Origin of the sequence: Maritimibacter sp., from assembly GCF_016774595.1 — a bacterium.
GTDB classification, from domain to species: Bacteria; Pseudomonadota; Alphaproteobacteria; order Rhodobacterales; family Rhodobacteraceae; genus Maritimibacter; species Maritimibacter alkaliphilus.
The window spans coordinates 281,475-326,394 of record NZ_JACBWT010000003.1 but is presented as its reverse complement, the minus strand read 5'-3'; the positions used below and the strand labels follow the sequence as shown (position 1 = coordinate 326,394).

Annotated in this window: 46 protein-coding genes and 1 pseudogene (1 of these 47 running past the window's edge); 29 read left to right on the top strand and 18 right to left on the bottom strand. The window is 65.7% G+C overall.

The window, feature by feature from the left end; genetic code table 11:
• The 5 genes and pseudogenes from HOY44_RS21620 to HOY44_RS21600 all read left to right on the top strand — a co-directional run.
• Window positions 1–529 (top strand): MBL fold metallo-hydrolase (locus HOY44_RS21620; RefSeq protein WP_287437782.1); only part of this gene is annotated, 529 nt, incomplete at its 5' end.
• Window positions 526–1,296, top strand: coding sequence for a pyrroloquinoline-quinone synthase PqqC (pqqC, locus tag HOY44_RS21615; RefSeq protein ID WP_235889228.1), 771 nt, complete (start codon window positions 526–528; stop codon window positions 1,294–1,296). The genes HOY44_RS21620 and pqqC, both read left to right, overlap by 4 nt.
• A 103-nt stretch (window positions 1,297–1,399) precedes the next feature.
• Window positions 1,400–1,615, top strand: a complete 216-nt coding sequence (locus tag HOY44_RS21610) for a PqqD family protein (protein WP_287437780.1) — start codon at window positions 1,400–1,402, stop codon at window positions 1,613–1,615.
• Window positions 1,612–2,763: pseudogene (gene pqqE, locus HOY44_RS21605) on the top strand (pyrroloquinoline quinone biosynthesis protein PqqE). The gene HOY44_RS21610 and the pseudogene pqqE overlap by 4 nt, the downstream one beginning before the upstream one ends.
• Window positions 2,764–2,771: 8 nt before the next feature.
• Window positions 2,772–3,716, top strand: a complete 945-nt coding sequence (locus HOY44_RS21600; RefSeq protein WP_287437778.1) for an alpha/beta fold hydrolase — start codon at window positions 2,772–2,774, stop codon at window positions 3,714–3,716.
• 19 nt (window positions 3,717–3,735) lie between these two features.
• On the opposite strand, the gene panC is transcribed toward HOY44_RS21600, so the two are convergent.
• Together panC and panB are read right to left on the bottom strand one after the other, a co-directional pair.
• Complete coding sequence (gene panC / locus HOY44_RS21595; RefSeq protein WP_287437776.1) at window positions 3,736–4,584, bottom strand: pantoate--beta-alanine ligase; 849 nt, start codon at window positions 4,582–4,584, stop codon at window positions 3,736–3,738.
• On the bottom strand, window positions 4,581–5,408 hold the full coding sequence (gene panB / locus HOY44_RS21590) for a 3-methyl-2-oxobutanoate hydroxymethyltransferase (RefSeq protein WP_287437773.1): 828 nt from the start codon (window positions 5,406–5,408) through the stop codon (window positions 4,581–4,583). Before panB ends, panC begins: the two co-directional genes overlap by 4 nt.
• Before the next feature lie 97 nt (window positions 5,409–5,505).
• On the opposite strand from panB, the gene panD reads away from it, so the two are divergent.
• Window positions 5,506–5,955: an aspartate 1-decarboxylase gene (gene panD / locus HOY44_RS21585; RefSeq protein WP_138424438.1), complete on the top strand. Its 450-nt coding sequence runs from the start codon at window positions 5,506–5,508 to the stop codon at window positions 5,953–5,955.
• An 81-nt stretch (window positions 5,956–6,036) separates the two neighbouring features.
• On the opposite strand, the gene HOY44_RS21580 is transcribed toward panD, so the two are convergent.
• The gene (locus HOY44_RS21580) at window positions 6,037–7,089 is read right to left on the bottom strand and encodes a LacI family DNA-binding transcriptional regulator (protein WP_287437769.1); all 1,053 of its coding nucleotides are present in this window, start codon (window positions 7,087–7,089) and stop codon (window positions 6,037–6,039) included.
• A 147-nt stretch (window positions 7,090–7,236) separates the two neighbouring features.
• Between HOY44_RS21580 and HOY44_RS21575 the strand changes: the two genes are divergently transcribed.
• From HOY44_RS21575 to HOY44_RS21510, 14 genes are all read left to right on the top strand, one after another.
• Window positions 7,237–8,211, top strand: a complete 975-nt coding sequence (locus tag HOY44_RS21575) for a substrate-binding domain-containing protein (protein WP_138424437.1) — start codon at window positions 7,237–7,239, stop codon at window positions 8,209–8,211.
• 147 nt (window positions 8,212–8,358) lie between these two features.
• Window positions 8,359–9,378, top strand: coding sequence for an ABC transporter permease (locus tag HOY44_RS21570; protein ID WP_287437765.1), 1,020 nt, complete (start codon window positions 8,359–8,361; stop codon window positions 9,376–9,378).
• A 10-nt stretch (window positions 9,379–9,388) separates the two neighbouring features.
• On the top strand, window positions 9,389–10,378 hold the full coding sequence (locus HOY44_RS21565; RefSeq protein WP_138424435.1) for an ABC transporter permease: 990 nt from the start codon (window positions 9,389–9,391) through the stop codon (window positions 10,376–10,378).
• 4 nt (window positions 10,379–10,382) lie between these two features.
• Window positions 10,383–11,210, top strand: coding sequence for an ATP-binding cassette domain-containing protein (locus HOY44_RS21560; protein ID WP_287437762.1), 828 nt, complete (start codon window positions 10,383–10,385; stop codon window positions 11,208–11,210).
• A 72-nt stretch (window positions 11,211–11,282) separates the two neighbouring features.
• Window positions 11,283–12,182, top strand: coding sequence for a sugar phosphate isomerase/epimerase family protein (locus HOY44_RS21555; RefSeq protein ID WP_287437761.1), 900 nt, complete (start codon window positions 11,283–11,285; stop codon window positions 12,180–12,182).
• 10 nt (window positions 12,183–12,192) lie between these two features.
• Window positions 12,193–13,218, top strand: a complete 1,026-nt coding sequence (locus tag HOY44_RS21550) for a Gfo/Idh/MocA family oxidoreductase (RefSeq protein ID WP_287437759.1) — start codon at window positions 12,193–12,195, stop codon at window positions 13,216–13,218.
• A 30-nt stretch (window positions 13,219–13,248) separates the two neighbouring features.
• Window positions 13,249–14,421 carry a Gfo/Idh/MocA family protein gene (locus HOY44_RS21545; protein ID WP_287437757.1) on the top strand — a complete coding sequence of 391 codons (1,173 nt, stop codon included), beginning with the start codon at window positions 13,249–13,251 and terminating at the stop codon, window positions 14,419–14,421.
• A gap of 25 nt (window positions 14,422–14,446) precedes the next feature.
• Entirely contained in the window at window positions 14,447–15,388 is a 942-nt protein-coding gene (locus HOY44_RS21540) for a sugar phosphate isomerase/epimerase family protein (protein ID WP_287437755.1), read from the top strand.
• A gap of 55 nt (window positions 15,389–15,443) precedes the next feature.
• On the top strand, window positions 15,444–15,734 hold the full coding sequence (locus HOY44_RS21535; RefSeq protein WP_287437753.1) for a putative quinol monooxygenase: 291 nt from the start codon (window positions 15,444–15,446) through the stop codon (window positions 15,732–15,734).
• A complete protein-coding gene (locus HOY44_RS21530) occupies window positions 15,731–16,663 on the top strand; it encodes a TIM barrel protein (RefSeq protein ID WP_287437750.1) in 933 nt (310 codons plus the stop codon). Before HOY44_RS21535 ends, HOY44_RS21530 begins: the two co-directional genes overlap by 4 nt.
• A gap of 3 nt (window positions 16,664–16,666) precedes the next feature.
• Window positions 16,667–18,577: a bifunctional 5-dehydro-2-deoxygluconokinase/5-dehydro-2-deoxyphosphogluconate aldolase gene (locus HOY44_RS21525; RefSeq protein ID WP_287437748.1), complete on the top strand. Its 1,911-nt coding sequence runs from the start codon at window positions 16,667–16,669 to the stop codon at window positions 18,575–18,577.
• Between the two features lie 10 nt (window positions 18,578–18,587).
• A complete protein-coding gene (iolD, locus tag HOY44_RS21520; RefSeq protein ID WP_287437746.1) occupies window positions 18,588–20,441 on the top strand; it encodes a 3D-(3,5/4)-trihydroxycyclohexane-1,2-dione acylhydrolase (decyclizing) in 1,854 nt (617 codons plus the stop codon).
• Window positions 20,442–20,453: 12 nt separating this feature from the next.
• Entirely contained in the window at window positions 20,454–21,260 is an 807-nt protein-coding gene (iolB, locus tag HOY44_RS21515; RefSeq protein ID WP_287437744.1) for a 5-deoxy-glucuronate isomerase, read from the top strand.
• Window positions 21,257–22,024, top strand: a complete 768-nt coding sequence (locus tag HOY44_RS21510) for a TIM barrel protein (protein ID WP_287437742.1) — start codon at window positions 21,257–21,259, stop codon at window positions 22,022–22,024. The genes iolB and HOY44_RS21510 overlap by 4 nt, the downstream gene beginning before the upstream one ends.
• An 86-nt stretch (window positions 22,025–22,110) precedes the next feature.
• Here HOY44_RS21510 and HOY44_RS21505 read toward each other — a convergent pair whose 3' ends face one another.
• The 6 genes from HOY44_RS21505 to HOY44_RS21480 form a co-directional block, all read right to left on the bottom strand.
• Entirely contained in the window at window positions 22,111–23,337 is a 1,227-nt protein-coding gene (locus tag HOY44_RS21505) for a LysR family transcriptional regulator (protein WP_287437740.1), read from the bottom strand.
• A gap of 108 nt (window positions 23,338–23,445) precedes the next feature.
• Complete coding sequence (locus HOY44_RS21500) at window positions 23,446–24,813, bottom strand: aminomethyl transferase family protein (protein ID WP_287437739.1); 1,368 nt, start codon at window positions 24,811–24,813, stop codon at window positions 23,446–23,448.
• Between the two features lie 187 nt (window positions 24,814–25,000).
• Window positions 25,001–26,305: a TRAP transporter large permease gene (locus HOY44_RS21495; protein WP_287437737.1), complete on the bottom strand. Its 1,305-nt coding sequence runs from the start codon at window positions 26,303–26,305 to the stop codon at window positions 25,001–25,003.
• Complete coding sequence (locus HOY44_RS21490; RefSeq protein WP_287437735.1) at window positions 26,298–26,819, bottom strand: TRAP transporter small permease; 522 nt, start codon at window positions 26,817–26,819, stop codon at window positions 26,298–26,300. The genes HOY44_RS21495 and HOY44_RS21490 overlap by 8 nt, the downstream gene beginning before the upstream one ends.
• A gap of 5 nt (window positions 26,820–26,824) precedes the next feature.
• Window positions 26,825–27,811 (bottom strand): TRAP transporter substrate-binding protein, encoded by a 987-nt coding sequence (locus HOY44_RS21485; protein ID WP_287437733.1) that lies wholly within the window; start codon window positions 27,809–27,811, stop codon window positions 26,825–26,827.
• A gap of 66 nt (window positions 27,812–27,877) precedes the next feature.
• Window positions 27,878–29,158 (bottom strand): gallate dioxygenase, encoded by a 1,281-nt coding sequence (locus HOY44_RS21480; protein WP_287437731.1) that lies wholly within the window; start codon window positions 29,156–29,158, stop codon window positions 27,878–27,880.
• A gap of 130 nt (window positions 29,159–29,288) precedes the next feature.
• On the opposite strand from HOY44_RS21480, the gene HOY44_RS21475 reads away from it, so the two are divergent.
• The 3 genes from HOY44_RS21475 to HOY44_RS21465 all read left to right on the top strand — a co-directional run bounded on the left by HOY44_RS21475 (window position 29,289) and on the right by HOY44_RS21465 (window position 32,564).
• Window positions 29,289–30,194, top strand: coding sequence for a LysR family transcriptional regulator (locus HOY44_RS21475; RefSeq protein ID WP_287437729.1), 906 nt, complete (start codon window positions 29,289–29,291; stop codon window positions 30,192–30,194).
• An 82-nt stretch (window positions 30,195–30,276) separates the two neighbouring features.
• Entirely contained in the window at window positions 30,277–31,464 is a 1,188-nt protein-coding gene (locus tag HOY44_RS21470; RefSeq protein WP_287437727.1) for an AMP-binding protein, read from the top strand.
• Window positions 31,461–32,564 carry an acetyl-CoA C-acyltransferase gene (locus HOY44_RS21465; RefSeq protein ID WP_287437725.1) on the top strand — a complete coding sequence of 368 codons (1,104 nt, stop codon included), beginning with the start codon at window positions 31,461–31,463 and terminating at the stop codon, window positions 32,562–32,564. The genes HOY44_RS21470 and HOY44_RS21465 overlap by 4 nt, the downstream gene beginning before the upstream one ends.
• Here the strand turns inward: HOY44_RS21465 and HOY44_RS21460 are convergent.
• The 5 genes from HOY44_RS21460 to HOY44_RS21440 all read right to left on the bottom strand — a co-directional run bounded on the left by HOY44_RS21460 (window position 32,557) and on the right by HOY44_RS21440 (window position 35,892).
• Window positions 32,557–33,237, bottom strand: a complete 681-nt coding sequence (locus HOY44_RS21460) for a nitroreductase (protein ID WP_287437723.1) — start codon at window positions 33,235–33,237, stop codon at window positions 32,557–32,559. The two genes, HOY44_RS21465 and HOY44_RS21460, sit on opposite strands and share 8 nt — an antisense overlap.
• On the bottom strand, window positions 33,234–33,776 hold the full coding sequence (locus HOY44_RS21455) for a biotin transporter BioY (RefSeq protein WP_138424406.1): 543 nt from the start codon (window positions 33,774–33,776) through the stop codon (window positions 33,234–33,236). The genes HOY44_RS21460 and HOY44_RS21455 overlap by 4 nt, the downstream gene beginning before the upstream one ends.
• Window positions 33,777–33,793: 17 nt before the next feature.
• A complete protein-coding gene (locus HOY44_RS21450; RefSeq protein WP_287437720.1) occupies window positions 33,794–34,402 on the bottom strand; it encodes an energy-coupling factor transporter transmembrane component T family protein in 609 nt (202 codons plus the stop codon).
• Window positions 34,377–35,135, bottom strand: coding sequence for an energy-coupling factor ABC transporter ATP-binding protein (locus HOY44_RS21445; RefSeq protein WP_287437718.1), 759 nt, complete (start codon window positions 35,133–35,135; stop codon window positions 34,377–34,379). The genes HOY44_RS21450 and HOY44_RS21445 overlap by 26 nt, the downstream gene beginning before the upstream one ends.
• A gap of 106 nt (window positions 35,136–35,241) precedes the next feature.
• Complete coding sequence (locus HOY44_RS21440; protein WP_287437716.1) at window positions 35,242–35,892, bottom strand: TetR/AcrR family transcriptional regulator; 651 nt, start codon at window positions 35,890–35,892, stop codon at window positions 35,242–35,244.
• A gap of 59 nt (window positions 35,893–35,951) precedes the next feature.
• Between HOY44_RS21440 and HOY44_RS21435 the strand changes: the two genes are divergently transcribed.
• The 4 genes from HOY44_RS21435 to HOY44_RS21420 are packed head-to-tail and all read left to right on the top strand — an operon-like array spanning window position 35,952 to window position 39,839.
• A complete protein-coding gene (locus HOY44_RS21435; RefSeq protein ID WP_287437714.1) occupies window positions 35,952–37,268 on the top strand; it encodes a flavin-containing monooxygenase in 1,317 nt (438 codons plus the stop codon).
• Window positions 37,265–38,161, top strand: a complete 897-nt coding sequence (locus HOY44_RS21430; protein ID WP_287437712.1) for a bile acid:sodium symporter family protein — start codon at window positions 37,265–37,267, stop codon at window positions 38,159–38,161. The genes HOY44_RS21435 and HOY44_RS21430 overlap by 4 nt, the downstream gene beginning before the upstream one ends.
• Window positions 38,158–39,081, top strand: coding sequence for an SDR family oxidoreductase (locus tag HOY44_RS21425; RefSeq protein ID WP_287437710.1), 924 nt, complete (start codon window positions 38,158–38,160; stop codon window positions 39,079–39,081). Before HOY44_RS21430 ends, HOY44_RS21425 begins: the two co-directional genes overlap by 4 nt.
• The gene (locus HOY44_RS21420; RefSeq protein WP_287437708.1) at window positions 39,078–39,839 is read left to right on the top strand and encodes an SDR family NAD(P)-dependent oxidoreductase; all 762 of its coding nucleotides are present in this window, start codon (window positions 39,078–39,080) and stop codon (window positions 39,837–39,839) included. Before HOY44_RS21425 ends, HOY44_RS21420 begins: the two co-directional genes overlap by 4 nt.
• A gap of 12 nt (window positions 39,840–39,851) precedes the next feature.
• Here the strand turns inward: HOY44_RS21420 and HOY44_RS21415 are convergent, their stop codons facing one another.
• From HOY44_RS21415 to HOY44_RS21400, 4 genes are read right to left on the bottom strand one after another with little or no spacing between them, the layout of a single operon-like run.
• A complete protein-coding gene (locus tag HOY44_RS21415) occupies window positions 39,852–40,853 on the bottom strand; it encodes an MBL fold metallo-hydrolase (protein ID WP_008327544.1) in 1,002 nt (333 codons plus the stop codon).
• Between the two features lie 12 nt (window positions 40,854–40,865).
• Entirely contained in the window at window positions 40,866–42,179 is a 1,314-nt protein-coding gene (locus HOY44_RS21410; protein WP_008327548.1) for a TRAP transporter large permease, read from the bottom strand.
• Entirely contained in the window at window positions 42,176–42,724 is a 549-nt protein-coding gene (locus tag HOY44_RS21405; protein WP_287437705.1) for a TRAP transporter small permease subunit, read from the bottom strand. Before HOY44_RS21405 ends, HOY44_RS21410 begins: the two co-directional genes overlap by 4 nt.
• A 49-nt stretch (window positions 42,725–42,773) precedes the next feature.
• Window positions 42,774–43,853, bottom strand: coding sequence for a C4-dicarboxylate TRAP transporter substrate-binding protein (locus tag HOY44_RS21400; protein ID WP_287437703.1), 1,080 nt, complete (start codon window positions 43,851–43,853; stop codon window positions 42,774–42,776).
• Between the two features lie 105 nt (window positions 43,854–43,958).
• On the opposite strand from HOY44_RS21400, the gene HOY44_RS21395 reads away from it, so the two are divergent.
• Together HOY44_RS21395 and HOY44_RS21390 are read left to right on the top strand one after the other, a co-directional pair.
• Window positions 43,959–44,633, top strand: a complete 675-nt coding sequence (locus HOY44_RS21395; RefSeq protein WP_287437701.1) for a TetR/AcrR family transcriptional regulator — start codon at window positions 43,959–43,961, stop codon at window positions 44,631–44,633.
• A gap of 22 nt (window positions 44,634–44,655) precedes the next feature.
• Window positions 44,656–44,920 carry the 5' portion of a fumarylacetoacetate hydrolase family protein gene (locus HOY44_RS21390; protein WP_287437699.1) on the top strand. The gene runs 698 nt beyond the window's last position, so 265 of the gene's 963 nt are visible here — the first part of the coding sequence; it begins with the start codon at window positions 44,656–44,658; the stop codon falls past the right edge of the window.

The following is a 44,920-nucleotide window of genomic DNA, read 5'->3' as shown; positions in this document are numbered from 1 at the left end:
TCCCCGTCGCGCAATCAAAATCGGAACGCCGTTCGAGCTTGTGCTGCAAGACGGGACGCCGACTGGGATGACCGTCGAGGCGTTCGAGGTGCCTGGCAAATCCGCCTGGTATCTGGAAAAGACGAGCCACGGGCATCAGCGGGACGTTCCGGGCGATACGCTGGGGCTGGAGATCACCGGGCCGGACCGGCGGAAGGTGTTCGTCATCACCGCTTGCGCCGGGTTGGACCAGTCGTTGGCGGACCGTTTGCGCGGGGCCGAAGTCGTGTTCTTCGACGACACCCTCTGGCGCGACGACGAACTGCTGGTCACCGGGCTTGGTCAGAAAACGGGTCAGCGCATGGGCCATATGTCGATGTCGGGTCCTGACGGGGTAGTTGAGGCGTTTCGCGATCTTGGCGTCAAGCGCCGGTTCTTTATCCACGTCAACAACTCGAACCCTGCCAACCTGCCGGATTCGCCCGAACGCAGCAGCGTCGAAGAGGCGGGCTGGATCGTTGCCAGACAGGGCCAGAAGGTCACACTATGAGCCTCGATTTCAGAGAGTTTCCACAGATCCCCGACATGCCGCTCGAGAGCGCGGAGGCGATGGAAGAGCGGCTCAGGTTGATCGGGGAAACCCGCTACCACAACCTGCACCCGTTTCACGACATGCTGCACGGCGGTCGGCTGACCAAGGGTCACGTGCAAGCATGGGCCATCAACCGATATTACTACCAAAGCTCGATCCCGCTGAAGGATGCGATCATCGTGTCGCGATTCACCGATCGTCTTACCCGCGTTGAGTGGCGGCACCGCATCGAAGACCATGATGGCGCGCCGGAGAGCGAGGGCGGTATCGAACGCTGGTTGCAGCTAACGGACGGGCTGGGCATTTCGCGCGACTACGTGGAATCGACGCAAGGTATCTTGCCCGCGACGCGGTTCGCGGTGGATGCCTATGTCCATTTCGTGCGGGACCGGAGCCCGCTGGAAGCCATTGCGTCGTCGCTGACGGAACTTTTCGCGCCGCAGCTTCACGAACAGCGGATATCCGGGATGCTTGAGCACTATGATTTTATCCGTCCCGAGATCATGACCTATTTCAAGCGCCGGCTGTCGCAGGCGCCGCGTGACGCGGCCTTTGCGCTCGACTTCGTGAAGCAGAATGCCAAAACACCGGAGGAGCGGGCGCTGGTCTGCGATGCCCTGTTGTTCAAGACGCAGGTTCTGTGGGTGCAATTGGACGCGCTTTACCATGCCTATGTGTCGGGCTTCCCGCCGCCCGGCGTGTTCAGGCCGCAGGTCGAGGCATGACGATGACGGTGATGTCCGAGCGCAAGCCCTTGGTCGTTCGTCCGGATACGGTGGTGGCGCTGCCCCGGCATGTGCAGTTGAAGTTCGACAAGCTGCGCGAGATGTGGCTGCTGCTGGCGCCCGAGCGCATCCTGACCCCGACGACATCGCCGTGCGCGTCCTGCAACTGTGCGACGGGACACGCAGCGTGCATCAGGTCTGCGAGGCGCTTGCCGAGATCTATGCCGCCCCAATCGACCGGATCGAGGCGGACGTGATCGTCATGGTGCAGGATCTTGCCACGCAGGGTTATCTCCAATCCTTTGAAACAGGGGCATGATGGATACCAGCTTTCACGAACCAGACAGCAAACTGGCGCCCGGCGTCGGCACGACCCATGGGCTGCCCGTCGCGGTGTTGCTGGAAGTCACGCATCGTTGCCCGCTGCAATGCCCCTATTGCTCCAATCCCCTGAACCTCGAGCGTCCGGCGGCCGAGCTTGCGACCGAAGACTGGGTCCGAGTTCTGCACGAGCTGGCGGAACTGGGCGTTTTGCAGGTGCATTTCTCGGGCGGCGAACCGATGGTGCGTCGCGACATCGTCGAACTGGTCGCGGCGGCCACCGACGCGGGCTTTACTCGAACCTCATCACTTCCGGCGTGAACCTGTCGCGCGAACGGCTTGCCGCGCTGGCCGAGGCGGGGCTGAGCCATGTCCAGATCAGTTTTCAGGGCAGCGAGAGCGAAACCGCCGATAGGGTAGGGGGTATCGGAACGGTCACGCCAAGAAGCTGGAGGCGGCGCGTCTGACGCGCGAGGCGGGCTTTCCGTTGACGGTGAACGCCGTGATGCATCGTCAGAACCTGCATCAACTGCCCGAGATGATCGACATGGCCGTCGAACTGGGCGCGCAACGGATCGAGGTCGCCAACGTGCAGTATTACGGTTGGGCGCTGCGCAACCGTGCTGCGCTGATGCCAACCATGGAGCAGATCGAGACCTGCAACCGCATCGTGGCCGAGGCCGAAGAGCGTCTGCGCGGCATCCTGATGATCGACTACGTGGTGCCCGACTATTACGCGGTCCGGCCCAAGACCTGCATGGGGGCTGGGGGCGTCAGTTCTTCAACATTTCGCCCGCCGGAAAAGTGCTGCCCTGTCATGCCGCCGAAACGATCACCGGGCTGGACTTCGACAGTGTGCGGGATCACTCGCTGGCGTGGATCTGGGATCACTCGCCCGCGCTCAACCGGTATCGTGGCACCGACTGGATGGCCGAACCCTGCAAAAGCTGCGAGCATCGCGAAGAGGACTTCGGCGGGTGCCGGTGTCAGGCGTTCGCGCTTGCCGGCGATGCCGGGGCGACCGACCCGGCCTGTTCCTTCTCGCCGCTCCATGACGAGATCTTCCGCGTTGCCGAAACCGAGGCCGCGGCGGACGATATGTCGTTCGCGTATCGGAATTACCTGACCCCCGTGCCCGGCGAATAGCGTCGGGCATGAAGGAGCTGACCCGAGAAAACCTCTCTGTCGGTGACGGGCACGAGATCCACGTTCGCAGCTATGGCAATCCGGGCGGAATCCCGACGCTGTTTCTGCACGGCGGGCCGGGGTCGGGGGTGCAGGAAAGCCAGCTCGGCATCTTCGACCCGAGCCGTTTTCACGTCATCGCCTTCGATCAGCGCGGGGCGGGACTGAGCCGGTTCGACGACAGGTTCCACGCCAATACGACGCCGCATCTTGTGGCGGACATCGAAAGCATCCGAAAGAGGTTCGGGATCGAACGCTGGATGGTGGTCGGTGGGTCGTGGGGCGCGACGCTGGCGCTTGCCTATGCGACGGCGCACGCGGACCGGGTCGGCGCGATGGTGCTTCGGGCCGTGTTCCTCGGCACGCGTCACGAGCTTGAGCGGGCGTTCCTGTCCAGCCTCCCGCGGTTCTATCCGCAGCTTTATGCCGGCTTTATCGGTCTGTTGCCCGAGGATGATCGCTCGCGCGTTCTGGATGCCTATTGGGATCGCATCCTCGACGCGGACCCGGCGGTTCACCGGCCGTTTTCGATCGCGTGGCACGACACCGAACGGGTTCTGTCGGTCCTGTCGCCGGACGTGCCCTGCCTGTCGGAAGACCTGTCGGCGCGGGGCGACAGGCCGTTGCCGCGCACCCCGTTCATGGAGGCGCATTATTTCCGCAACGACTGTTTCCTCGACGCGCCGCTCATCGAACAGGTTCACAGGCTGAACGGGCTGCCCGGTATCCTGATTCAGGGCCGTTACGATCTTTTGTGCCCGCCCGAAACTTCGTATGCCCTTGCCTCCAGATGGACGGGTTCGAGCGTTCGGGTCGTGTCGCCCGCAGGGCATTCGATGGAGGACCAGAGCATTCGATCCGCGCTTACCGCTGCCATCACCGAGATGGCTAGATTGATGAACGGGCGTCTGTAAGGGGGCGGGCGGTCCCGGTTCAACCCGTCGGCTGGACCGCCACGTTGTCGATGAGGCGCACCCCGTCGAGCCATGCGGCGAGGAGGAGGCGACCGGGCCCGGTGGCCGCGGACATGGGGGTGAGGTCGGGGTCGCTGCACAGGTCGAGGTAATCGATATCCGTGAACCCAGCCGCAACAAGGCGGCTGCGCGCCTCGTCCAGAACGTCCGTGGTCGGCGCGCCCCGTGTCAGGGCTGCGGCGGCGGATTGGAGGATGTCGTGCAGAACAGGGGCGCTCTCGCGCGCATCCGGTCCCAGCCGCAGGTTGCGTGAGGACATGGCAAGCCCGTCCTCCTCGCGAACGGTGGGGCAGCCCACGATCCGGGTCTTGAGGTCGAGATCGGCCGCGAGCCGTCGCACGACCTGCAACTGCTGGAAATCCTTTTCACCGAAGAACGCCAGATCCGCATCGGTCTGAAGCAGGAGCTTGGTGACGACCGTTGCGACCCCGTCGAAATGGCCGGGGCGGGTGGCGCCGCAGAGCCCCTCGGTCACGCCCGATACGGAAATCGTGGTGGCGAAGCCATCGGGGTAGATCTGGTCGGGGTCCGGGACATACAGAACGTCCACGTCGAAGGGCGCGAGTTTTTCCGCATCGCTGTCTTCGGTGCGCGGATATTTGGCGAGGTCTTCGGGATTGTTGAACTGCCGGGGGTTCACGAACAGCGTCACGATCACGCGGTCGGTCCGCGACTTCGCGGCCTCGACGAGGCTGAGGTGACCGGCGTGGAGCGCGCCCATGGTCGGAACCACGCCGATGGTTTCTCCGGCCCGGCGCCACGTGCGGGTCAGGTCGCGCAGGTCGGATTTCTGTCGGACGATCTTCATGATTGCCCTCCCTCGTCGGTGAAGACGTGTTCGGGTGCCGGGAAGCTGCGGTCCCGCACGTCGCCCGCGTAGGCCCGGATGGCCTGCGCGGCGTCGGTCGCGAGATCGGCGTAGCGTTTGACGAACTTCGGTTTGAAGGCGTCGAACAGCCCCAGCATATCGTCGATGACGAGGATCTGACCGTCGCAGCCGGGCGACGCGCCGATCCCGATGGTCGGGATGGCGAGGTCGGCGGTGATCTCGTCCGCCAGTCGGGCAGGGACCTTTTCCAGCACGACCGAAAAGGCGCCCGCATCGGCCACGGCACGGGCATCGGCCAGAATGCGTTCGGCATCGGCGCCGCGCCCCTGCACGCGGTAGCCGCCGATCGCGTTCACGGCCTGCGGTGTCAGCCCGATATGGGCCATGACCGGGATGCCGCGCGCGACGAGAAAGGCGATGGTGTCGGCCATGTGCCGCCCGCCTTCGAGCTTCACGGCCCCCGCGCCGGTTTCGGCCATCAGCCGCGCGGCATTGCGAAACGCCTGGTCGGGGCCTTCCTCGTAGCTGCCGAAGGGCATGTCGATGACGACGAGAGACCGCTCGGCGCCACGCACCACCGCTTGCCCGTGCAGGATCATCATGTCGAGCGTCACGGGCAGGGTCGAGGGCAGGCCATGCAGCACCATGCCCACGCTGTCGCCCACGAGCAGAACGTCGCATTCCGCATCCGCGAGCCGCGCGACGGGCGTGGTATAGGCGGTCAGGCAGACCAGCGGTGTCTGGCCCTTGCTCCCCCGGATGTCGGCGGCGGTGAGGGACTTCTGCGGGCTGGGTTGACTCATGGATCGGCCTCAAGTTTACGTAACGGCAACTTCGTAGGGGCATTGCCGTGGGATGGCAAGGTCGACGCGGCGGCACAGGGAAAGGGGTCCGGTTCGGATGAAGACCTTCGTAACGGCGAAACTGCACGGCATCCGCGTGACCGAGGCCGATCTGGACTACCACGGTTCGATCACGCTCGACCCCGACCATTGCGAGGCGGCGGGTATCCTGCCGATGGAGTTCGTGGACATCTGGAACAAGCAAAGCGGCGCGCGGATCTCGACCTATGTGATCTATGGGACGCGCGGCGCGCGGCAGTGCATCCTGAACGGGGCGGCGGCGCGGACCTGTCAGGTCGGCGATCAGCTTATCATCTGCGCGAACGAGATGAGGCCGGCGGCGGATGTGACGGACCTGCGCCCCACGGTGCTGACCTTCACGCCCGAGAACGACATCGACGAGGTGCTGACCTATGTGGCCGAGCGCGACGCAGATGGCCGGATCACCTTCGAGATCCGGAAGGCGGGGGAACCACAGGCCATCCCTTACAAGGCCGGGGTTGCATGACGCCCGCGTGGTTTCGGGTTGGCTTGCGGCCTGCAACTTGGCAGGGGTGCCAAGGGCAGGGGGCTGCGCGCGCTGCCCGTCCTAGATGTTTTCCGGTGTGACGATCTCGAACGGGATGGTCCGTTGCAGGGTCGGGCCGGGCGTGTCGCGGGTCGTGACGTCGATCATGGTCTGGATCAGCGTCTGGGAGGTCTCGGTCATCGGGTGACACAGGGCAGCGGTAATCAGGCCTTCGGTCAGTCCCTTGCGGGTTTCCGGGCCGATGTCACGGCAGACCAGCTTGATCTGTCGGCGGCGTTCTTCGGGGGCTTCCCGCAAGGCGCGCAGCACCCCGGAAATGCCGCCGCCCACGATGAGGATGCCGCGAAGGTCGTCGTGTTTGGCGAGCAGATCGCGCACCATGTTGTAGGCACGTGCGCTGTCTTCGTGCGTGGGTTCGCTTTCGTTGACGACCAGATCCGGGGCGTGTTCGCGGATGTATGAGCGGAAGGCGGCATCCGCGACGTCCTGACATTGATAGCGGTGATTGCCGATGAACACGGCCACGCGCCCCTGGCCTTGGGTCATCTGCGAGATGAAGAACGCGGCGGTTCGGCCCAGCTTCCAGTTGTCGGTGCCGACGAAGCCCGCGCGTTCGGGGGCCGACTGGTCCGTGATGTATGTGACCACACTGGTCCCATCGTCGCGAAGTTCGCGAATCGCCTGACCGAGCAGCGGGTGGTCCGCCGCGATCAGCGCCACCGCATCGCATTCCTTGCCAAGCGCGCGCAGGCGGCCCTCGATATTCGCGGGTTCCAGACGGTCGACGAAATCCACAAGGCAGTCGACACGCACATCCCGGCGGGTCGCGGCGGCCTCGCGGATCTTTTCACCGAACAGGCGGTAAAGGTCGCGGGTGGATTGTTGCAGCAGGAAACCGAAGCGGAAATGCGGAAGCGCGTTTTCCTTTCGCGCGCTCAGAACGCCGGTGCCGTAAAAGCCGATGCTTTCGGCCACCTGCTGCACATGTTCGATCGTCGCCGCACGCACGTTGTCCGCCCCTGCGAGGATCCTGTTGACGGTCGAAATGCTGACCCCGGCTTCCTGTGCAAGCTCTGCGATCGTTACGCGCTGTTTCACCGTTTGGCCCGCCATTGGTTCATTCTGATATGATATGAAATGATACTTTCGTTTCAAAAAGTAGCAAGAAGGATTTCACGAATCCGATTCATCCGTTACCAAACGGCCATCCGGGGCCCCAGAGGAGGGGAGTGACCGGGTAGGAAATGGGAGGACATCCATATGAAAATGAATTCGCGCATCGCGCGTGGCCTGCTGGCCTCTGCCGCAATCGCCCTGACCGCTGGCTCCGCCATGGCTGCCGACATCTTCGTCATCGGCGGCAAGCCGGACGATCCGTTCTGGTCGCGCGTCAAGAAGGGCGCCGAAGATGCAGGCGCGGTCGCTGAAATGCAGGGCGGGTCGGTGACCTGGCTTGGTCCCCAGAACTACGACAACCTCGGCCCGGACGCCGCGGAACTGATCCGTCAGGCGATCGACCAGGGCGCGGACGCCATCGTCGGCCCCGACTGGGTGCCGGAAGCGATGGACCCGGCCTTCGAAGCCGTCGTCGCGGCGGGCATCCCGCTGGTGATCTACAACGCCGGTGGTCTTGAAGCCGCCGACAAGCTGGGCGCGATGAACTATGTCGGCGCGGTCGACTACAAGTCGGGCTATGCCGGTGGCGAATACCTTGCGAACGCCGGGCACACCAACGGCGCCTGCGTGAACACCCTTCCGGGTGCGGCGAACATCGAAGCCTTCTGCAACGGCTTCAACGATGGCCTGAAGGAAAACGGCGGCACCGGTTCGACGCTGCAACTGCCCGCGACCGCTTTCGGTGACGCGACCGCAGTTGCCCAGGCCGTGCGCGCGCATCTTCTGAAGAACCCCGATATCGACGCGATGTTCGCCATCGGTGACGGCGACACCAACGCGACCGTTTCGGGCATCCAGCAGGCAGGCAAGACCGGTCAGGTCCACGTCTGCGGCATGAACTTCAACGACACGATCCTTGCCAACATTCAGGCTGGCACGCAGGCTTGCGCCATCGACCAGCAGGGCTATCAGCAGGGCTTCTTCGCCGTGTCGATCCTGAACAACTTCGTCAACTACGGCGTGACGATCCCGACCCGCGAGATCCTGACCGGACCGGGCGTGATCGACGCGAACAACGTCGAGCAGGTGATCGAAGGCGTGAAGGCCGGCGCTCGCTGATCGGAAACGAAGGGCACCGCGCCACGCGGTGCCCGATAATCCGAGGGTGGCCGCAGGCCGCACGCGCAAGCGGCCCCCTTCAAGATGGCCGGCATCCGTTCTGACGGAGATGAGACCGACCACCAAACCGCAACAGGAAGCGCACAGATGTCGATGCAATCGGAAGCCGGCGCGAAACGCTTTTCGCTCGGCAGTCTCATCCGGCGACCAGAGACGGGGTCTTTCCTCGGCTTCGTAATCGTCTACCTCTTCTTCGCGTTCCTCGGTGGGGCTGTCTTCGTCGGCGCGCCCGGCTGGTCGAGCTGGCTGAACATTGCCGCCGAAGTCGGCATCATCGCCCTGCCGATCGGTCTGTTGATGATCGCGGGCGAGTTCGATCTTTCGGTCGGTGCCGTGGTGCCCGCCGCGTCCGTGACGACCGCGCTTTTGTGCGGCACGTTCGAGCTTCCGGCCCTCGTCGGTATCCTTGGCGGGCTGGGTCTTGGCCTTGTGGTCGGGCTGGTGAACGGGCTGCTCGTCACCCGCACGGCCATTCCGTCCCTAATCGTGACCATCGGCATGATGTTCGCGGTTATGGGGCTGACCCTCGGTTTCGCGGTGCTGATTACCGGATCGACCAGCCTCAGCTACGTGCCGGACCCGGCGACCAAGGCCCTGCTCGGCACCTTCATCGGCGGCATGTTCAACGTGTCGATCTTCTGGTGGCTCGGCTTCGTGGCGGTCTACTTCTTCTTTCTCCACGTCTCGCCCATCGGCAACTGGGTCTTCGCGCTTGGCGGCGATGCCGAGAGCGCGCGTAACGCGGGCGTTCCCACGGCCAAGCTCAAGATCGCGCTGTTCATGCTGTCGGCGTTCGGCGCGGCCTTCGTCGGGATCGCCCAGCTGATGACGTATCAGAGCGCGCAGGTCGCGGGCGGGCAGCCCTTTATCTTCAACTCGATCATGTGCGTGGTCATCGGGGGCGTGCTCCTGACCGGCGGGGCCGGGTCGATCATCGGGATCGTGCTTGGAACGATGACCTTCGCGGTGGTCAACCAAGGCATCTTCTTCGCCTCGCTCGACCCCAATGTCGGCTCGATCATCATCGGCGCGCTGCTGTTGGCGGCGGTTCTGTCCAACGACACGTTCCGCACCCTCGCAACGACCTACGCAAGCAAGAAGAAGTGAGGGCATAGACATGTTCGCAGGAATGCTTCGCAGGCCCTCGGCGGCATCCATCCTCAGCCTGATCGGCGTGCTGCTGGTCTATGTGATCCTCGGCGGCGTCGATCTGGGCAAGCTGCTGGGTGCGGCAAGCTGGGTCAACTACGCCGCGCGCATCGGGATCGTCGCGCTTTTCGCGGGGCTCCTGATGATCTCGGGCGAGATCGACATTTCGATCGGCGCGATGATCCCGGCCGGGGCCATGACGACCGCGATCATCACCGGATACTACGGCCTGCCGATGATCGTCGGCGTGTTCGGCGCCCTGGCCATCGGGATCGTCGTGGGCCTGTTCAACGGCTTCGTCGTGACGCGGACCACGGTGCCATCGCTGATCGTCACGCTCGGCACGCTGGTCGCGATGCAAGGGATCGTGCTGGCCGGATCGAAACTGCTGACCGGCGGCGCCTCGGTGCCGCTGGAGGCGCCGGCCTGGGCCAAGACGATCTTCGGCGACCTGATGTTCGGAGGCAGCCATCAGGTTGTGATCCTGTGGTGGATCGCGCTGGCCGTCATCGTCTGGTTCGTCATGCACATGACGAAATACGGAAACTGGATCTTCGCCATCGGCGGCGACAAGGTCAGCGCCCGCAACGCCGGTATCCCGGTCGACCGGATCACCATCCTGCTGTTCGTGGGCACCTCGACCGCCGCCTCGTTCGTGGGCATGTGCAACGCGATCCTGTTCAACTCGGCTCAGGTGTCCGGCGGCATGAACGACATCTTCAACATCATCGTAAGCGTCGTGGTCGGAGGCGTGCTTCTGACCGGGGGCTTCGGCTCCATCCCCGGCGTGTTCATCGGCACGATCACCTTCGCCATCGTGAACAAGGGGATCGATTTCACCAGCATCGACCGCAATTGGTCGAACCTCATCATCGGCATCATGCTCCTGATCGCGGTCGGAATGAACGAGACCTTCCGCACCAAGGCGATGACCGCCGTCAAGAAGAAGAAAGGCTGACGCAATGTCTGACGCAAAAGTGGTTCTCGAACTGAAAAACGTCGACAAGAGCTTCGGGCCGATCGACGTGCTTCACGAAATCTCGCTGAAGGTCCGCGAAGGCGAAGTGCTTTGCCTCTTGGGCGACAACGGCGCGGGAAAGTCGACGCTGATCAAGACGCTGGCGGGCGTTCACGCCCCGACGCGCGGCGAGATCCTTGTCGATGGCAAGCCGGTCAGCTTCTCGGGTCCGCGTGACGCGCAGGACCGGGGCATCGCCACCGTTCACCAGTTCGGCGGGACCTATCCGCTGATGTCGGTGGGGCGCAATTTCTTCATGGGTGTGGAGCCGACAAAGGGCTGGGGGCCGTTCAAGGTGTTCGACCGCGCGACCGCCAACCGGATCGCGGTGGAAGAGGTGCAGAAGATGGGCATCACCCGCATCGACGACGGCGACCGTCTGGTCGGCGGGCTGTCGGGCGGTGAGCGCCAGTCGCTTGCCATTGCCCGCGCGGTCTATTTCGGCGCGCGCGTCCTGATCCTCGACGAGCCGACCGCGGCGCTTGGCGTGAAGCAGGCCGCCCACGTTCTGCGGATCGTGAACGAGGCCAAGAAACGCGGGCTCGCCGTGATCTTCATCACGCATCAGGTCATGCACGCCATGACGGTGGGCGACCATTTCGCGGTGCTGATCCGTGGCGCCATCGCCGCCGATTTCCGCAAGGGCGAGAAAAGCCGCGAAGAGATCACCGACCTTATGGCCGGTGGCGAGACGATGGCCGATCTCGAGGCCTCGATCGAAGGCTACATGGAGTCCCATGACGGCCACGCGCCGCAGGTTCAGCCCACCTGACAAGCACACCTCCCTGCCCGCGCTGGTTTCGGCCGGTGCGGGCGCCCGACACCACAGACCGGAGGACCGGATATGAAAATCGCCCTCGACCCGTTTATGCACCGCCACCTCTCGCTCGAAGAGATGCCGTCGAAGGTCAAAGAGCTTGGCTACGACTGGATCGAGCTGTCGCCGCGCGGCGATTTCCTTGAGTGGTTCAAGGCCCCGCGCGTCTTTCCGGATCGCATCAAGAGCTTCAAGAAGGCGCTGAAGGATGCCGACGTGGGCATCGCCACGCTGCTGCCCATGTATCGCTGGGCCTCGAACGACGAGGATGAGCGTCGCGCGGCCGTGAAGCATTGGAAGCGCGCCATCGAGATCGCTGTCGAGATGGAAGTGGACACGATGAATTCCGAGTTCGGGCGTGGCCCGCACCCGGACAAGGGCACCTGTTACTGCTGTCACACCGGGTCGATGATCGAAGCCTGCGAGGACGCGTGGTGGCGGTCGATGGACGAGCTGGTCCCGATCTTCGAGCGTGAGGGCATCAACCTGCACATCGAGCCGCACCCCGAGGATTGGGTCGAGACGCTTCAGCCGTCGGTCGACCTGATCCGCACCGTGAACAGCGACCGGGTGAAGTTCCTCTACTGCACGCCGCACACCTTCTATTTCGGTGACGATACCGTCGCGATGCTGCGCGAATGTGCGGATGTGCTGGCCCATGTCCACATCGCGGACACGTTCAACCACAAGGCCAGCTCCGGCCTGCGCTACATCATCAACCCGCCGGGCTCGACCGCGCGCGTGCACCAGCACCTGAACATCGGGCAGGGCGAAGTGCCGTGGGACGATTTCTACCGCACGCTGGCCGAGATCGGGTTCGACGGGATCATGACCGCCTGCGTCTTCGCCTGGGAAGAAAAGGCCGACGAGAGCGGCACGTTCATGCGCGCCGAAATGCAGCGCTACATCGACAAATACTTCGGCTGAGGAGGGGACCATGACTCTCAACATCGGCATCATCGGGACCGGGATGATCGGTCAGGACCATATCCGGCGGCTGACACGGGTGCTTTCGGGTGCCGCCGTCGTCGCGGTGACCGACATCGACCTTGACCGCGCGCGGCAGGCGGCGCCCGAGGGGGCGCAGGTGTTCGACACGCCGAAGGCCCTGATTACGTCGGATCAGGTGGACGCCATTGTGATCTGCTCATGGGGTCCGGCGCATGAAGAGCAGCTTCTGGACTGCATCGCAGCCGGAAAGCCGGTCTTTTGCGAAAAGCCGATGGTGACCTCCGAGACCGCCGCGCTGAAAGTGATCGAGGCGGAGGTGGCCTTTGGCCGGCGGCTGGTGCAGGTCGGATTCATGCGCCGCTTCGATGCGGATTACCGGCGTCTGAAAGCGGTGATCGACGGTGGCACGCTGGGCGCGCCGCTCATGTACAAATCCGTGCACCGCAACGCGAGCGTGCCCGAAGGTCTTTATACCTCGGACATGCCGCTTAACGATACGCTGGTGCATGACGCCGACATTTCCCGGTGGCTTTTGTCGGACGAGGTGAAGGGCGTCGAAGTGCGCCTGCCGCGCCGGTCGACACGCGGCAAGGATCTGCGTGATCCGACGATGGTGCTTTTGCACATGGGCGAGGGCGCGATCGTCGATGTCGAGATCTCGGTCAACATCGCATACGGCTATGACATCCGGGGCGAAGTGTCCTGCGAGCAGGGTATCGCGGCCCTGCCGAACCGCCCCGCGACCGTCATCACCGATCAGCACGGCATCCGTCAGGCGATCCCCGAAGATTGGCGCGAACGGTTCATCGAAGCCTATGACCAGGAGTTCCGCGAATGGATCGTCGCGGCGGGGCAGGGCACCGCCACCGGGCCATCGGCGTGGGACGGATATGCGGCGACCCTTGTGGCCGACGCGGCCCTGCGGGCGGTCGACAGCGGCGGCTATGAGCCCGTCAGCATGATTGAAAAACCCGAGCTTTACGGCGCGGCGGCCAAACACGCCGCGGCCTGACACGCTCACCCTCTCAAGAAAGACAGTCAGATGATCAACGGCGAAAGAAGCATTGCGCGGCCCCTGCGTTGGGGCATGGTCGGCGGCGGCCGGACCGGGCAGGTGGGCTACAAGCACCGCACCGGCGCGCTGCGTGACGGCACCTATCAGCTGGTCGCGGGGGCCTTCGACCTCGACGCCGAGCGCGGTCGGGATTTCGGCACCAAACTGGGCGTGGCGGCGGATCGGTGCTACGCCACCTATCAGGAATTGATCGCCGCCGAGACCGGGCGCGAGGATGGCGTGGACGTGGTGTCGGTGGCGACGCCCAACTTCACCCATTACGAGATCACGAAGGCGCTGCTTGAGGCGGGGATCCATGTGATCTGCGAAAAGCCGCTGTTCTTCTCTGTGAAGGAAAGCGAAGAGATCAAGGCGCTGGCCGAAGAGAAGGGCCTGATCGTCGGCGTCACCTACGGCTTCACCGGACACCCGCTGGTGCATCAGATGGCGGCGATGGTGAAGAAGGGGATGCTTGGCGACATTCGCATTGTCGACATGGCCTATACCCACGGCTTCAACGCGGGCGACGATGTGGGCGCCCCCGAGGCGGTTCAGTGGCGCACCGATCCCAAACGGTCGGGTCCGACCTTCGTTCTGGGCGATATCGGCACGCACCTGTATTACCTCTCCGAGATCGTGTTGGGCGACATTCGGGTCGAAAAGCTCCTGTGCGACCGCACCGCTTTCATCCCGTCGCGTGCCCCTCTCGAAGATCATGCGACGGTCCTGATGCATTACGACAACGGCGCGCGCGGGCGGCTTTGGGTGTCGTCGGTGGATGCCGGCAACATGGGGTCGCAGCGTTACCGCTTCGTCGGGTCCAAGGCGTCGGTCGCCTGGTCCGACAGCCACCCCGATCAACTGGTCTATCAGGTGCAGGGCGAGCCGGAGCGGATCATGCATCACGGCATGCCCTACCTCGAGGACGAAAGCCTTGCCGCCGACCGGATGGGGGCGCTGCACACCGAAGGTTTGGGCGATAGCTGGTCCAACATCTACCTTTGGATCGCGCAGGCCATCGACGCGAAGATGCGCGGCGACGACGCGTTCCTCGCCAGCCACCACTACCCCGACATCAACGCAGGACTCGAAGGCGTGCGCTGGCTTGAGAACTGCGTGAAATCCGCGGACCAGGGCGCTGCCTGGGTCACCTTTGAATAACCGTCTCACTTAAGGAAACCGAGACATGAAACTTTCGATCTGCACCGATGTGATGGGCGATCTGTCCTTCACCGACATGCTCGACAAATGCGTCGATCTGGGCGTCGAGGGCGTCGAGATGACCGGCGGCGGCTGGTCGCCCGCGCCGCATTTCCGCGCCGATGAGCTTTTGGCGGACAAGGGTCTGCTCAAGCGCAAACTCAAGGAAATCGAATCCCGCGGGCTTGAGATCGCGGCGCTCAACTGCTCGGCCAACCCGCTTGATCCGGGCGCGATGGGCGAACGCCACCGCAAGGAAATGGAAGACACCTTCACGCTCGCGGGCGAAATCGGCGTGAAGAAGATCGTCACCATGTCCGGCCTGCCCGAAGCCGCCCCCGGCGACATGGTTCCCAACTGGCTCGTCTACACCAAGAGCTGGCCGGACGAGATGCCGGAGCGGGACCGTTACCAGTGGGAGGATCGCGCGTTCCCGTTCTGGCACGGTCTGGTCGAGCACGCGACCAAGGTCGGCGTCGAGAAGATCGCGCTCGAGAATTTCTCGGCCATGCTGGTGTGGAACCCCGAGACCCTGTTCCGTCTGCGCGATGAAGTCGGCCCGATGGTGGGCATGAACCTCGACCCGTCGCACCTGTTCTGGAAAGGGGCCTGCCCGATCGCCGTGGCGCGTGCCCTTGGCGATGCCATCCACCACGTCCACGGCAAGGACACCCGGATCGAGCGCGGTCTGGCGGATGTGAACGGCTATCTCGAACTCAAGGAGGTGACCGACGTCGCCAACCGCTCGTGGAACTACGTCGCAGTCGGCGCGGGTCACGATCTTCAGTGGTGGAAGGAGTTTTTCTCGGTCGTCGGCATGATGGGCTACGACGATTGGGTTTCGCTGGAGATGGAGGATTTCACCATGTCCACCAACGCAGGCATCCAGTCGTCCATCGACGCGCTGCAAGCGACGATCATCCGCTAACCTTCGGCCCGGGCGGCGCCGCGCGCCCCGCCCGGACCCTTCGGGAGCCGGCGCCATGTATAAGTTCATCATCACGATCGATTGCGTGCCGGGGGGGCGAGAGAAGATCCTTGCCCGCGCACCCGTGGCCCAAGCCGCCACCCGCGCCGAGGCCGGCTGCCTGCAATACGATTTCTTCGCCTGCACCGACAAACCGGAGCGGCTGGTGTTCGTCGAGACTTGGCAAGACCGGGCCGCCCACGATTTCCACATGGAACAGGGTCACACCAAGGACTTCATCGCCTTCCACGAACAGTTCCACGACCGGCTCGTGTTCGAGACGGTCCAGCCGGCCACAGACCAATGATCCAGTCTCAGATCACCATCACCTGCGCGCCCTGTTGCTGGGGTGTCGATGACGTCGCGAACCCGCACCTTCCGGCGTGGGAGACGGTTCTGGATCAAGCCGCGAAAGCCGGGTTCGGCGGGCTCGAACTTGGCCCCTACGGCTATATGCCGCTGGACGTGCCGCGCGTGTCCGAGGCGCTGGGAAAACGCGGGCTGACCATCGTGGCGGGCACGATCTTCGACGATCTGGTCGATCCCGCCAATCGCGAGGCGCTTTTGCGCCAGACGCGCGAGATCTGCGCCCTGATTACCGCGCTGCCGAAGCCTGCGTCGCTGGACGGGCAGCGGGTCGATGGCCCTTATCTGACCGTCATGGATTGGGGCCATGACGCGCGTGATTTCGCAGCCGGTCACCCGGATCGCGCGCCGCGGCTCGACGCCGCCGCTTGGGCGGGCATGATGGACAACATCCGCGCCATCGCCACCTTGGCCCGCGACGAGTTCGGCGTGCGCGCGGTCATTCATCCCCATGCCGGGGGCTACATCGAATTCGCGGACGAGATCGCGCGGGTGGCGGAGGACATTTCGCCCGATCTGGCCGGGTTCTGCCTCGACACCGGGCATCTGGCCTATTCGGGCATGGACCCGGTGGCCGCGCTCGACCGCTACTGGGATCGTCTCGACTATATCCATTTCAAGGATATCGATCCGGTCGTCTACGCGCGCATCCTGGGTGAGAAGATCCGCTTTTTCGACGCCTGCGCGCAGGGTGTCATGTGCCCCATCGGGCAGGGCGACATCGACTATTCCGCCATTCGCCGCCTTCTCACGGACAAGGGCTATGGCGGCTACATCACAATCGAACAGGAACGCGACCCGCGCAATCAGGCCGGGGTTCTGGGCGACCTCGCCGCGTCGCGTCGCTTCCTTGCCAATTCGGGGTTCTGAGCCATGACCAAACTTGACGTCATCACCATCGGCCGCGCGGGGGTCGACCTTTACGGCGACCAGATCGGCGGCCGGCTTGAGGATATGGGGTCGTTCTCGAAATACATCGGCGGCTCGCCCACGAACATCGCGGCGGGCACGGCAAGGCTGGGGCTCAAGTCCGCGCTCATCAGCCGGGTCGGGGACGAGCATATGGGGCGCTTCATCGTCGAAGAGCTGGCGCGCGAGGGGGTGAGCACGGCGGGGATCGTGACCGACCCGGAGCGGCTGACCGCGCTCGTCATCCTCGGCATCCGCGACGAAGAGCAGTTTCCGCTGATCTTCTACCGCGAGAACTGCGCGGACATGGCGTTGTGCGAGGATGACATCGACCCGGACTTCGTGCGCTCGGCCCGGTCGGTCGTGGCGACCGGCACGCATCTGTCGCACCCGCGCACCGAGGCCGCCGTTCTCAAGGCGCTGAAGATCGCGCGGGAGGCGGGGCTGCGCACCGCGCTCGACATCGACTATCGCCCGAACCTGTGGGGCGTGGCGGGGCATGGCGACGGGGAAAGCCGGTTCGTGGCCAGCGAAAAGGTCACCGAGAAACTGCTGTCGACGCTGCATTATTTCGACCTGATCGTGGGCACCGAGGAAGAATTCCACATCGCGGGCGGCACGACCGACACCGTGGCCGCCCTGCGCAGGGTGCGCGCGGTGTCGGGGGCGACGCTGGTGTGCAAGCGCGGCGCGGCGGGGGCGGTGGCGTTCGAGGGCGACATCCCCGACAGTCTGGACGCGGGCCAGACCGGGCCGGGCTTTCCCATCGAGGTGTTCAACGTGCTGGGCGCGGGGGACGGCTTCTTCTCGGGCCTCTTGAAAGGCTGGCTCGATGGCGAGGATTGGCCCACGGCGCTGAAATACGCCAATGCGTGCGGGGCCTTCGCGGTCAGCCGCCATGGCTGCACGCCGGCCTATCCGTCCTGGGCGGAGCTTCAGTTCTTCCTCGAGCGGGGCGTGGTGCGGCCCGATCTGCGCAACGACGAAGCGTTGGAGCAGATCCATTGGTCCACCAACCGCAAGGGCGATTGGTCGAGCGTCAAGACTTTCGCCTTCGATCACCGGATGCAGTTGGAAGAGATGGAGGGCTATTCGCTTGAAAAGGGCGGGGCGTTCAAGGAGCTGTGCCTGAAGGCGGCGCTCGACGTGTCGGGCGGGCAGGGGGGCTATGGTATCCTGTGCGACAACCGGATCGGGCGGTCTGCGCTTCATGCCGCCTCCGGCTCGGGCCTGTGGATCGGGCGGCCGACCGAACTGCCCGGTTCGCGCCCCATCGAGTTCGAGCCGGAGCTGGGGCCGGACTTCGGCGGCCTGCGCGAATGGGCGCGGGAAAACGTCGTGAAACTTCTGGTGTTCTGCCACCCCGACGACGACGCCGAGACGCGGGCCATGCAGGAGGGTCGGGTCAAGGCGCTGTTCACGGCGGCCCGGCGCAACGGGTTGGAGTTCCTGCTGGAGGTGATCCCGTCCAAGGTCGGACCCGTCGACGACACGACGACCGCGACACTGATCCAGCAGTTCTATGACGCGGGGGTTTATCCCGACTGGTGGAAGCTGGAGCCGTTCAAGACGGAGGCCGCGTGGGACAACGCCGTGGCCGCGATCGAAGCGAACGACCAGCATACGCGCGGGATCGTGGTGCTTGGGCTGGACGCGCCCGAAGCCGAGCTTGCCGAAAGCTTCGCGCTGGCCGCGAAGCAGCCGCTGGTCAAGGGCTTCGCCGTCGGGCGCACGATTTTCGGTGACGCGGCGCGGGCATGGATGAAGGGCGACATGAGCGATGCGGAGGCGGTCACTCAGATGGCCGAGCGTTTCGCCAAGCTTTGCAAGGTCTGGGACGGCGCGCGGGCGAATGCCCGTTTGAACGCCGCTTGAGGAGGACGACATGGGCACGATCAGGCTGACCGCCGCACAGGCGATGGTGAAATGGCTCGGCGCGCAGATGACCGAGGATGGTGAACGGTTCATCGAGGGCATGTGGGCCATCTTCGGACACGGGAACGTGGCGGGGATCGGCGAGGCGCTTCATATGTTTCGGGAGGAGTTCCCGACGTGGCGCGGGCAGAACGAACAGACGATGGGTCACGCGGCTATCGCCTATGCCAAGGCGAAGAAACGCACGCGGGCGCAGGCGGTGACCTCGTCCATCGGGCCGGGGTCCACCAACCTTGTGACGGCGGCCGCGCTGGCCCATGTGAACCGGCTTCCGGTGCTGATCGTCGCGGGCGACGTCTTCGCCAATCGCCGCCCCGATCCGGTCTTGCAACAGGTCGAGGACTTCGACGACGGCACCGTGTCAGCGAACGACTGTTTCCGCCCGGTGAGCCGCTATTACGACCGGATCACGCGGCCCGAACACCTGCTGACCGCGCTGCCCCGCGCGCTGCGCGTGATGACCGATCCGGCCAACTGCGGCCCGGCGGTCTTGGCGTTCTGTCAGGACGTGCAGACCGAGGCCTATGACTGGCCCGAAGCGTTCTTCGAACCGCGCGTCTGGCACATCCGCCGCCCCGGTGTGGATACGGATGAGGTGGCGCGGGTGGCCGAGATCATCCGGGGCGCCAAGAATCCCGTCATCATCGCGGGCGGTGGCGTGATCTATGCGCAGGCCGAAGCGACGCTGGGCGATTTCGCGATGAAGCACGGGATTCCGGTCGCCGAGACGCAGGCGGGCAAGTCGGCGATGGCGCAGGCCCATCCGATGAACTTCGGGGCGTCCGGTGTCGACGGGTCGGCCGCCGCCAATGCGATCTCGGAAAACGCGGATGTGGTGATCGGGGTCGGCACACGGTTGCAGGATTTCACCACCGGCTCGCGCACCTTGTTCGGGCAGGGCGCGAAGCTCGTGTCGATCAACGTGCATGGCTATGACGCCGCGAAACACGGGGCGACGAGCCTTGTCGGCGATGCGAGGGTTGCGCTCGAGGCACTCTCCGAGGCGCTCGGGGATTACAAGGCGTCGACCTTCGACCCGGCCATGCGCGAAGACTGGCTGCGCGCCGTCGACGCCTATTGCGCGCGTCCCGACGATCAGGCCGCCAAGCCCACCGATGGACAAGTGATCGGCGCGGTCCAGCGCGCCACAGGCGAAAACGCGGTCGCCATGTGCGCGGCAGGGACGATGCCGGGGGCGCTGAAGCTTTTGTGGCAGCCCAGCCAGGGCGGCTATCACATGGAATACGGCTATTCCTGCATGGGGTACGAGGTCGCGGGGGCCATGGGCATCAAGCTCGCCACCCCCGAGCGCGAGGTGATCTGTTTCGTGGGCGACGGCAGTTACATGATGGCGAACTCCGAACTTGCGACCGCCGTGATGCGCCGGGTGCCGTTCACGGTCGTTCTGACCGACAACCGGGGCTACGGCTGCATCAACCGGCTTCAGACGATGGGGTGCGGCGGCGAGCCGTTCAACAACATGTATGTCGACTGCAACGTCGAGGTGCAGCCGGAGATCGACTACGTCGCCCACGCGGCGAGCATGGGCGCCCATGCGGTCAAGGCCGGGGACACGGACCAGTTGGAAGCCGAGATCGCGGCGGCACGGGACCGCGACATACCGACGGTGATCGTGATCGAAACCATTGCCAACGACTTCCCCGGCACCGGGTTGGCTACGAAAGCGGGCGACCATGGCGCGTTCTGGGACGTGGCCGTGCCCGAAACCTCGACCCGCCAAAAGCAGGTCGACCGCTATCAGGAATATCTGGGACAGATCGCCAAAGCGCGGCTTGTGAACTGAGGAGATGTGACCATGGCAGACCTTTTGAAAAAGCCCTTCGGCACGCATGGCAAGGTGCATCAGATCACGCCCGAAAGCGCCGGGTGGCGCTACGTCGGCTTCGGGCTTTACCGTCTGCGCCCCGGCGAAACGGTGTCCGAGGCGACGGGCGGCAACGAGGTGATCCTCGTCATGGTCGAGGGCAAGGCGCAGTTCACCGCCACCGGGCAGGACTGGGGCGAGTTGGGCGAGCGGATGAACGTCTTTGAAAAGACGCCGCCCCATTGCCTGTACGTCCCGAACGGCGAGACGTGGGAGGCGACGGCAACCACCGACTGCACCATCGCGGTCTGCGCCGCACCGGGCCACTCGGGCCACCCCGCGCGGCGCATCGGCCCGGACGGCATCACGCTCACCGAACGCGGCAAGGGCGTGAACACGCGCTACATCAACAACATCGCGATGGAGGCCGAGGATTACTGCGACAGCCTTCTGGTGACCGAGGTGTTCACGCCGGACGGGCATTGGTCGAGCTATCCGAGCCACCGCCACGACGAAGACGACTTTCCGAACATCACCTATCTGGAAGAGACCTATTACCACCGCCTGAACCCGGCACAGGGCTTCGGCATCCAGCGGGTCTATACCGAGGACGGCACGCTGGACGAAACCATGGCCGTGAAGGACGGCGACGTCGTCCTCGTCCCCCGCGGCCACCACCCCTGCGGCGCACCCTACGGATTCGAAATGTACTACCTCAACGTCATGGCCGGCCCCCGCCGAAACTGGCGCTTCATCCCAGACCCCGCCGTGAAATGGATCATGGAGAGGGACGGGTGACGCGCCGCGCGTTGAACCAGATGACGGCGCGCGATTTGCCGTTCGAAGCGTTTCTCGATCTGGCTGCCGACTTGGGCTGTGTCGGCGTGGAGCCGCGCAACGATCTGGGGCGGCCCTTTTTCGATGGGGCGGACCCGGCGGTGGCCGCCGACATGGCGCGGGCGCGGGGTCTGAGGTTTCTGGGACTGTCCGAGGTCTATGGCTTCAACGTCTGGGACGATGAACGCGCCGGGCAAATTCAGGCGCTGATCGACGTTGCGGCGGCGTCCGGGGCCGAGACGATAAGCCTGATCCCGACGGTGGACGACCGCCCGACCCGCGCGCTGCGCGACGTCATGCGCGACATCCTTTCGATGGTCGAAGGCACGGGCGTGCTGCCCCTGATCGAGCCGATCGGGTTCGAAAGCTCGTCCCTTCGCGGAAAGGCCGATCTGGTCGCCGCAATCGAGGCTGTGGGGGGCTTCAAGCTGGTCCACGACACGTTCCAGCATGTCATCGCGGGCGAGACCGAGATTTTTCCCGAACATACGGGCATGGTGCATATCTCGGGGATTTCAGATCCCGATGTTCCGCTCGATGCCACGCAGGATGCCCACAGGGTGCTCGTCGATGAACAGGATCGTTGCGACAATCCGGGGCAGGTGCGCCGGTTTCTTGAGGGCGGCTATGCGGGCGTGTTTTCCTTCGAGGTGACGGAGCCTGCGCTGATCCGTGCCCCGAACCGGGACGCGATCGAGGCGTCGTTCAGGCTGTTGTCGCTTTGAAGGCGGCGCTGAGGGTTGGTCAAACGTGATGGCTAAAGGCTCATAACGAGAGTTATGTAATATCCGGGGCCGGAGCGGGTCCGCCCCTAGGCGTCGCGTTCGACGACCGCACGGAACCGCGCGTCGAATTCCCGCAGCGCGGGGTCGTCTTCGGCCATGGCGAGACGGGTCAGGCCGATGGGCGCCGGGCGGTCGGGAAACCCGGTGTCCACCCTTGCGAGGTCGGGCCTGAGCCCGGCGAGTTTGCGGTCGGAATAGGTGAGCATCGCGGCGGCATTGCTGTCCACCAGCATCTGCTCGGCCGATCCGAAGGACAAAAGCTCGCAGGTCTGGGTCGGAGGGGTCAGCCCGAGGTCCGAGAACACCCGTTCGAAATGCCCGCGCACCGGGGTGCCGTGCGGGGCCACGATCCAGTTCGTCCGCGCCAGCGCGTCGGGGTCGCGCCCGCTGCGGTGGAGCGGATGATCGCTGCGCGCGATGACCGTGAACCGCTCGTCATACAGATGCGTCTCGACCAGCCCCTCGGGGCAGTCGGGGCCGCGCATGATTCCGACGATCCGGTCGATTTCACGCCGCCGGAGCGCCTCGACCAAGCCGTTGTAGCTGCCGGGCACGCAGACCAGCCGCAGGTGCGGATGGTCGTTGGTCAGCGCACCGAAGGTTCTGAGGATCAGGTCCTGCCCCGAAAACGGGAGCATCCCGACGCTGACCCGCCCGACGATCTCGCCCTCCAACTGCCGCAACTGGGCGTGCATCCGGGTCAGGTGGTAGGCGATGGTGCCGGACAGATCGACGAGCGTGCGGGCCGGGGCGAGCGCCACCATGCCCCCCGCCTCGCGCCGGAAGAACGCAAGGCCGAAGCGCCCGGACAGGTCCGCCACCACCCGGCTGACGACAGGCTGGGTGCGACCGAGCCGCCGGGCGGCATGGGTCATGCTCCCCTCGCTGCAAATCGCGCGGATCGTGTCGAGTTGATCGGTTCGCAGATTGGTGCGCAAGGCCGGCGCGCCGGGGCGGTCGAGGCCGATTTCGCCCTGCGCCTTGTCGAGAGCGGTCACCACGTGACCGCAATAGCGCACCACCACATCGCCGCGGGGCGTCGTCTCGGCCCCGGACCAGCCGCGGCTGAAGATCTGGACGCCCAGCTTTTCCTCGGCGGACGAGATCAGCCGCGACAGCGTGGGCTGCGACACGTTGAGCATCCCGGCGGCCAGCTTGAAACTGCGCGACCCGGCGACGCTGCTGATCGCTACCGCTTCGCGAATGTCGAGGGGCCGGGGGATCGCCCCGGCCCGAGGTTCGGTTGCAGGCATCGCTTGGCCCCCGGTTCGGTCTTGTCGGCGACTATGCCGGGGTTTGGCCGACATGCCAAAGTCGAACCGCAATCGCTGCGCCGCGACGCTTTGGCCACGGCGCCGCCGTCATTTCTGGGCGCGGTAGCTTTCGCGCGATGCGGCGTGGATCGGCCACGGATGCACTTCGGCCGAGACCTCCATCTGCACGTGTTCTTCGACATGCGGCTTGTCGGTGCCGCCGTCCTTTTCACCCCAGAGGATGTTCAGCTTCGTGCCCTGTTCGGCCAGATCGCCGCGCACCATCGCGAGCGAAATCCACGCGCGTTCGTTGGCGGAATAGACCGGATAGGTCGAAACGCCGACCTGTTCGCCGTTCAGAAGCACCTGATCGTAGGGGTGCGCGGCATAGTGACCGGCGGGCAGTTCCATCAGCTTCGGGCCGGGGAACGGACCCATGAGGCCCGCGAAAATCTCAAGCACCGAAGCCTGATCCCAGACCAGCGTGACCTTGGTGCGATGTTCTTCTTCGGCCATCTTTTCCAGCGCGGCGCGCCCGATGAAATCGTGGTCGAACTTGACCACCCGGCCATAGTCGAGATCCCAGGGCGTCAGGTAGTAGTCTTCCACGTTCTCCGGCTGGAACGACCCGCCGACCGAGGTCACGGCGAGGAAGTTGTCGGCAGGCAGCCATTCGCGGAAGCCCTTCATCGCCTCGCCCGTGTAGATCGCGGGCAGCGGCGAGGGAATCCAACCCGATTCCATCGCGGCGCAGGAATAGGCGCGGGCACCCGCGCGCAGCATTCCGTGCTTTTCGCCCACCTCCATCAGACGGTCGTAGACCTTCTGGCCGTCTTCATACGGCCCCCAAAGCTCCAGCCCCTGTGCGCCGCCCATGCCGTGACTGAGAGTGCGTGCGGTGCAGCCCGCGACCGTGATCTCGCCCATGTTGAAGAACTTGGTGGTGAGCGGACCGCCCTCGTTCACCTCGTTCAGGATGTCGAGCGCCTTGGGCCCCTGCACCTCGAAACGGTAAAGCTTGCGCGGCTTGTCGCCTTCGAGCGAGCGGATGTCGAACTCGGTCGTGACGTCGAAGTTGCCGATCTCGGCCTGATAGGCGAGCCAGTAGGCCAGCGGCGGGCGACCGACATAGAGAATCTCGTCATCCTCCAGCCCAAAGATGATGCCGTCCCCGATCACGTAGCCGTCCGGGTTCACGCAGATCAGTTGCTTGGACTTGTTGCGCCCGAAACTGGCGAAGCTGTTCACGCCGACGTAGGACATGAACTTGATCGCATCCGGCCCGCGCACGTAAAGGTCGGTCATGTGGTAGGACTGGTTCAGAAGAACCGCGCCGTTGCGCCACGCCCGCACCTCTTCCATCCAGTTCGTGTATTGCGGCGCGATCGGGAACACATACGGCCCCTGCTGCGAATTTTGCAGCATGTCGGATGCGTTTTCATAAAGCGCGATGCGGTCTTCGAGTGTCTTGGTCATCGGTGTCCTCCTGACTGCGGATCGGTTGGCGACCCGCCAATACGTGCTGGAAGAGGATTTAGCGGGTCGGGGCCGGCTGCGCTTATGCGACTTCTCGATAAGCCGTTTCATAATCGGCATAATGGAGGGCGGCGGTGCGACACCGAGGCGTCGGGCACGCGCCGCCCTGCCGTTTCGCGCCTGAACCCTAGTTGAACATCGAGTTCGGGATCATCAGCGCGATCTGCGGGAACAGGATGATCAGCAGCAGGCAGACGATCATCGCGATCAGGAACGGAAAGACGCCCCGGAACACGGTGCCGAGCGCCACGTCGCCCGCCACGTTGCGCACCACGAAGACGTTGAGGCCCACGGGCGGCGTTATCATCCCCATTTCGATCACGATCACCGCGATCACGCCGAACCAGATCGGGTCGAAGCCGAGCGCCTGAATGACCGGGAAATAGATCGGGATGGTGATGACCAGCATGGCGAGACCGTCGAGGAACATGCCGAGCACCACGTAACTGAGCAGGATCACGGCAAGCGTGCCGTAGGTGCCCAGACCCAGCGCGTTCAGCCCCGCCTCGAGCCCGCCGGGCACGCCGGTGAGCGACAGGAACGGGTTCAGGACGTTGGCGCCGATCACGATCATATAGAGCATGGTCGAGGTCGTCACCGTCTCCATCACCGATGTCGCGAAGGATTTCAGGCCGATGGAGCGGGTCGCGAAGGCCAGCAGGATGGTCAGCGCCGCGCCGACGCCGGAGGCCTCGACCGGGGTGAAAACGCCCAGATAGATGCCGCCGATGGACACGACGATGACCACGATCAGCGGCAGCGCCTTGAGCAGAAGGGCGAAGCGTTCGCGGAACGCCACCCGTTCGCCGCGCGGGCCTGCGGCGGGGTCGCGCAGGGTGACGATCCAGATCGCCAGCATGAAAAGCGCCATCATCAGAAGCCCCGGCAGGATGCCCGCCATGAACAGCCGCCCGATGCTTTCCTCGGTCAGGATCGCGTAGATCACGAAGCCGGTGGAGGGCGGGATCAGGAAGCCCAGCGTGCCGCCTGCCGCGATGGCGCCGGTGGACAGGCCGGGGCCGTAGCCCAGCCGCTTCATCTCGGGCAGCGCGACCTTGCCGATGGTCACGGCGGTCGCGATGGACGAGCCGGAGACCGCCGAGAACGCCGCGCAGCCGATCACGCTGGCCGAGGCGAGACCGCCGCGCAGGCGACCGACCCAGGCATAGGCGGCATCGTAGAGCCCGCGCGAAAAGCCGGCGGCGGAGGCGACGTTGCCCAGAAGGATGAACATCGGGACGACGATGAGCGAATAGTTCGCGACGGCGGAATAGGTTTCGGTCATCAGGACCGCCCCGGCGCGGCGCAGACCGTCCAGCCACCAGATGCCGAAAAAGCCGGTTAGGAGCATCGCGAAGGCGACGGGCGTGCGCAGGATCATCAGCGCGAAGAGCGCGACGAAGCCAAGGATACCGATTGTCAGGTCAGCCATTCTCCGGCTCTCCGAATGCGCGCCGCGTCAGGATCAGAAGCACGATCTGAACGGCGAAAATCACGATGGCGAGGCCGATGCCCAGAACGACAAGCCCGTAGAGCGGCCAGATCGGCAGGTCGAGCATGTTGGTCGCGTCCCCGAACTCGGCGGCCTCGGTAGCCTTGTCCCAGGCGCGACCGACGAGAATCCAGAGCGCCCAGATCGACAGGGCGCGGGTCAGGATGTCGGCCAGCCAGCGCCCGACCCGGCCCAGAGCGGGGTCGAAGATGTCGGCGCGGACGTGGGCGTGCAGATGGGTGGCATAGGGCAGCGCGAGCATGGTGATCGCGACCGCGGCAAGCTGCACGATCTCGTTCACGCCCAAAAGCGGGTTGCCCATGACGTAGCGCATGAACACCGCGCTTGCGATCAGCCCCATCATCAGGATGAGCAACACGCCCGCCAAGGCGGCGAGCGCGAAGGTCGCCCGGCCGAACAGGTCCGGCCAGGCGGGAGTGCGAGCGGTGGTCATCGCGGTCAGTCGGCGGCGAGCGCGTCGATCCACGCTTTCGCGGGGATGCCTTCGGCCTCGGCATCTGCGACGATCTGCTCGACGGCGGCGGCGGAGGCTTCGTTGAACTTGGCCGCTTCATCCTCGGACAGGGTGATGACTTCTTTGCCGTCGGTGGCCGCGAAATCCGCCATCGCGCCGTCCGCTATCTTGAGCCACGTGGACCCTGCGGTCAGCGCGGCTTCGCGCCCGGCGTCCAGAACGGCCTGCTGCGCGGTGTCGTCCAAGTCCGCGAACACGTCACGGTTCATGATGAGGAAGAACTCGGAAATCGTGGTGTCCATGCCTTGGGTGATGAAATTCGTCACCTCGGCCAGCTTGAACGATTTCAGCGTCGTCGGGTCGATCATAGCCCCGTCGATCACGCCGGTCTGCATCGCGTTGTAAATCTCGGGCGCGGGCATCGAGACCGGGTTCGCGCCCCACGCCTGCACCACGATGCCCGCGTTGCGCGACGGCACGCGGATGTTCAGGCCCGCAAGATCGTCCATCGAACGCACGGGTTTTTTGGCGGTCAGGATCAGGTTCGGCGCGTTGTTCCACAGGCCGACAAGCTGCACGCGGCGGTATTCGTCCGACAGCATGTCCACGTTGTCCATCATCGCCTGCGTGCCGCCCTCGGCGGTGATGACGCCGGGAAGCTCGGAGATCAGCGTGAGCGGGAAATTCGACGCGGTGTAACCCGGCAGGCCAAAGGCGATGTCGGCCACGCCGTCCACCACGCGGTTGTATTGCTCGGCCGGACCAGCGCCCAGCTCGCCGCCCATGAACACCTTCACGGTCGTCTCACCCCCGGTGGCGGCGGAAATCGCCTCGCCAAACGGGGTATAGGTGGTGTCCACGATGAAGTGGGTGGGCGGCTGGAAATCGGCCAGTTTCAGTTCCTGCGCCACGGCGCCCGTGGCGATGGTGGCCGTGATTGCGGCCAGACCGATGGTCTTGATGATACCCATGGTGATCCTCCCTCTTGGGTGCAAAAGGCCCGGCGGCTGCACCGGGCCCAATTCGGGGAACGGGCCTTACGCCTCGTTCAATGCCTTGGCCTTGTCGCCGCCGCCCACGCCATAGGTGATGGCGACCTTTCGGCTTTTCTGGAACTCCTCCAGCGTCTCGCCCCGGAAGGCCGCGTAGACCTCGGGGTTGGGCACGCCAAGCACGGCGGCCATCTTTTCCAGCATGAAGAACGACACGCCGTAGTGGATCATCTCGATCCATTTGCGGCCCTTGATGAGCGCGATTTCCTCGTCCGTCAGGCCCCGCTCGGCGGCCAGCGCATCGAAATCGGTGCGGAAGCGGTCGCGGTGCTCGGGCTTGATGAGATCGTGCAGGAAGCTGTTGATGCGGAACGCGGCCTGAGAGCGGGCGTGGGTCAGCGGGTGCGTGCCTTCGACCTGATCGGCCCCGGCGAGGTGATAGCCGATGTGTTCGCGGTAGGCTTCCTTCGCGGCCTCGGTCGCGGGGGCGCCGTTGTCTTCGAGGATCATGGTCGCGATGTTCGTGACCGAGGGCGCATAGGTCATCTTGTGCTTCAGCGTCACGTCGTCCGACAGCGCGCCGCGCATGATGAGCCACATGATGACCTCGGCCCCTTCCATGCCGCCGTTGACCACGTATTCGGCCAGCCGCATGTTCGCGAGCTTTTCGGGGTCGGTTTCGATGAGGTTCAGAAACGCGTCGTCCCAGTCTTCGTTGATGAACCCGGCGCGTTCGCCGTGGACCTGATGGGACAGGCCCCCGGTCGCCATGATCGCGACGTTCAGATCCTCGGGGTAGCTTTCGATCGCCTTGCGCAGCGACTTGCCCAGCTTCCACATCCGAAGCGGCGACGGGATCGGGAGCTGCAGAAGGCCGCAGTGCAGCGGCACCACCTTGCCCGGCCACGGCCCGTCGGCGTCGCCCAGCATCGACAGGGGCGAGAGCATCCCGTGATCGACCGGCTTGCCCTGAAAGAAACTCATGTCGAATTCGTCGGCGGTCAGCGCCATCGCGATATGCTGGCTGAGGCCCAGATGCCCCTTGGCCGGCGGCACGTCGCGCGGCCCCCCGCCCTCGTCCGCCGGGAAATAGGTGTCGTCGATCCCCATCGAGAAGAACGGGTAGTGGTCGAAATAGAACGAGGTGACGTGATCGTTGTAGATCAGGAAGATCACGTCGATTTCCTTGTCCTGCACCCACTGGCGCACCACGTCGAACCCGTCGAAGATCGGCTTCCACGCCGGATCGTTGTGCTTGTTGGTGTCCTTGGCGAACCCGATGGTGGGCGAATGCGAGGCGCCGATGCCCCCGATGATACGTGCCATATGCTGTCCTCCGTCTGGCCGCCGGGCGCGAGCCCCGGCCGAGTCGCAGGCGATCATATGGAGGTGGACTTATTGAACAATACATACGAAACGAAAGGAGCGTTCAGTTTTTTGAACAAAGGAAGCGGACATGAAATGGAAGATCGACGACATCCCGGTCTTCGTCGCGGTGGTCGAGCAGGGTGGCATCTCGGCCGCCGCCGACGTGCTGGGTCAGCCGAAATCCACCGTGTCCACGACGCTCGCCCGGTTGGAGCACGCGCTTGGCCTGCGGCTGGTCGATCGCAATTCGCGCAACCTGCGGGTGACCGAGGAAGGCGAGGTGTTCTATCGCCAGTCCCTTCTCATTCTCGATCAGGTGCGCGAGGCGGACGCGGCCGCCGCCGGGCTGTCCGCCGCGCCCTCGGGCCGGGTCGTCGCCGCCATGCCGCCCGCCTTCACGCAGGAGGTCGTCGCGCCGCAAATCGCGACGTTTCAGGCGCGTTGGCCCAAGCTCGAACTGGATCTCGTGCTGACCACGCAAGGGGTCGAGCTTCTGCGCGATCAGGTGGATCTGGCCGTTGTGGTCGGCCCGATGGTGGACAGTGAACTGGTCAGCCGGGTTCTGGTCGCCGGTCCGCTCGCATGGGTGACCAGCCCGGCCTATGCCGCGTCGCATGACCTGACGGGCGGCACCGACAGCATCCGGCCCCATGTCCGCATCTGCGAGAAACGCTACGGGCGGCCGAGGATGCCGGTCCGGGTGGATGGCGCGCCCACGCATATCGACCTGTCGACGGGCATTTCCCACGTCAACAGCCCGCTGGTGGCCCGTGAGGCGGTGGCGAACGGTGCGGGCGTCTCGGCCCTGCCCCGGCTTTACATGCGCGAGAGCCTCGCCTCGGGCCGGCTGGTCGAGGTGTTTCGGAACGTGACCTTCGACCTCGACGCCTCGGTTCTGTCCGTGGTGTATCCGCACCGTCGCCTGCTGTCGCCGCGCTTGCGGGTGTTCGTGGATTTCCTCGAAGAGGTCTGCCGCAATCATGCGGACCGCTGACGCCTTCGCGCCGGTTTCATTGCGCTTCACGGGCCGACGTGAAAAAACCCGACGCATCGGCAGGAGGAAAGGCCGTGCAGCCATGACGACAGCGCATCGCCCGACCGCGACGGGCCCGGCCCCCACGCAGGTCTTCGACTGGCACGCCGAAACCCGGCTTTTGGGGCGGCGGGACGAGGCCGATCTTGAGGCGCTGCGCGCGGCGATCCGCGAGGGCTGCGAGGTGTCGGTCACGCCGGAGGGGATTTCGCCGGTTCCGGGCGGTGCTGCCGGGTTCCTGCGTCTGCGCTCCGGCGGGACGACCGGGCCGGCCAAGGTGATCCGGCGCACCCATGCCTCATGGATCGCGAGTTTCGAGGTCAACCGCGGCCACCTTGGGCTGGGGCCGGACGACACCTATGGCATCCTCGGCCTGCCGGTCCATTCGCTTGCGCTTTATGCCATCGTCGAGGCCGCGCATATCGGCGCGGACATCGTGGACCTTGCCGCGTTCCGGCCCCGGCAGCAGGTCGCGGGTCTTGCCGATCAGGGCGTGACGGTGCTCTACGCCACGCCCACGCAATTGCGGTTGCTCACCGCCACCGGGCACCCCCTGCCCGCCCTGCGCCACGTGCTGTGCGGCGGCGGGCACATGGGCCGGGCGCTGCGCGACGCCGTGGTCCGGTGCGCCCCGAACGCCACGGTGACCGAGTTCTACGGGGCCGCCGAGACCAGCTTCATCGCCTGGGGGGAAGGGTCCGGGGACGCGGGCGGCGTGGGCCGTGCCTATCCGGGGGTCGAGATCCGGATCGACCCGCCCGGCGCGGCGGCGGGCGAGATCTGGGTGAAAAGCCCCTACCTTTTTTCCGGCTACGCCGAAGGCGACAGCCCCGACACCCGCTGGCGCGATGGGTTCGTCACGGTCGGAGAGATTGGCACGCTCGGCCCTGACGGGTTCTTGACGGTCGCCGGGCGCCGGAACCGCATGGTCACGATCGCCGATCAGAACGTCTTTCCCGAGGACGTGGAACTGTTCCTGCTGTCGCATCCCGGCCTGACCCATTGCGCGGTGATCCCGCGCCCCGACCCGCAGCGGGGCACGGTGCTTGTCGCCGTGGTCGATGCCCTTCCCGCAGGCGCGACGCCCGAGGCGCTGTTGCGGGCCTGCCGCGACAGGTTCGGCCCGCTCGCGGCCCCGCGCGACCTGTTCGTGATGCCCGACATGGCGTTGACCGCATCCGGCAAGCCCGACCTTGCGCGCATCGCGACGATGGTGGAGCGGCGGGCATGACCGGGGTGCGCGTCGTGTCGGCCCTGCGCTCACCCGTTGCGCCCCGTGGCGGCGGGTTGGCCCGTCTGGACCTTGATGCGCTCTGCGCCCCGGTGCTCGCCAAGGCGATCCGCGAGGCGGGGCTTGGGGTGGAGGAGGTGGACGAGGTGGTGCTCGGCAATGCCCTTGGCGCGGGCGGCAACCCCGCCCGCCGCGTGGCGCTGGCCGCGGGTCTGCCGGAGCGGGTGGCGGGCCTGACGCTGGATCGTCAGTGCTGCGGCGGGCTGGATGCGCTGGTCATGGGCGCCGCGCTCATCGCGTCGGGACAGGCCGAGGTCGTCGCGGCCGGTGGGGTCGAAAGCTATTCGCGCCGCCCCCTGCGCCTCAGGACCGACCCGGACGGGGGGGCGCCTGTGGCCTATGACCGGCCGCCTTTCACGCCGTGGCCCGACCGCGACCCCGAGATGGACGAGGCCGCCGAGGCGTTGGCGCGGTCCTGGAACATCGCGCGCGCGGCTCAGGACGCATGGGCCGTGGACAGCCACCGAAAGGCGCGGATGGCCGAGATGCGCGGCGAAGTCGTGCCGCTCGCCGGGGTGGAGCGCGATACCTTCACCCGCGACCTGACCCCAAGGCTCGCGGCCCGCGCGCCGGGTCTGGTGGGCAGCATCACAGCGGCCAATGCCGCCGTCGCCGCGGATGGTGCGGCCGTCTGCCTGCTCGTCTCGGATCGTGTGGCGGCCCGCCTGCCCGACCCCGGTCTTGCCTATCGCGGCGGGATCACCCTTGGCGCTCGCCCCGACCTGCCCGGCGTCGCGCCGGTCGAGGCGATCGGGGCGTTGTTCGACCGCACCGGGACGACGCCCGCCGACCTGTCGGTGGCCGAGGTGATGGAGGCCTATGCGGTGCAGGCCATCGCCTGTGTCGAGGGCGCGGGGCTGGACCCGGCCATCGTCAATCCGGGCGGCGGCGGGCTTGCGCGCGGGCATCCGGTCGGGGCCTCGGGCGCGATCAACGCGGTCAGACTGTGGCACGAGGTGAAGCGGCGCGGGGGCACCGGGATTGCCGCCATCGCCGCCGCGGGCGGTCTGGGCACCGCCGTGATGCTGTCGGTCAGGTGAAGCCGCGAAACGTCGCGAAGTCTTCCGGCGCGTCGCGCAGTGTGCGGACCGCGTTGACCGGCGCGTCGGTTTCGGCGCGGCCAAGCGCCAGGCCGCAGACGATCAGCTCGTCGTCGGGCAGGCCCAGATGCGCCTGCGCCACATCGGCGTGGTTGGCGAGCGCCCCGATCCCGCAGCTTGCATATCCCATCCCCTCGGCGGCCAGCATGAAGGCCATGATCGACATGCCGAGATCCATGAAGCACCCCTTCCCCATGTCGTGCCGGATCGACACGACGACGCCGACCGGGGCGTCGAAGAAGCGGTAATTCGCGTTGAATTGGTTGCGCCGCGCGTCCACATCGCGCCGCCCGATGCCGAGGCTGGCATAAAGGGCATAGCCCGCCGCCCGCTGTTTCGCTTTCAGGTCCGCCGGCATCGGCTGCGGGAAATAGGAATATTCCGAGACCATCGGGCGGCCGCTTTCCGAGGCCGCCACCAGTTCGGCGGAAAGCGCGGCGAGCGGCGCGCCGGTCAGCACGTGGAACCGGCCGGGCTGAAGGTTCGCGCCACTGGGCGCGGACCGGGCCGCCCGCAAGAGGCGCTCGATGTCCGCGCGCGGCACGGGGTCGGGCGCGAAGGCCCGGACCGACCGGCGCGCGAACAGGGTGCTTTCGACCGGGGTCAGGGTCATCCCCGCGACAGGATGCTCGCCGGACGGGTGCGTGCCAGCGCCGCGGTGATGAGGCCGGTCGCGATGGCCTTGACCAGATCGCCGGGGATGAACGAGAGCGACAGCATGGTCGCCGCCGGGATCGTCTTGTCGAGCATGTAGGCCATCCCGAGAATCCCGAAGACATACATGGTGAAGACCCCGCCGATGATCGCGGCGGAGGTGGCGACGGGCAGGATCGGCGCGTTCCAGCGTTCCACGATCCAGCCGGTGACGAAGGCGGCGATGGGCCAGCCGATCAAGAACCCGACCGACGGTGTCGCGAAGGCGCCCAGACCCCCGCGGCCGCCGGCGAGCAGCGGCAGGCCGAGCGCGACGAGGGCGAGGAACAGCAGGACCGCCAGCGCACCGCGTTTCGCGCCCAGAATGGTGCCGCACAGCATGACGCCCATGCTCTGCGCGGTGATCGGCACGCCGAAGGCCAGCGTGAATTTCGGGATCAGTCCGAGGGCCGCGATCAGGGCTGCGAACAGGGCGATATGTGCGAGGTTACGTTCCATGAGGTCTCCGTGGTGTTTCAGGGTGTCTGGTCCAATCCGCCGCGTGCGCGCAAGGCGTCCGCGACGTGATCGGCATCGTCCAGCGCAATCGCGGCGAGCGGCATGACGATCTGCCAGCCGACGCGCCGGGCGGCACGTGCCCGCCAGGCCTCGGCCAGAAGCCCGCCTTTCTGGGCGATGGCGGGTGTGAACCGCACGACCAGCGCGATGGACAGTTCGAAAGCGCGGGTCGAAAGGCCGAACCGGCGCAGGGGTGAGAGAAGAAAGGCGGCGACGGCGACCATGTCGGTCAGCCGGGTCGTCATCGTCACGAAATTCGCGAGCGTCAGCGCGGTCAGCAGGCGCAGCGCGACGACCAGCCCCGCCTCGATCTGCCCGGTCACGCCGTGCCACACGGCGATCAGCGCGAGGAACGGGATGAGGATGCGCAGGCTGCGAACCGCCGCGCGGGCGAAGCGCAGGCCGCCGCTGAGGACGATCGCCCCGGCACAAGCAAGCGCCACGCCCAGCCAGATCGGGTCTTGTAGCGCGAAAAGGCCGACCGTCGCCGCCGACAGGGCGGCAAGCTTGACCCCGGCGGGCACGTTATGCGCCCAGGTCTCAACCGGCGAGGTCAGAGAGATCATCGTCTTGCCCCCATGCCGTCATCTGCGCCTCGAACGCCGCCAGAACCTCGTCCGTCGGGCCATCCATCCGCACCGACCCCTCGTCCAGCCAGACCACGCGGTCGAAGGCCCGAACGTGGTCGGGTTCGTGGGTGATCTGGACGACCGAGGCCTCGACCGCATCGACGTAGCGGACAAGCTGCATCCGCGTCGGAATGTCGAGACCCGAATAGGGTTCGTCCAGCACGATCAGCCGGGGCCGCATGGCAAGGACGGCCATCAGGCACACGAGTTGCTTTTGCCCCTGCGACAGCGAATGCGTCGCCGCCCCGTGCCAGCCCGATTTGCCGAACCGCGACAGGATCGCCGAGGTTTCGCGCGCCGCCGCATCCCGGTCATGGCCGAGCTGCATGAGGCCGAAGGCGATCTCTTCGTCCACGGTGGGGAAGATGATCTGGTGGTCGGGGTTCTGAAACAGGATGCCGACCGCGCGCAGGGCGGACTTGCGGTCGCGCGCCATGTCGTCGCCGTCGATCCGGGCCGAACCGCGCGTCGGGGCCTGCAACCCGGCGATGATGCGGGCGAGCGTGGTCTTGCCCGACCCGTTGCGCCCGACGATCCCGACCCGCCGTTCCTGCATCCGCAGCGATATGGCGGACAGCACATCGACGTCGCCCAGACGGACGGAAACGTCCTCAAGCATGAGCTCGGGCCTCAGCACCGCTCCGTGGGAACCCTTGACGATCGAGGTCATATGAATGGGAAAGTTTTCCGTTTCTGGCGCGCACCGGGGTCATACATGGTTTTTTGCCGTGGTCCAACCGAGTCTGGGCCGATTGGTGCGCGGGCCCGGGCGGCTGTCAGGCCGGGACCAGACCCGCCGCGCAGAACCGGATCAGGTGGTCGATCTGGGCGTCCGCCGCCCGCATCTCGCCGCCAAGCGCCGCGATCCGCCCCTGCGACGTGAGCAGCGCGAGCATGGCGGAGACGGAAAAGACGAAGGCCTCGGCCACCTCGGCCCGGTGCGCCGCGGGCCGGAGCGCAAGAAGCTCGGTCAGGAACAACTCGGCGGTGGGGTCGAAGCAGGCCGCCGAGATCGACCGCCACCGTTCATCGGCGGAAACGAAGGCGACCAGCCGCGCATAGTCGCGCCAGCGCGGATCGTCGCGCGACAGGTCGAAGATCGGGCGGAAGAACGCGGCGAGCAGGGTTTCGGTGGTCACGGTTCCGTCGCGTTTCAGCGTTTCGAGCGCCGCGCGCCGCGCCTGCGACAGCGGTTCGGCGCGGCGGGCCACCGTGCGGTGAAACAGCACTTCCTTGCCGCCGCCGTGGTGATGGATCGTTCCCACCGGCTCGCCCGCCTCGGCCGCGATGTCGCGGATGGTGGCGCCGTCGAATCCCCGGTTTGCGAACACCCGCTCGGCCGCGTCGAACACGCGTTTGCGGGTCGCGAGCGCCCGTTGGGACGGTGCTCTTTGTCGTTTGGCGTCAATATCTTGCAGCGCAGGCATGGATTTATCTTGCCTTATTTCGAACAGGTGTTCAAGTTAAGACCAAAGGGAGGAACGCGATGAGTGAGACGCGCGAGCGGCTCGCCCTGATCGGGGCGGGGCCGATGGGATTGGCGGCGGCCAAGCTGCTCTCTCAGCACGGGATCGGGTTTCAGGGGTTCGAACTGAACGGCGACGTCGGCGGGCTGTGGGACATCGACGGGCCGCGTTCGACCATGTACGAAACCGCGCACCTCATTTCGTCCAAGCGGATGACCGAGTTCACCGATTTCCCGATGCGCGACGAGGTGGCGGAGTATCCGTCGCACCGCGAGATGAAGCGGTATTTTCAGGACTTCGCCCGGCATTTCGATCTTTACCGCCATTTCCGGTTCGGGGCCGAGGTTCTGCGCTGCGATCCGCTGGGCGGCCCGAACGACGGCTGGCGCATCACGTGGCGCGACGACACCGGCGAGCATGTCGAGGATTACGCGGGCCTGCTGATCGCCAACGGCACGCTGTCGACCCCGAACATGCCCGGTTTCAAGGGCAGTTTCGCGGGAGAGATGATCCATTCGTCGGCCTATCGCCACCCGTCGCAGTTCGACGGCAAGCGGGTGCTGGTGATCGGGGCGGGCAATTCCGGCTGCGACATCGCGGTGGACGCGATCCATCACGGCGCGTCCTGCGACCTGTCGATGCGGCGCGGCTATTACTTCGTCCCGAAATACGTGTTCGGCAAACCCGCCGACACGCTGGGCGGTGCGATCAAGCTGCCGATGGCGCTGAAGCGGATCGTGGACGGCACGATCCTGAAATGGTTCGTGGGCGACCCGCAGAAATACGGCTTTCCCAAGCCCGATTACAAACTCTACGAAAGCCATCCGATCGTGAATTCGCTGGTGCTTTACCACGCGGGCCACGGCGACATCCGGGTGATGCCCGACGTGGACTGGTTCGATGGCAAGACGGTGCGGTTCAAGGACGGGCGCTGCGAAGAGTACGACATGATCCTTGTCGCGACCGGCTATAAGCTCGACTACCCGTTCATCGACGCGGCGCATCTGAACTGGCAGGGCGCCGCGCCGCACCTGTATCTCAACTGTATGCACCCGGAGCGCGACGACTTGTTCGTGCTCGGCATGATCGAGGCGTCCGGGCTGGGCTGGCAGGGCCGCCACGAACAGGCGGAAATGGTCGTGCGCTATATCGAAGGGCTGCGATCCGGCGCGCCCGAGGCCAAGGCGCTGCAAAAGACCAAGGCCGAGGGCTTCCGCCGCGCGACCGGGGGCATGAACTACATCGACCTGCCGCGCATGGCCTATTACGTGGACAAGGCGACCTACCGCAAAGCGGTGACCGGGTGGATCGGCAGATTGCGGGGGCGTGCGGCATGATCGACGAGGCGGTTCTGAATTTCTCGGCAGGCTCGCTGACCCTGCTCAACGCGATCCTCGCGGTGGTCATGTTCTCGATCGCCATCGACCTTGCCCCCCGCGACTTCCGGCTGTTGGCGAAGGCGCCGAAACCGCTGGTCGTCGGCCTCGTCTCGCAGTTCATCGTGCTGCCTGTGCTGACGTTCCTCATGGTCGTCGTGCTGCAACCGCAGGCGTCGGTGGCGCTTGGCCTGATCCTCGTCGCCGCCTGTCCGGGGGGCAATATCTCGAACTTCATCACCCATCGCGCGGGCGGCAACGCGGCGCTGTCGGTGTCGCTGACGGGCATCGCGACGGTGGGCGCGATCGCGCTGACCCCGCTCAACATCGCGTTCTGGGGGTCGCTTTACGGCCCCTCGGCCGAGATCCTGCGCGCCACGGAAATCGACCCGGTTCAGATCGCGATCACCGTTTCGCTGATGCTGGTCCTGCCGCTGGTTCTGGGGATCACCCTGAACGCCAAGCGCCCGGCGATCACGCGGCGCATCCGCCGCCCGCTGCAATGGCTTTCGATGGCGATCTTCGTCGCGTTCATCGTCATGGCGCTGGCCTCGAACTGGGCGCAGTTTCTGGCCTATGCCGGGGGCATCGCCGGGCTTGTGATCCTGCACAACGCGCTGGCGCTCGGTGGCGGGTTCGTGACCGCCACGCTTGCCCGTCTCACGCCCTTCGACCGCCGCTCGATCACCATCGAGACGGGCATCCAGAATTCGGGCCTTGGCCTCGTCCTGATCTTCGCCTTTTTCGGCGGGCTTGGGGGCATGGCCGTGGTGGCGGCGTTCTGGGGTATCTGGCACGCCATTTCCGGCCTCGCCCTCGCCAGCGTCTGGGGGCGGACCGAGGCGGCGCGATGACCCGTATCCTCGTCACCGGCGGCGCGGGCATGGTGGGCCGGGCGCTGGCCCAAGCCTTGCCGGAGGTGATCGCCACCGACCTAGCGCGTGGCGATCTGCCCGAAACGCACCGCTTTCGCCGGATGGATGTGACGGGCACCGACCCCGACACGGTGATCGGCGACGAAAAGCCCGAGGTGGTCGTCCACCTCGCCTCGATCGTGACGCCGCCGCCGGGGATGACCCGGCAGCAGGCCTTTGCGGTGGATGTGACCGGCACGCGCAATGTGATCGACGCCTGTCTTCGCCACGGCGTGCGCCGGATCGTGGTGACCAGTTCCGGGGCCGCCTATGGTTATCACCCTGACAATCCGGTGCCGCTGACCGAGGACTCGCCCTGCCGGGGCAACCCGGCATTCGCCTATGCCGACCACAAGCGGCAGGTGGAGGAGATGCTGGCGGAGGTGCGCGCGACGCACCCGGCGCTCGAACAGGTCGTGCTGCGCGTGGGCACCGTTCTGGGTGCGGGGACGCAGAACCAGATCACCGCGCTCTTCCACCGCCCCCGCCTGCTTGCGATCCGGGGGTCGGACAGCCCGTTCGTCTTCATCTGGACCCGCGATCTTGCCCGGATCGTCCAGCGCGCCGCGACCGATGGGCCGCCGGGTATCTACAACGTCGCGGGTGACGGCTGGCTGACGGTCGACGATCTTGCCGCGCGCCTTGGCAAACCCGTTCTGCGCCTGCCCGCGTGGGGGCTGAAGGCGGCGCTTGCCGTGGCCCGCCCCCTTGGCCTCAGCCCATACGGACCCGAACAGGTGCGGTTCCTGCAATACCGTCCGGTGCTTTCCAACGACCGCCTGAAATCGGTGTTCGGCTATACGCCCGAGCTGACCTCGGCGCAGGTGTTCGACCTTTGGCGCAGGGAGGCGGGGCTGTGAAGACCGCTGTGATTTCGGGCGGGAACGGCGGGCTGGGCCGCGCGATGGCCGACCGGCTGGAGGCCGAAGGGTGGCACTGCGTGCTCATCGACGTGAACGTGGCGGGGCTGGAGGCGACGGCGACGCGCACCCCGGTCGCGCTCGACCTCACCGAGACCGAGGCGCTGAACGCCGCCGCCGCGCGCATCACCCGTGACCGCCCCTCCATCGACATGGTGATCTATAACGCGGGGGTCAGCCAGATCGGCCCCTTCGCCGAAACGACCGAGGCCAGCCACCGCCGGGTGTTCGAGATCAACTATTTCGCCGCCGTGGCCTTGGCGCGCGCCTTTCTGGCCCCGATCCGGGCGGCGCGAGGCACGCATCTTGCCATATCCTCGGTCGCGGGTTTCGCGCCGTTGCACAACCGCACCGCCTATGCCGCGTCGAAACACGCGATGGAGGGGTTCTTCGCCTCGCTGAGATCGGAAGAGGCCGACCACGGCGTGCGCACCCTGATCGCCGCGCCCAGCTTCGTGGCGACCAACATCGGCCGGTCCGAACGGGGCGAGGACGGTATCGTGCGGCCCGGTTCGGCCTCGGACGGGGTCGACTACATGACGCCGGAGGAGGCCGCGAAGGTGATCCTGTCCGGCGTCGCGCGGGGGCGCGACTTCATCCCCGTGGGACGGGTCGCGCGGCTGTCGTGGTGGATCATGCGCACCTCCCCCCGCCTCTATGCCCGCCTCATGCGGCGCAGCATCAGCGGCGAGGGGTAGGCGGCCACGCAATCAGTGATCGTGCGCCGTGCACCATTCGTCATGGACGCGCGGTTTGCCCATGTGGTCGCGCATGTTCTTCATCATCTCGAAATAGGGGATCGGGATGTGGACGGGCCGTTCGTCCGCCGCTTCGAAATCGTCATACAGCGTCTGGATGGTGACGATCACCCGCTCGGCATCGGTCCAATCCTTATAGTCGCCCAGATCGATCTTATAGGCGGCGTCGAGGAAATCGACCCCCTGCTCATAAAGTGGGCGCGCCATTTCGGTGACGTCCATCAGGTAGTCGCGCATCTTGCGCACGTCGTCCTTGGTCGAGATCGGGCCGTGCCCCGCGACGATCACCTCGACATCCATGTCGAGCACCATGTTGCACACGTTGATCCAGCGCACGACCGGGCCATACCACGCGATCGGCGTGCCCGCCGAGAACAGGATGTCGCCGGTGTAGAGCACCTTGTCCTCGGGCACATAGATCAGCGCGTCGCCCAGCGAATGCGCCGGGCCGACCTCGATCAGTTCCACGCGCTTGTCGCCGACCATGATGGTCATCTTGTCCTTGAAGGTCTCGGTCGGCGGGGTCAGCGTGATGCCGGAGAAGTCGAAGGGCTTGAAGCATTCCGCCATGAACTCCCCCGCCTTGCCGAACTTGGCGGGGTTTCGGTTCACCTCGTCCAGCATCTTGGGGTCGAAGCGGTCGAAATCCGCCACGGTGCCTTCGGTCCCGATGATGCGCGCGCCCTTGACCAGCTGGTTGCCGAAGGTGTGGTCGCCGTCGGCATGGGTGTTCACGAGGATGCCGATATTGTCGGCCCCCGGCACGTTGGCCTTCATGTCGTCCAGCATGTCCTTGGTGCAGGCGAGATCGAAGAGCGTATCGACCAGCAGGTTCGCCTCGCCATCCGCGATGATGCCCGCGTTGGACCAGCCCCACGACCCGTCGGGCACCAGATAGCCCCAGCAGCCGTTGCCGAGGTCATGCAGACCCTTGGTGTATTTCCATTTGGACATATCGGTTCCTCCCTAAAGAAGTGCGGTTGCGAGCGCCGGAAAGATGAAGACGAGGGCGAGCACCAGCGCCATCATCAGCGCGAAGGGGGCGGCGCCCTTGAATATCTGGCCCAAGGTGATGTCGGTATCGGGGCCCAACGTCGACTTGATGACATAGACGGCGAGGCCGAAGGGCGGGGTCAGCAGCCCGATCTCGACGGCGAGGATGGCGATGACGCCCAGCCAGATCAGATCGACCTGAAGCCCGGTCAGGATCGGCACGGCGATGGGCAGCACCAGAAGCATGATCGACGCGCTGTCGAGGATCGTGCCCAGAAGCACCATGACGAGGATCATGGCGATCACCACCCCGTTCACCCCGAAGCCCGCGCCCAGCACCGTGTCGCCAAGCCAGTTGGGCATACCGGACAGGGCCAGCATCCGGGAATACAGGCTCGCCCCCATGATGAGGAAACAGATCGACGCGGTGGTGTGCCCGGTCTGAACCAGCACCTGCCAGAAGTCGCGCCAGCCAAGGCGGCGTTTCAGGACCGCGATGACGAGCGCACCGGCCGCGCCGGCCGCGCCCGCTTCGGTCGGGGTGAAGATGCCGCCGTAGATGCCGCCCAGCACCAGCGCCACGAGGATGACGATGGGGGCGAGCTTGGCGGCCATCTCGCCGAAACTCATGGTCGGCATGTCGTCGGTGGACACGGTGGTCCCGCCGATGAACCCCGGCGCCCATTTGCCCATGGCGACGATGCCGAGCGCATAGGTCGCCGACAGCACGAGGCCGGGGATGACGCCCGCGATGAACAGATCGCCCACCGATTGCTCGGTCAGGACGCCGTAGAGGATGAACAGAAGCGAGGGGGGGATAAGCATCCCCAGCACCGCAGACCCCGCGACCACGCCGACCGAGAAGTGGGGCGTGTAGCCGTGGCGGCGCATCTCGGGCACCGCGACCTTGGTGAACACGGCGGCCGACGCGATGGAGATGCCGGTGATCGCCGCGAAGATCGCGTTGGCCGCGACCGTGGCGACGCCCAGACCGCCGAGGATCTTGCGAAACGCCTGCTGCGCCACGTCGAAGGTATCGCGCCCGATCCCGGCGACGGACACCACCAGCCCCATGAGAACGAAAAGCGGCACGACGCCGAAGAGGTAGTCGGAAATGGAATCCTTGAACGCCGCGACCATCAGTTTCGCGGCCATGTCCGGGTTGTCGCGGATCATCCAGACGCTCACGAAACTGACGAGCATCAGGGTGATCGCCACATGCATCCCCGAATAGATCAGGACCAGCATGACCGCGATCGAGGCGAATCCGATCTCGAGCCCCGTCATGGCCGCCGCCCCTTCAGGTTGGCCCAGGCCGAGGCGAGGTATTGCAACACCGTCGCCGCCATGCCGATGGCCATGAGGCCGTAAAGCGGCCAGGTCGGGATGACGAAGAAGCCGGGATTGCCCATGAAGTTGCGCTCCGGGTGGGTCCACGCCTTTGCGAGCACCGGGAAGAAATACCAGAACGTCAGCGCAAGCAGCGCGGCCCCCGTCAGGTTGAACACGGCCCGCATGACCCGCGCCGCGCCTTGGGACCGTTTCGCCACCAGCGTCAGCAACAGGTCGGATCGGGTGAGCGCCCCGGACCTCAGCGTGTGGGCCAGTTGCAGAAAGACGATGCCGACGATGGAAAACGCCACCATCTCGGCCACCCCCGCGATGGGCGCGTTGAACAGGGTTCGCATCGTGATGTCGGCGCAGATCAGCAGCATGATCGCGATGATCCACACCGATCCGAGGGCGTTCAGTCCGGCGACGACCGGCCCCAATGGCCCGTCACCGCCCCCGCCCTGCCCGCGCGCGGGGGTCGCGTCGTTCACATCCGTCACGTCAATCTCCGGGCGAGACCCCGGCGCGCCTGCGCCGGGGCCTTTGCCGTCACTCTTCGATGTAGTTGCGGGTGAAGGTGAAGCCCGCATCGGCGAGATAGGCGACATAGGCCGCCATGATCTCGTCCACCGGCTCGCCACGCGCACGGGCGGCTTCCATCCATGCGGTCGAGGGGTTCGCCATGCTCTCGATCCACGCCTGTTTCTCGGCCGCGTCGAATTCGACGATCTCGCCGCCGCCGTCGAGCATGGCTTGGGTCGAGCCTTCGATCCGCGCGTTCTGCTCTTCGAAATAGGCGTCCTGATAGGCCTTCGCGGCGATCCGGAACGCCTCTTTCGTGGCGTCCGAGAAGCTGTCCCACCGATCCTGCGACACGGCCAGACCGCCGACATACATCGCGCCGAAATCGACCTTGTTGTAATAGGGCGCGACCTCCCACAGCTTGGCGGGGGCGTTGGCGGTGATCCAGCCGATCGCGCCGTCGGACACTCCGGTCTTGATGTCGTTGTAGAAGCTCACATAGCTGCCCTGAACGCCAACGGCGTCGGTGCCGTCGAGCCACGACAGGTTCGGCCCGGCGCCCGAAATCTTGACGCCCGCCATGTCGGCGCGGGTCGCCAGCGGCTTGGTCGTCGCGATGTTGTAGCCGTCGATGGCGATGCCGCCGCCGATATAGACCGCGCCGGTCGCGTCGGCGAGCTGGTCGAGGAACCCTTCGCTCGACATCAGCGCATGTTCGGCGGCTTCGGTCACCAGCTTGGCGTCGGTCGGGCCGAAGGGCATGGCATAGGTCATGTTCAGAATGCCCATCTTGGCCGGGTCGAACACACCCATCGCCTGACCCACGTCGATCAGCCCGTCCTGAAGCGACTGCGCCTCGGCCCCCAGCTTGACCAGCGTGCCGCCATAGGCCTCGGTCCATTCGATCTGCACTTCGCCGGTCTTGGCCAGCTCTTCATTGAGCGTCGGGATGAACGTCTCGCCGATATGCTTGACCCACAGGAACACCGCGGGGTGTCCGGTGGCCACGGTCAGATTGAGCGTCTCCTGAGACAGCGCGGGCGTCGCCGCCGCACCCAGAACTGCGGTCGCCGCGAGCGCGGACATACCAAGCCGTATGGATTTCATGTTTTCCTCCCTGATGGCTTTCGCCGTTTCCTCCGAGTCAGACGCTAACGGGTATTGAACAGCCGTTCAAGATTATTATCATAGCGTTCAACAACAGGGCGGATGATGACGACCAAACCCATGAAAAAAAGGGCCGAGCCCAGCGAATCCGCCAAGGCGCGCATTCTTGCCGCGGCCGAGCCGGTGTTCGCCGAATGGGGATTCGATGCCGCCACGGTGCGCAAGATTTCCGAGGCCGCCGGGGTGCCCGTCGCGCTCATCAACTACCATTTCGGGTCGAAAGAGGGGCTCTATCGGGCGATCTTCGAAACCCGTGCGCCGACCATCATGGATCAGCGGATCGCGGGGCTCAGGCTGGCACGCGCCGAACCCGACCTCGACCGGCGCATCGACCTTGTGGTCAAGGCGCTGATCTATCCGATGTTCTCGCTGCGCGGTGAAAGCCCCTCGGCGGATTTCGGGCGGATCATCGTGCGCGAGATGTCGGACCCCCAGTCCGAGGCGCGCGGGATCTTTCGCGATATGTTCGACCCCGTGGCCGACATGCTGACCGCCGCCATCGCGGAGTGCTTTCCCGACTGGACGGTGAAAGAGGTGCATTGGGCCTATCACACCATGCTGGGCGCCATGACCATTCTGATGACCGACAACGGGCGTATGGCGCGGCTGTCGAACGGCGAGGTGCAGTCGGACAACTGGGAAGAGGCCGCGCTGCATATGTGCGCGATCCTCGTCGCCGGGCTGAAGCACCGGGACCGGAGCCAGACGCGCGGCGTCTGAAGATTTCAGGGAGGAGAAACAGATGAAACTGGTCACATACGACACCGGCGACGGCGTGGGCCGCCCCGGTGCGCTGGTGAACGACGGTACGGCGATCGCGGACCTTGCGGCCAATTCGGGCGGCGCGGTCGCGTCGGTCCTGTGGATCGCGGAAGGCGGCGAAAGCGCGCTGGCGCAGGCCGAGGACGCGGCGAAGGGGGCGGCGACCGTCGCGCTGGACGCGGTGCGCCTCATGGCCCCGATCGAACCGCCGCCGCAGATGCGCGATTGCCTGTGCTTCGAGACGC

What these genes read in the sequence shown, in the direction of transcription:
- HOY44_RS21505 (WP_287437740.1), bottom strand. Translation starts at nt 23,337, where the DNA reads ATGCCTGCAACCGAACCTCGGGCCGGGGCGATCCCCCGGCCCCTCGAC.
- HOY44_RS21475 (WP_287437729.1), top strand. Translation starts at nt 29,289, where the DNA reads ATGAAATGGAAGATCGACGACATCCCGGTCTTCGTCGCGGTGGTCGAG.
- pqqC (WP_235889228.1), top strand. Translation starts at nt 526, where the DNA reads ATGAGCCTCGATTTCAGAGAGTTTCCACAGATCCCCGACATGCCGCTC.
- HOY44_RS21465 (WP_287437725.1), top strand. Translation starts at nt 31,461, where the DNA reads ATGACCGGGGTGCGCGTCGTGTCGGCCCTGCGCTCACCCGTTGCGCCC.
- HOY44_RS21600 (WP_287437778.1), top strand. Translation starts at nt 2,772, where the DNA reads ATGAAGGAGCTGACCCGAGAAAACCTCTCTGTCGGTGACGGGCACGAG.
- panD (WP_138424438.1), top strand. Translation starts at nt 5,506, where the DNA reads ATGAAGACCTTCGTAACGGCGAAACTGCACGGCATCCGCGTGACCGAG.
- HOY44_RS21440 (WP_287437716.1), bottom strand. Translation starts at nt 35,892, where the DNA reads ATGCCTGCGCTGCAAGATATTGACGCCAAACGACAAAGAGCACCGTCC.
- HOY44_RS21565 (WP_138424435.1), top strand. Translation starts at nt 9,389, where the DNA reads ATGTTCGCAGGAATGCTTCGCAGGCCCTCGGCGGCATCCATCCTCAGC.
- HOY44_RS21540 (WP_287437755.1), top strand. Translation starts at nt 14,447, where the DNA reads ATGAAACTTTCGATCTGCACCGATGTGATGGGCGATCTGTCCTTCACC.
- HOY44_RS21470 (WP_287437727.1), top strand. Translation starts at nt 30,277, where the DNA reads ATGACGACAGCGCATCGCCCGACCGCGACGGGCCCGGCCCCCACGCAG.
- iolB (WP_287437744.1), top strand. Translation starts at nt 20,454, where the DNA reads ATGGCAGACCTTTTGAAAAAGCCCTTCGGCACGCATGGCAAGGTGCAT.
- HOY44_RS21435 (WP_287437714.1), top strand. Translation starts at nt 35,952, where the DNA reads ATGAGTGAGACGCGCGAGCGGCTCGCCCTGATCGGGGCGGGGCCGATG.
- HOY44_RS21535 (WP_287437753.1), top strand. Translation starts at nt 15,444, where the DNA reads ATGTATAAGTTCATCATCACGATCGATTGCGTGCCGGGGGGGCGAGAG.
- HOY44_RS21560 (WP_287437762.1), top strand. Translation starts at nt 10,383, where the DNA reads ATGTCTGACGCAAAAGTGGTTCTCGAACTGAAAAACGTCGACAAGAGC.
- HOY44_RS21495 (WP_287437737.1), bottom strand. Translation starts at nt 26,305, where the DNA reads ATGGCTGACCTGACAATCGGTATCCTTGGCTTCGTCGCGCTCTTCGCG.
- panB (WP_287437773.1), bottom strand. Translation starts at nt 5,408, where the DNA reads ATGAGTCAACCCAGCCCGCAGAAGTCCCTCACCGCCGCCGACATCCGG.
- HOY44_RS21575 (WP_138424437.1), top strand. Translation starts at nt 7,237, where the DNA reads ATGAAAATGAATTCGCGCATCGCGCGTGGCCTGCTGGCCTCTGCCGCA.
- panC (WP_287437776.1), bottom strand. Translation starts at nt 4,584, where the DNA reads ATGAAGATCGTCCGACAGAAATCCGACCTGCGCGACCTGACCCGCACG.
- HOY44_RS21430 (WP_287437712.1), top strand. Translation starts at nt 37,265, where the DNA reads ATGATCGACGAGGCGGTTCTGAATTTCTCGGCAGGCTCGCTGACCCTG.
- HOY44_RS21485 (WP_287437733.1), bottom strand. Translation starts at nt 27,811, where the DNA reads ATGGGTATCATCAAGACCATCGGTCTGGCCGCAATCACGGCCACCATC.
- HOY44_RS21530 (WP_287437750.1), top strand. Translation starts at nt 15,731, where the DNA reads ATGATCCAGTCTCAGATCACCATCACCTGCGCGCCCTGTTGCTGGGGT.
- HOY44_RS21400 (WP_287437703.1), bottom strand. Translation starts at nt 43,853, where the DNA reads ATGAAATCCATACGGCTTGGTATGTCCGCGCTCGCGGCGACCGCAGTT.
- HOY44_RS21555 (WP_287437761.1), top strand. Translation starts at nt 11,283, where the DNA reads ATGAAAATCGCCCTCGACCCGTTTATGCACCGCCACCTCTCGCTCGAA.
- HOY44_RS21545 (WP_287437757.1), top strand. Translation starts at nt 13,249, where the DNA reads ATGATCAACGGCGAAAGAAGCATTGCGCGGCCCCTGCGTTGGGGCATG.
- HOY44_RS21480 (WP_287437731.1), bottom strand. Translation starts at nt 29,158, where the DNA reads ATGGCACGTATCATCGGGGGCATCGGCGCCTCGCATTCGCCCACCATC.
- HOY44_RS21490 (WP_287437735.1), bottom strand. Translation starts at nt 26,819, where the DNA reads ATGACCACCGCTCGCACTCCCGCCTGGCCGGACCTGTTCGGCCGGGCG.
- HOY44_RS21455 (WP_138424406.1), bottom strand. Translation starts at nt 33,776, where the DNA reads ATGGAACGTAACCTCGCACATATCGCCCTGTTCGCAGCCCTGATCGCG.
- HOY44_RS21395 (WP_287437701.1), top strand. Translation starts at nt 43,959, where the DNA reads ATGACGACCAAACCCATGAAAAAAAGGGCCGAGCCCAGCGAATCCGCC.
- HOY44_RS21570 (WP_287437765.1), top strand. Translation starts at nt 8,359, where the DNA reads ATGTCGATGCAATCGGAAGCCGGCGCGAAACGCTTTTCGCTCGGCAGT.
- HOY44_RS21410 (WP_008327548.1), bottom strand. Translation starts at nt 42,179, where the DNA reads ATGACGGGGCTCGAGATCGGATTCGCCTCGATCGCGGTCATGCTGGTC.
- HOY44_RS21415 (WP_008327544.1), bottom strand. Translation starts at nt 40,853, where the DNA reads ATGTCCAAATGGAAATACACCAAGGGTCTGCATGACCTCGGCAACGGC.
- iolD (WP_287437746.1), top strand. Translation starts at nt 18,588, where the DNA reads ATGGGCACGATCAGGCTGACCGCCGCACAGGCGATGGTGAAATGGCTC.
- HOY44_RS21500 (WP_287437739.1), bottom strand. Translation starts at nt 24,813, where the DNA reads ATGACCAAGACACTCGAAGACCGCATCGCGCTTTATGAAAACGCATCC.
- HOY44_RS21445 (WP_287437718.1), bottom strand. Translation starts at nt 35,135, where the DNA reads ATGACCTCGATCGTCAAGGGTTCCCACGGAGCGGTGCTGAGGCCCGAG.
- HOY44_RS21460 (WP_287437723.1), bottom strand. Translation starts at nt 33,237, where the DNA reads ATGACCCTGACCCCGGTCGAAAGCACCCTGTTCGCGCGCCGGTCGGTC.
- HOY44_RS21580 (WP_287437769.1), bottom strand. Translation starts at nt 7,089, where the DNA reads ATGGCGGGCCAAACGGTGAAACAGCGCGTAACGATCGCAGAGCTTGCA.
- HOY44_RS21525 (WP_287437748.1), top strand. Translation starts at nt 16,667, where the DNA reads ATGACCAAACTTGACGTCATCACCATCGGCCGCGCGGGGGTCGACCTT.
- HOY44_RS21425 (WP_287437710.1), top strand. Translation starts at nt 38,158, where the DNA reads ATGACCCGTATCCTCGTCACCGGCGGCGCGGGCATGGTGGGCCGGGCG.
- HOY44_RS21450 (WP_287437720.1), bottom strand. Translation starts at nt 34,402, where the DNA reads ATGATCTCTCTGACCTCGCCGGTTGAGACCTGGGCGCATAACGTGCCC.
- HOY44_RS21550 (WP_287437759.1), top strand. Translation starts at nt 12,193, where the DNA reads ATGACTCTCAACATCGGCATCATCGGGACCGGGATGATCGGTCAGGAC.